This window comes from Thermococcus sp. (assembly GCF_026988555.1).
Classification (GTDB): Archaea; Methanobacteriota_B; Thermococci; order Thermococcales; family Thermococcaceae; genus Thermococcus.
Genome location: NZ_JALSLB010000062.1, coordinates 1 through 54,857, shown reverse-complemented (window position 1 = coordinate 54,857; position 54,857 = coordinate 1). Strand labels below are relative to the sequence as shown.

The window sequence follows — 54,857 nt, the reverse complement described above, 5'->3', positions numbered from 1 at the left end:
CTTCTATTCAGGTGATGACCATGGTGATGGGTGTTTACCGCTGTGCGAAGTGTGGAAAGGAGGTCGAGCTCGACCTAGAGAATACCAGAGAAGTCCGCTGCCCCTACTGCGGCAGCAAGATACTCTATAAACCGAGGCCCCGTGTGGCCAGGCGCGTTAAAGCGATCTGATTCTTTCGGATTTCGAAAGCCTTTTATCGAGTTAACCCGGTTTTGAGTGAGGGCCATGATGCTGATAACGACTTCCCACAGACCCACGAGGAGGACGAGGAGCTTCGGTCACGACTTGGAGAAGGTCTTTCCCGGCTCCTTATACCTGACCAGGGGGAAGAAGACCCTCCACGACCTTTTAATGGAAGCCTACGACAGGAACTACGAGAGGCTTCTGATAGTCAACGTCTGGAAGGGCAACCCACTCAAGATGACCTTCATCCGGGTTGACCCCGAGGACTGGGGCTACCTCGGCTACCTGTACCTCCACGGCATAAAGCTCCAGCGCGAGATTGGTTTTAGAGACATAAGGCCCATACGCGAGGAGATGCCGCTTGTTGTGACCACAGCAAAGCGCGTTGGCCTCGACCACGTTGCCTTCGCCCAGGTCTTTGCCGAACTTACCGGTGGGAAGTTCGTGCCGAGAAAGGAGCGCTCGCTCCTCGGAATAGTCGACAGATACAACACCGATGTTCTGAGCGTCATCGAGAGGCATCCGCGCGGAATGGCGGTGGACTTCTACCGCTTTGATGTTGAGAAGAAAAACCCCATAGGACCCTTAATAAGCGTCAAGATCTGGATAATGGAGGACGGTCGGAGATGGGAGTACAAAGGGGCTCTTCTAAAGAAAAAACCTGGCCAATTGAAGGAATGATCGAGCTCTCTTTTCCGGATGAGGAAACCGCCAGGGTGGTCTATGAGAGCGTTCTCTACGAGCATGAGTCCGTCCCTTATCGGAGGAGCAAAATAGAGTTTCTCAGAGACGGAAAGAAAATAGTGATAAGGTTTTTAACAAAAGACAACTCGGCTTTAAGGGGAACGCTGAACTCTTACCTTCGGTGGATAAAGGTTGCCATTGATTCTACTAAAATATAGTAAAATTTTAATATTAGGTTCCGAAGTTTAGTATCGGTGATAGAGCTTATGTCAGGTCTGTTTTCATCCCCCTTAGAGGATAAGATTGAAACCATTAAGGAGCTATACCCGAGAATTTCCAACGAAGAAGCAACAAAACAACATATAATACTCCCCATTCTAAACGGGCTATGGTGGGAAGTAGATAACCCCCAAGAGGTATATCCAGAGAAACAGACCAGAAACAAAAAACGGCCTGATTATACGTTAATCGTAGATGGAAAACCAGTAGCATTTTTAGAGGCTAAAAGTGCAAAGACGTCAATTATTGGAAGGAGGGGAGTAGTTGCTAAGTACGCTCGCCAACTAATGGAATATTGTTTTGAAGAGGGAGTAGCTCTGGGAATATTGACCAATGGCATTCAATGGGGGTGCTAATTGAAGCCTTTAAGCCTTGGCTACCCCCTGAAGAAAGGGTCATTGTTTTAGCAGACATTAAAAAAATTAGTGCCAAAGAGGCAGCTAACAGGATGTTGATATTCTCCAGGCGAAAAATACGGTGTTATTACAGGAAGTTCGGATATACTCTAGGAGGGTCTTGCGGTTTTTGATCCAATAACTCTTAAATCTCTTTTAGCCTAAACTATTTAAAGCCTGCCCCTTATTCTCACTCGGCATTATGATTACGGAGGTGTTGGCTATGCAGAACATTCCACCGCAGGTTCAGGCCATGTTGGGGCAACTTGAGAGCTACCAGCAGCAGCTTCAGCTTGTCATTCAGCAGAAGCAGAAACTTCAGATCGAACTGAACGACACTAAAAAGGCCCTTGAGGAGATTGATGCCGTGGAGGATGGGACGGTAATATACAAGACCGTCGGCACCCTTGTTGTAAAAACCACCAAGGAGAAGGCCATTGGAGAGCTGAAGGAAAAGGTTGAGACACTCGAGATAAGACTAAACGCCCTTGAGAGACAGGAAAAGAAACTCAATGAGAAGCTTAAGGACCTCACCGCCCAGATACAGTCCTCACTGAAACCGCCGGTAGCCGGCTGATCCTTTTTCATTTCTGAGGTGAAGGACGTGGGGGCAGAAAAGAGCAGTGAAAGGAAGGTCGTTTACATAGGTCTGCCTGACCTTGAGCCGGAAAGGTTGGTTGAGATAGGGGAGATCGCACAGGAGACAATAATCGACCGCGTCTTTGAGGACCTCACCAAGAGCGAGGTAAAAGATTTTGAGGTCACGACTAGAATAAACCGGGGAAAGACCCTGGATCTGGAGATCGAGGTTTACCTTGAGGTTCCAATATTTGTGAGAACCGATGTTGGGAATCTCATCGATGAAGCCATTGATATGGCGTATCGGGCCGTCGAACAAAGACTGTGGGAGATCGCACATGAAGGGGAAGGTAAAGCTTAAAAAATTTCTGAGGGCCTCTGAGGACAGGTCCTTCCTCCTGCTGTGCCACCATAACGCAGACCCGGATTCGTTGGGTTCGGCTATAGCGTTCGCTATCTACCTGAAGTCCACCGGGGTAGAAAGGGTCAAGATAGGCGTTGCTCAGAGCGTCTCCTCCTATGCCAAGAGATTGCTTTCCCTCTCGCCGGTCCCCGTTGAGAGGAATCCTCCGGTGGAGGAAGACGTCGTTGTGATCTTCGACACATCATCCCTCGAACAGCTTGAACCTATCGAGGTCCGGGAGGGAAGAACCCTCGTAGTCATAGACCACCACGTCGAGAAGGAGAAGCCGATACGGGCGGATATCCGCGTGGTTGATTCATCCAGAACGTCAACGGCTGAAATCGTGTGGGAGCTTTTAAAGTACCTCGGAGTTTATAACGAAACGGCCGTTAGGGCGCTCTTGGCCGGGATAATTACCGACACAGCAAACTTCCGCTTCGCAAACACGAAGACTTTCAAAGCCGTAAGTGAGATGCTGGAGCATTTTCCAATCCAGCTGGGGGAGATATCCCAGCTTGTTGCCCCGGTAAGCGATGAGAACATCGACCAGGCAAAGAAGATGGCGGTGCTGAAAGCGTGCCAGCGTCTTGAGGTTAAAAAGTTCAGGAAATATATAATAGCTGTTTCAAGAGTGTCCGCTTACGAGGCCCTTGCCTGTAAAGTGTTCCTGAACCTCGGCGCGGACGTAGCCATCGTCGGAAGCGAGAAGAACGGCGTCAGAATCTCGGCCAGGGCGAGGGAGGCACTCGTCAAGAGGGGCCTCCACCTCGGAAGGATAATGGAGGGGGTGGGTCCGGTTATCCAGGGATCCGGGGGAGGCCACCCTGGTGCCGCAGGCGCCAACGGACAGGCAAACCTTGAGGAAGGGGTAAAAACCATCCTAAAGGAGATTGAACGGTTTTTGAAGAATATGGAGGGATGAATATGGCAAAGTGTCCCCGTTGTGGAGCTGTTCTCGACTGGGCTGAACTCATAGAGCAGATGCTCACTATCGAAGGGGTGGAAGAGGTGTTGCAGGATAAAGGCAAGTTCATGGAGACATTTGAGAGCTTCGTCTTCAAATGTCCCAGGTGTGGGGAAGAGTTCTATGGAAGAAATCTATCTAGTAAAGAAGCCGAGAAGGTCTTTGAGTTGCTCAACGAGTTCAAAGGCTCGATAGACTGGGAAAACCACAAGGTCAAGCTTAGAATAAACAGCCTGCTTGCCCTTGAAACCATGCTGGAAGGGTGGGACCGGAAGGTCAGAAAATAGCGATATCCTTTTTTACTTTGAAAACCACCCCTTTCAGCCGGTGATTCATGTGGAGACCGTGGAGGTTTACATCAACAAGGGGGAGTACCGGAAAGCCCTCAGACGTGCCCTTGAAATTCCGGAACAGATCAAGCGCTTGCTTGCACTATCCGAGGTCTTAACGGCATTCCCCGGGGATGAAGTCCTCAGCTATGTCCTGAAAACCCTCGACGAGATTAAGGCAACACCAGAACGGGCGTTTGCATATTCTATAGTTGGCCGCGCACTCTATTCCATCAACAGGGACAAAGAAGCCGAGAGGTACCTGGAGATATCCCTCACAGAGGCCGAAAAAATTAGTTCCCTGCGCCTGAGGGGGGAGGTCCTTGGGGGCATAGCGAGGAACTTTGTCCTGTCCGATAGATACAGTGATGCGTTAAAGCTCTTTCGAAAGGCTGTGGACCTACTCCAGCTTTCTAGGGGATTCTCTTCAGACGCACTTTCCTCACTACTTTCGGTGGCCAGGGCCATAGAACGAAGCGGGGATGAGATTGCCAATGGGGCCGCCATTGAGTTTTATTCCCTCGCAAAGGACGTTTATTCGTCCCTGCAGTTCAACCTTCAAGCTCAGTATCTTGAAGAAAGGATGGAACTGGTGGGGGAGGTACTTAAAAGAGGGAAGAGTGCGGTGGATGGGATACTGGAGCGAGGCGATGTTGAGGTCGCAATGAAGCTGATGAGATTTTTACCCCTAGAAAACCGGGCGCTTGCAATGCTTGAACTCTCGTACTGGTTTAACCTCCATGAGCAACCAAAGCTTGGCAGACGCGTATTCAACGATGCTATGGAGATAATCCTAGTTGGAAAGTTTAGACCGGCCGACGGAGAGCTTGACAGGATAGCGAGGCGCTTCCTCCGCATAGGCTTCCTGGAGGAGCCGCTTATCCTTGCCGGCGTTATCGGGGACGATAAGATAGCGTCGAAGCTCCTTGGAGAGGTGGCTCTAGCCTATGCCCGCTGGGGTGACAAAGTCAAGGCCCGTTCGATAGCCGAGGGGATAAGGGACGAAAGCGTTAAGAACCGCGTTTTGAAGGCACTGGAGGGTGAGAGCTATGTGGGACACGAGCAAGGATTACCGCTTACTGGTGGCGGAAAAGGCAGTGGAGCTGTTTCTGAAGACGCTGGAGCACGCGAAGTTCAAGGGGAAGTGGAACAAGAAGGGAGCGATTCAGTTAGCGAAGGAGATGATTCCGGAGATACAGGCGATGCGGTACAGCTACGTGGAGCCGAAGGAGCTGATTGAGACCCCGCAGATGAGGGCTTTGAAGGAGAAGGCCAATGGAATAATCGGGGCTCTAGGTGGTGAGGAATGGTATCACACGTTTCTCAATCTGGCGGACAAGGACGAGAAGGAAAAGGTTGAGGAGGCAGTTGCCAAAGTCCGCTTCTTCCTGAACACGATACTCGGCCTCGACAAACGCCTGGCCCTAGGTAAGATAAACGACCCGGTCATAGCGGTAGACATAAAGGTCGGAGAAGTCATGAGCGTTGGCAAGCACCCGAACGCCGACCGCTTGCTCGTCACCAACGTCAACCTTGGTGATAGGGCCCTGACCGTTGTCACCAACGACCTAACGGTGAAGGAGGGCAACCGCGTCGCCGTTGCCCTGCTCCCACCTGCGAACTTCAGGGGAATCGTCAGCGAGGGCATGTTCCTCGGAGCCGGAGAAGGCGTCCTGAAAGATGTCAAAGGGGAAATCGGCGGACTCCCAAAGGGAATCCCGCTGGAGGCCTTCAACGAGACAAGGAACCTGGTGGAGGCGTTTTTGAAGGGGTGATTTTTCCGACACATCTTTAATACCCTTTTCCAAGTTGTAACTGTGGTCTCCATGAGAAAAAGATACTTAGTATTAATCGTTGTTGTGGCCTCGCTCCTTCTTGCATTCCATATCATAGGCCACGAGACACGGGGTCCAAAGCCCAACTCCCCCACCCTCGCCCCGGATACCGCATTGAACATGCTCTACGACGCAAACCTGAGCAACTTCTCCCTTAAGCCACAGCTCACTTACTGGGTTGATGGGAGTACCTGCACGAAGCTCAGCCCGAAGTGCAGGATACTCCGTATGGAGGGTATAATAGAGGTGAAAAACAGGACTTATCTGGCCTTCTTTGATCTCGAAAACATGAGTGTAAAGCTGGTTCCGGCAAACGAAACGCAGATAAAGAAGTATCTCCAGTTTTTTGAGGAACACAATGGCAAAGTGTTCCCCTGCAACTCCACGGTCAAATCCACCTTCGGTAAAGATATCGAGATAAAAAACGAGAATGGCACCTGTATAGTCCCGGCAGTTGTCAAAATCGGAGGGAGGACTTAAAGGGACATAAAAACGTTGAAATGTGAAACGGTGGCGAAAGCAAAGAAAACGTGAAGGGCTCATGATCCTATCCTCGTCTTCACTACCTCCAACGCCCTCTCAGCATCTCCCTTAAATTCAGGATAGCCGAGCTCCTCCATTGTCTCGGGCAGGGGAACTCCAAGCTCCTCGTGCCAGCCTCTCAGTCTGTAGAACTCCCTGCGAGCTTCAAGAAAGTCACCGTAGTCTATGAAAGCCGCGTTGCCCTCCGCCGGCCCGTCTGGCTCCGGCTCCCACCAGCGCGGCGGAACCGTGTCGTCCATCGGCGGTGTTACCCAGTCGAGGGCGTCGTGTATTCTGGCAATGCTCTCGACCGCTTGAGCCACCTTTCTGAGCTTTTCAACCGTCCACTCCTCGCCGGTCACGAGCGAGTAGAGCCTGGCTAACTCTTCCATCTTGTAGGGGACGAACTTACATGTTCCGAGCATATCCGTTATGTAGCTCTCGTCCCTGCCCTCTATCATCGAGGGCACTAGCTCCTTTGCCGGCCCCTGGTTGGGGAGCTGGTGCGGCCTCGGCCAGCCCCTCAGATGAGAGGCTCCAACGTCGGCTGTTGCATAGCTCAGGGCGTAGGTTCTCCTTCCGCGCGGGTCCCAGGCTGGGCTCTCCATGCCCTTCACGTGGACGGCGAACTCACAGCCCCTGCCGAGCCTCTCACAGGCGCGCTTAACACCGTCCGCCAGAACCGCGCCGATGCCCTTCCTCTCTGCCATCAGCCTGATGAGCCTCTCCTCAGCCTCCTCGTCGCCGAAGCCCTCAACGGGGAATCCTATCTCCTCCTCGCTTATTAGGCCCTTCTTGACCATCTCGAAGAGCCACGCTATCGTGGCCCCTGTCGCTATGCTGTCCAGCCCGAGGTCGTTAACGAGCCAGTTGAAGTAGGCCACCGCCGGGAAGTTGAAGACTCCGGTAGCCGCTCCGAGCATCGCTATGCTCTCGTATTCGGGCTTGACGCGTATCTTCTTGCCCCTGTATTCCACCTCAACGTAGCGGGCGCACTTTATAGGACAGCTCTTGCCGTGAACGAACCACTCAGGCTCGACTTCATACTTCTTGACCTCGTCTCCCGCCAACTTGCTCGCCAGCTCGTCCGGGATGTAGGGTCTTGAGAAGTTGTAGGCCGGGCTCATGCCCAGGGAGGCGGCGCTCCTTAAGGCGTCGCTCGTTCCGTAGTTCCTCGTGTGCTCGTACTTGGGGTCGGTGGCGAAGTGGTCGTAAAAGCTCTGCCAGAGTCTCTGGAACTCCTCGGGGTTGGCCACCTTGGGCTTCTCGCCGGGTTCGACTACAACTGCTTTGACCTTCTTGCTCCCGAGGACGGCTCCAGGGCCACCCCTTCCGCTCGCCCTCTCGGTGTCGTAGATGACGTTGGCGATCCTGCTGAGTCTCTCACCTGCGGGGCCAATGAGCGCCATGCTCGCCTTGGGGTGCTCCTTCCAGAGCCTTCTGGCAACCTCATAGTTGCCCCTGCCCCAGAGGTGCTCCGCAGATAGAATCTCAACTTTTCCATCGTGAACGTGGAGATAAACGGGCTCCTCGCTCTTTCCCTCGATGATAAGAGCATCGAAGTGCCCCTTCAGTTTCGGGCCGAAGGCGTCTCCACCGCTTGAATCACTGATAAGCCCCGTCTCCGGGCTCTTGCTCACCGCTATGACCTTGCTTGAGCCCGGCACTAGGCCGGTTAATCCTCCCGGAGCGAAAACGAACTTGTTGGCCTCGCTCAACGGCTCAGTTACCGGCGGAACCTCGCGATAAATCAGGTAGTAGCCGAGGCCCTTCCCGCCGATGAACTTTCTTATTATCTCATCGGGCAGTTTCTCATATGTGGCCTTCCCATCCGTCAGGTTTATCCGGGCAATCAGGTTGTGATAGCCGTACATCAGACGCACCCCCTTGCCTTCTCCCTATCTTCCCTTAAAAGTCTCCACCCCATCGCGCCGGCGTTCTCCTCGACGTGCTCCCTTCTGCCAGCCTTCGGAATGGCTATAACGTTCTCCTCCCAGATGAGGTAGTTGAGGGCGACCTGGGCCGAGGTCTTCCCGTACTTCTTTCCAATTTCCCCCAAGCAGGAGTTCCTCGCGAGCGAGCCTTTTTCGAGGGGGGTGTAGGCTATGAGCGCTATTTTTTCGCGCTTCATGTAGTCGAGCAATCCACTCGTCTCGGGCCACCTGTCCTTCAGGGAGTACTTCACCTCATTGGCGACTATCTCGTGCCTCCTCATGGCCTCTTGGGAGCGTTTCAGAAGCTCAAGGTCAAAGTTGCTGACGCCTATGTAACGAATCAATCCTTCATCAACGAGTTCCTCCAAAGCGTGGAGGGTCTCTTCTATCTTCCCCCAGTCCTCACCGGGCCAGTGGAGGAGGTAGAGGTCTATGTAAGTACCAAGTCTCTTCGCGCTTGCCCTCGCGGCATTCTTCGCCTCGTTATAACTGAAGTGACTCGGCCATACCTTGCTGATTATGAAAATCTCTCCCCTCTCAAAGCCCCTAATCGCCTCGCCCACGAGCTCCTCGGAGTGGCCAGCACCGTAGAACTCTGCCGTATCGATGAGGTTAATTCCTAGCTCCAGACCATATCTCAGGGCCTCGACGCTCTCCCTATCGTAGGAATAATCGGGCCTCTCGTAGCCGCCTATGCCCCACGTCCCCATACCAATGGCCGTTACCCTATAGCCCCCAAGAACCTTCAACTCCTTCACAACCACGCTATCACCAAATAAAATTAAAGCGTTCCACCTCTTTAAAGTTTCGGTCTAAACGCTAAAATATAGAGATAACCTTAGCCCCTCCTAATATAAATTGGCGGACCAAAATTGTTTTAAATGAGTGACCCCTGTCATACCAACGGTGGTAGATGTATGAACGCGAAAACAAAGGTGAAAACCAAGGCTGTGCTTTCGTCCATATTGATAGCGGTGTACATTGGGGCAGTATTTCTCACAATCGGTGAAGTGATGGCAGTAAAGCAGGGTTCTTTCCTAGGCATGAGGGGGTTAGAGCTATTAAAACTAAAGTCGAAATATGGGCTCATCATGCTGAGTCTAATTGCGATTCACCTGGGTCTTAACTGGGACATGTTTAAAAATGAGGTTAAGGTTCTGAGGTCATGATAAGGTAATAATTTAGACCTCTTCGAGCTTCCTTTTCACTTCTTCGGTGTTCTTTCTTGTCTCCTCGAGAACACCCTTCAGCCTTTCAAGCTCCACCTTGAAGTCGTTCATCGTCTTGTTAACTTGGTAAAAAGCAAAGCCAAGCACCACGAGGATTATCAAACCAAGGATTATGCTTATCCATCCACTAGGGGTCTGCATATGCTCACCTCCCCAAGGCATTTCAAACCTCCCCCAAGCGTTTTATCACGTCGTTGTCGAGAACGATCCTGAATCGCTTTGCCCTGTAGTACTTCTTGGCCCTGGGATCACCGGGCTCAAGGCGAAGTTCGCTCTCGACCAGCCCAGCCTTTTCAAGCTTCTTAAGATGAAGATACAAAAGTTGTCGTGATATACCAAGCTCTTTGGCCATCTCATAGACATACCACTCCTTTTCACAGAGCATCCTCAGTACCTTGACCCTAACCGGGTTTGAGAGGGCCTCCCCTACTGCCACAAGTTCGGTGATGCTCTGAACCATGATCATCACACCGACGTACGTGTAAGCGAAGCTCTGCATAAGTAAGGAAGTAGGAGAATAAAAGCTTTCCGCTGGAGATTCTCTCCATCAAAATGAAGATGCAAAAGGGGCATCAGCCGCGGAAGCCCCTTCCACTTCCACCACATTCACCTTTAGGGCCGTTCATGCCCCCACCACGGGTACCGCGTGCACTGCTCTCTCCGTGTATTCCCCTGTGGTTCCCGGTACCATCGTCTCTACCCGCCATACGGTGGCCTTCTCCCCTCATCTTTCCGTGTCCGTTCTCTTCGCTGAGTATCTCGTCAACCTGCCCCTGTGGGAGTACCTGAGCGGTATAACTAACTCCCCGGGCATCAAGCTGAGCCGTAAAGGCCCGCAGGTGGTTCTCGCTACCCGCCATTAGGTGGCTGTAGACCCCCCTGATGTCCTCGTTGTCGGTCTGGGCGGTCCAGTTCTCGAGGTCTTTGATGTCGGTTTCCTCTATCAGGGCCCCAACCTTTAGAGCGTCAACTTCACTCCGGCTTCCCTGCTCAACGAGCTGGTTGTAGATACTCTGGAGTTCCTCGTTCTGGAAAACACCAACCTGATCGAGCGTCGCCGGAGCCGTCAGGTTGTACTTCCCTATCAATGAGAGCACGGCATCCATATGGGTCTGCTCGCTCTCGGCGATGCGCTCGAAGACTTCAAGACCCGTTTCGTTGTAGAGCGTCAGGTAAACATCCCTCGCGAGCTTCTCTTCCTCGACCATGTAAATAAGCCCGCTGGCCTCGTCATCGCTCAGTGGGGCGCTGTATTCATCCGCATATGTCTGCGGTGCCTCCGGATTTGGCCAGAGGGTACCCCTGTATGCAGCAGCCCCCCCAATCACCAGACCGAAGAGGCCCAGCACCAGCAACCCAAATCCAACCAACTTTTTCCTCATGTATCTTCACCTCTTCATGTGTAAGTTCAATATTACATATGCATGCCTGGTTTATAAAGTTTTTGGTCGGGAAACGTTTTAAGTAAAAAAGGTCAGGCAGTACGGGGGAGACCTGATGGACTGGGGAGGGATATCAGTCCTGCTGGCCATAGTTATGGGTGTTGTTTACCTTGTGGCTGAAGTCCGGCAGAAGCTATCCTATACTGGAAAAACCTCAAGGGTTTCTTGGATCTTCACGCTGGAGCTGGGCGCTTACCTCGTAACCCTTGGGGCACTAACCTTTCTTCTGAGACGGGGCAGAATCGACGCGGCCCTCTACGCCGCGGTGATATGGGCCTTCGCGCTGACCCTTCTCCCGATGTCCATCTACCTAATGGTGAAAAAAGGAACAAAGGGCAGACCGACCTAAGCCCCGAACTTCTCGCTTCTGTTCATGAGGTCCATCATTACCGGCACTATGTCGTGGCCCTTAATCCTTCCTATACCGCCGCGCATGCACTCACGCTCGCCGAAGCTCTCGGTGTAGTCGGCCCTGACGCCACCGCCCGCTATGAGGAGGGGAACCGGGTCGCCGCTGTGGTTCATGACCTCGCATGGCGTGCTGTGGTCGCCCGTTATCGCTATCACGACATCGTCGAGGTTGATGTGCTCGACGATGTAACCGATCATCCTGTCGGCCTTCTCTATCATCTCGACCTTGAGCCTCGGGTTGTTGTCGTGACCCGCGGCATCGGTCGGCTTGAAGTGGAGGAACACAAAGTCGTGGTCCCTGAGCAGCTCAACCACCTTCCTTGCCTTGGCCATCTCGTCGGTGTTGTACTCACCTGTTGCCCCCTCCGGTGTGTAGACGTCAAAGCCTATCGCCCTAGCAACGCCCTTGACGAGTGAGACCGCTATGACCGCCCCTGCTTTGACCCTCCACTGCTCGGTGAACTTCATTGGTATATCCGGATAGGTTCCTGCACCGCGGATGAGGAGGTAGTTGGCAACGGGCTTGCCCTCTTTCCTGCGCTTCTCATTGATTGGATGACTCTCAAGGACTTCATGCGCTTTTTCAACGAACTCTTCGAGGATCTTGGCAACTTTCCTGCTCTCCTCGTCCTCCCAGGTGAATCTGTGCGGTGGCTTCCCCGCCTCGTGAGGGTCGTTTTCACCGACGTGATAGCCCGCGGCCATTCCTTTGAGGACGAGGACGGCCCTGTGCCCCGTGGCTCCGGCAAAGATGAACTCGACTGGAATTTTAACATTCTCCTGAATGGCCCTCGCCAGCCCGTGAGCTTCTTCCGTGCTTATCCTGCCAGCACGTCTGTCAGTGATTATCCCTTCCTCAATGGTCGCGAAGTTGACGCGGAATGCCAGGTCGTCCTCGCTCAGGTCGAGGCCAACACCCATGGCTTCGAGGTAGCCCCTCCCACGGTAGACCTCGTAAGGATTGTAGCCGAAGATGCTCAGGTGGGCAGTGTCGCTTCCGGCCGGCTGGCCTGGCTTTATCGGGTCCTGCTGGCCGAGGATCCCCATTTTGGCGAGTTTATCCATGTTCGGAGTGTTAGCATGCTCCAGGGGTGTTTTACCGCCGAATTCCTCAACTGGTCTGTCCCCGAGGCCGTCGAGGATTATGAGAAGTCCCTTTCTCTGCCTCATGCCTATCACCGCAGGTGAATACCACGGATTGGTTAAAAGCTTTCTGACCCCCTGTGAACCCGCAGAGAAGGGCCTCCAAAAGATTATTAAATGCCGTCCCGATGTTGCCGTGGGGACGTGAATGATAGAAGCGGTGCTGTGGGTCATGGCGATAGTCATAGGACTCGTGCTCCTGGTGGTCTCAGGGGACATGCTCTCGGACAAGATAGTGGAGGTAGCCCGGAAGGCCGGTATTTCCACCCTCGTCATAAGCATAGTTCTCATAAGCCTCGCAACCACACTTCCCGAACTCATAACGAGTGCCGTGGCCAGCTATCAGGGGCTGACCGGCATGGCCCTGGGGAATGCACTAGGAAGCATATTCGCCAACATCGCCCTGATATTAGGCCTTGCCGCCCTGGCACGGCCCCTCAAAGCGACCAGAGCCGCGTACGAGAACTCACTGATAATGCTGATGTCGTTCTTCCTGGTAATGCTCCTATCTGCGGATGGTGTTCTTTCCAGGTTTGACGGGATTATACTCCTGGGCAGCTACGTGATTTATCTGAAGTGGCTCATTAAGAAGCATGCCAGAGACGAAAACGGCGGGAGCGTACGGGGAGACGCAACCCTCCTAGATTATGCGATACTGCTGTTCCTTGGCCTGATCCTTGTTACAGGGGCAAAGATGGTTGTTTACGGTGGTGAGAACATAGCGGAGGCTATGGGAATCTCGGATTTCGTAATAGGAGCGACCATAGTGGCCATCGGGACATCCCTACCTGAGATGACGAACGCAATGTACGGGGCGGTGAGGGGCAGGGGTAGTATAAGTGTGGGCAACATAATCGGGGCAGATATAATGAACGCCCTCGTGGTTCTGGGGATAGCCTCGGTCATACGGCCCCTTCAAACGGGTGCATCGGCTTTGACAGTGGCCCTAGTGCTCGCCGTGATGCTCCCAATGACGGCCTCCCTAAGGCGGACTCACGGATTGGGAAGGCCAATAGGGATTTACTTCCTCGCGGTTTACTTCCTCTACCTGGTGCTTATGTTCTCAGGGATGAAGCTCTAAAAGTTTTTAAACTCGGTCCCCACCTCCCATCGGTGGTGAAGATGAAACGGCTATGGGCACCGTGGAGAATTGAATATATACGCTCACCCAAACACAACGGCTGTATATTCTGTGACTTCCCCAAGGAGCATCGAGACGATGAAAGGCTCATTCTTTACAGGGGAGAACACAGCTTCATAATCATGAATAACTACCCCTACAACCCCGGCCACGTGATGATAGCACCGTATCGGCACGTGGGGAAATGGGAAGACCTAAACGACGATGAACTGCTCGAGATTATGAAACTCTCGCAGCTCGTTATAGAGGCTCTCAAGGATGTTATGAACCCGGACGGTTTCAATATGGGTGTGAACCTCAGCCGTGTCGCGGGGGCCGGAATAGACGATCACGTCCACCTCCACATCGTTCCAAGGTGGAACGGGGATACCAACTTCATGCCCGTGATAGCGAACACCAAAGTCATTCCAGAATCACTGCATGAAGCCTACTACGAGCTGAAAGGGGCTATAGACCGGATAGTTAAGAAAGAAAAAGTTTAGGTCTCAGAGTCTTCTCACCACTATCTCAAACTTCTTGTTCAGAGGCAGGTCGTGAAAGAGGGCCTCATCGAGCTCCAGAATGGAAACGTCGGCCTCTATTGTGGAAGCTTTCCCTTTTGAATCGCTCACCTTCAGTTCCACCAGCTTCTCATCCTGAATTCTCACAGATAGGAGAGTACCATCCGCAGCTCGCCCCTCCATTGTAAAGTCCACTCCGTTAAGCTCCCAGGCTATGCGCTTTATCAGGGCAGGTGCGGTTTTTGGAGAGATGTTTTCAACCACGCCCCTCTCCTCCAATATCTCCGCAACGGGACAACTAACCTGCGCTTCACAGAAATCCTTTATTGCCTCAGCTATTCCCTTGGCAAACCTCTCAAGGGGGCCTGCCCATGAAAGTCTCACCGAAACCGGCCCAGCTGGCGGTGACGCGGAGTCCCTCGCCCACCATCTCAAACGTGATCGTCAGGATGCCCCTGTTACCTGTGAAAGTGTAGATGGCCTTTTTATCCTGAAACCCAACGGTGAGTCTGAACTCATAGCCGAAGTTGAAGATGAACTTGGGAACCTTGAAGCGCACCACATCACCGTGCACGCTCTCAAAATACGGGAAAAATGGAAGTGTTTTCTCCGGCTCTCCAAGGACCATCCGAAGGCTCTCCCAAGGATGTGAGATTGGGACTTCACAGCTTTTGGTTTTCACTGGTTCTCACCGGTTTTTAATAAATTGACTCTCAAGAAAAGCCTTTCTTAAACCGTTGGTTTAGAACTCAGCAGGGTTTTCCACTTTTCTTTTGTCCTTTTCCAACACCCTGAGGGCATTAATTTCCCTTCGGGGCAGTAACCAATCTGGATGCAGCGTGGCCCGAGTTTTGCCCATTTTATGATCGGCCTCAGCTCCTCGTTCTTTGCAATCTCCTCCAGCATCTTCCATGCGACTTCCCTTATCTCCCACTGCGCCCGCTCGCATGCACGGAGGCCGAGGAAGTGCTTGAGCTCACGAAAGTTCATCGTCACAACGATCTTCGTCCTCACCGCCTGGGGAAGTACAAAACGCGCGTCTTCCTGGTGGATTCCCGCTTTGTGGCTCTCATCGTAAAGCTCAATGGCTTCGCGCATCAGCTTTTTCCACTTTTCGTAGAGCTCGGGGTTTTCTTTAACACTCTCTGGAATTATAAATGTTTCCTCGATGTCTTTAGGGTTTAATTTTATATATCTTTGTGACTGCTGGGTGTAACTTGCAAGTCTATGACGAACAAGCTGGTGCGAACAAACGCGAGAGCATCCCTCAATTGCAAAGGTCAGAACCGCGTGCTCCAGAATGGACTCATGCCCATATCCAAGGATCCTCGGCAGGTGCATCTCGACGTCCTTCTCAGCCATCCTCTTGAAGGCCCCGCTCTCCCAGTCTTCCCAGTAGCTTATCAATGCCGCCCATGTGACAGTTTCAAGGGGTTTTTTTGTATAGTTGACAAGAGTCACCTTGATTCCACTATCCATCATCGTCACCAAGGATAGCGGCACTTCCACCTTATTAGTTTTTTGAGAAGCCAACGCCAAACACGAAGTGCCACAGATAGAACATAACAGTGTCTGTCCTCATCAGAAAAATCAGAAAAAGGGGATCAGAACGTAATCTCCTCCCCAGCCGGTGTGGGCTCTGCCTTTCCTGGGACAGAATCCGGGAGAGAGAAAAACGCAACTATTTCCAGGATCGCTGCGATCAGAATTAGTATGACTCCGATCACCACTATGGTGAGCACCGCTCCTATAATGTAGAGGAGTGCGACGGTACCAAACATACTCACCCCGGTCTCCTCGGCGACCATGTCGTAGCTCTGCTTCATAAAGTAAGCCGCCACGATCATCAGGATCGCACCGACGATCATCATTGCACCAATTCCCATCATATGTCCGGAGAGCATACCCGAGATCATGCCTGCAAGCATTAGAATAGATGCTACTATGGCCAAGACCGCGGACCACAGGTACTTACTGAATATCTCCCCGTTACCGGTGGCATCGGAGATCTTCTTAACTCCTATCAACTTCAGTACGAATCCCACAAAACCGAGGCCGACAACCGTTAATATCGCTCCGATACCTCCCCAGATCTTGGCATCCTTCAACTCCGTCATGGAACCACCTCAAAGTCTTATGGACGTAGACTCTTAAAAAAGTTTCGAGGAGTATTTGGAATGTTCAGTTTCAGCTCCATCGAAAGTACATCACAAACCACTTAGAAGCATAGATGGACATTACATTTAGAAAGCTTCTGGGCCCGCATCCTCAAAAGATTTCAATCGACCGAACCATTAACCGACGAAAGGATTATTAAAAGCGAATGCCAGCTTTAATCGGTGATGCACATGGTGGTTAGCCTTGCAGGAAGGGATGTCCTCTGCCTTCAGGACTTTACAAGGGAAGAGATCGAGACTGTTCTCAAAACCGCCGAGATGATGAAGATCTGGAACAAGATTGGAGAAGCACACAGGGTTCTTGAGGGTAAAACACTCGGCATGATATTCCAGAAGCCCTCAACTAGAACGAGGGTCTCTTTTGAGGTCGGAATATACCAGCTCGGCGGTTACGGCCTCTACCTCAACGCCCAAGATCTCCAACTCAGGCGCGGTGAGACAATAGCGGACACCGCCCGTGTTCTCAGCAGGTATGTGGACGGAATCGTTGCAAGGGTCTATGCCCACAAGGACATTGAAGACCTCGCCAAGTACAGTAGCGTTCCAGTGATAAACGCCCTCAGTGACTTTTCCCACCCGTGCCAAGCCTTAGCGGACTACCAGACCATACTAGAGAAGAAGGGCAGGATTGCCGGCTTGAAGGTCGTCTACGTTGGCGACGGCAACAACGTCGCCCACTCCCTCATGATCGCTGGAACCAAGCTCGGTGCCAACGTCGTCGTTGCAACCCCAGAAGGCTATGAACCTGACGAAAGAGTCATCAAATGGGCGGAGCAGAACGCGGCCGAGAGCGGCGGCTCATTCGAGCTCCTCCACGACCCGGTTCAGGCGGTCAAAGATGCGGACGTTATCTACACAGACGTCTGGGCGAGCATGGGTCAGGAGGCCGAGGCTGAGGAGAGGAGGAGGATATTCCAGCCGTTCCAGGTGAATAAGGACCTCGTCAAGCACGCCAAGCCGGACTACATCTTCATGCACTGCCTCCCGGCCCACAGGGGAGAAGAAGTTACGGACGACGTCGTTGACTCCTCAAACAGCGTTGTCTTTGATGAAGCGGAGAACAGGCTCCACGCCCAGAAGGCAGTGATGGCCCTCGTCATGGGCGGGATAAAGGTCTGAAGGCCTTTTCCCCTTTATTCTCCCCGCGCTTGACGTTCTAGTGGCCCGTTGCGAAAGCGGAATTTCATAAACGGTGCAATCTATGAAAGTACACTTCACACATGGCGATTGAGATAATCAAACTCATCAGGCACAACCCTTGGTGGAACGGGGAGGGCTGGGAGAAGGAAGACCCAAATCTCTCCTGTGTGAAAGGTATAATCCCCAGAAAGGAAATTAGGACAAATGAAGCTTTTACCCGGGAGGGGCATCGAGGGGAACGAGTACTACTTCAACCCCCTCAATTTCAGGGAATTCGCACGGTTTATGAACTTAAACTGCCCGATGTGTCTTTTCCTTACGATAAACCAAACGTCGATGAAATTTTCCCCAGGTACGAGAAACTTGAGGGGCTGTTCTACGCGTACATTCTCACGGGTGGTGTTCCAGAGGCTGTTCTGGACTTCAGGTCCAGGGAAACTGTCGGGGAAGAGCGTTACGAGGAGATAATAAGGCTAGTCCTCGGCGAGATTGCCAAATCCGGAAAGAGTAAAGAGATTGCGAGGGAACTCTTAAAGGCTATTTTCAGGCTCAAGGGCAACCGCGTTGATTACGTAACCCTGGCTGGAGAATTGGGGTTTCCCACCCCACGGTCAGGGAGTATCCCTCAACCCTTGAGAGCGCAAGGGTGATTTACCCCTTCGAGGCCCGGAACGTGAGTAGAAGAGGCACGCCCATCGAAAGGAGAAGACTGGCACGTCGAGGAGCCAATACTCCGGGAGAAGCACTCCTTCGCCGGATGTTATTACAATAGGAACAAGGAGTGCGACCTCGTTGTACGGGAGGGGGAAAGTTATTCGGGATCGAGGTGAAATATGGAAAGGTGAAAAGAAAACGCTGCCCGTTCCCGACCCTTTACGTCTCGAAGGACGAGCTTGGGTCGGATGCCCTCCCTGTCTCGCTGTATCTCTACAGTCTGGGGAAGGACGGAGGTCAATATAAAAAATAGAGCTTCATAAGAACCCCAAGAGCTGCTGGTAAAGACTTTTCATTTCAGAAACAGGCCCTGTAAGGACGGCCTTAGTCTTGGCATGTATTTCAACGATTCCCTTTTTCCCGATTATTCCCTGCTCCCTGTATTTGATTCCCTGAACATCTTCGAGTTTAAACGTTACCACATCATCACTTTTGAACACTAAACCCCTCTGGGCGTAGAGTATTATCCTCTTGTTGGTTACAATGACTTGGTATCTACTCCCGCCGTACTCCACAAGACCTTTGCTCTGGAACCTTATATCTTCCCCCGGCAATAGATGGTCTGAAAGAGCCACTTTCGGCACCTCCTGCTTAAAAGACTTTCGGTAGACTATATGCAATCTATTTAGGCACCTCCTGCTTGATCCTTGTTAAAAACGAGAAATAACTCGGGGAGAACCTTTTAAACCCCTCATCCAATCTACCACATGCTCGAAAAGCTCTTCAGCCTCGGCTACTCGAAGACCTTTGCGGAGCGCTACTACGAGCTCTGGGGCGGGAGGGCCCTAAAGATAGCTGAGGCAATGGAGAAGTCTCTGCCGAGGTGCTTCCGCGTAAACACGCTCAGTATAGGGGTTCCAAAGCTTACAAAGCTCCTCAACAAGAAGGGCTTCCAGTTCAGGCGCGTCCCCTGGGCGAGGGAAGGTTTCTGCCTCACAAGGGAGCCATTCTCGATAACATCCACGCCCGAATACCTGGGCGGCCTCCTCTACATACAGGAGGCCAGCTCGATGTACCCGCCGGTTGCACTCGAACCGAAGCCAGGGGAAGTCGTTGCCGACATGGCCGCCGCCCCCGGCGGGAAGACGAGCTACATGGCCCAGCTGATGGAGAATGAGGGCAGCATCTACGCCTTCGACGTTGGCGAAGATAGGCTGAGGGAAACCCGTCTGAACCTTTCCCGCCTCGGCGTCACTAATACTATCCTTTTCCACAAGTCCTCACTTCACATAGACGAGCTCGGCGTCGAGTTCGACAAAATCCTCCTCGATGCTCCGTGCACCGGCTCAGGGACGATACACAAGAACCCCGAGCGAAAGGCCAACAGGACGATGGAGGACGTGGAATTCTGCCAGGGGCTGCAGATGAGGCTCATCGAAAAGGGACTGAGTGTTCTGAAGCCGGGAGGAAGCCTCGTCTACTCCACCTGCTCCCTCGAGCCCGAGGAGAACGAGTTCGTAATCCAATGGGTTCTGGACAGCTTTGATGTCGAGCTTCTCTCGCTCCGCTACGGCGAGCCGGCTTTAACGAATCCCTTCGGCGTTGAACTCAGCGATGAGATAAAGAAGGCAAGGCGGCTCTATCCCGACAGGCACGGGGCGAGCGGCTTCTTCGTTGCGAAGATCAAAAGACTTTAACCCATCTTTTCCGGGGCGTGATCCCGTGACTCGGTGGCGAGCTTCTCATCCAGCTCCCTGAGTCTCTTGAGGACGTCCTCGCTGAGGTGCTTCTCCAGCTCTTTCCGCGCGGCCTTGGCCAGCTCGAACTTCGAGTCGTACTTCCCCAGGGACGCCCAGTGTATCTTCTTGCCCTTAACGAAAACGTCTATGTCGCAGAGGCGCTTGTAGCCGTGGTACTCGATGCCTTTGAGCAGAAACTTGACGCGCTCCGGCTTCTCCCAGGTCAGGAGCTTGAGTTTGTAGACAGGAACGCGCATGAAGGGTCTCGGATAGTCCCAGTCCCAACCCTCACCGACGATGAAACCCAGGTCCAGGTCTTCTATAACCGTCATGAGCCTTTCTATGTTCTCCTCGTAGCGTCTCTCAGTGTCGTAAATCTTGATCGTAAGCTCGTTCCACTCTGGAAGGAGGCGAAACAGTATCATCGGTATGTCTATGAGCAACTCCCTGTAAACGTTGAGGAAGTTTTTCCTGACCAGGATGGCCCCATCGATATCCTCTGGACCCACGGGAGAGCTGAGCTTCTTCCTCGTTACGGATATAACGGTATCGCCAGCCTCGCCGATGTTGAGGGCCTCAAGCTGGCTCATTGTCTTTCCCCCGAACTTCTCCGCTAGGAGCTCAAGGGCCTCATTCACTTTTTCCGGCACGTGGAGGAGAATTATCGTGCTCTCCACCTCAATTCTGTCCGCTGGAAGGCCGCCGTTTATCGCCTCAGCTAGCACCAGCTTGGCACTCTGCCGGATCAGGAAACCAGTATCCGGGGGCACGGTCTTTCTCTCCTCCGGTGGCGTCACCAGAAGGATCGTCTCAAATTCATTGCTCTTCCTTATGGCGTCATCAGTCGATATCTCCTCAACGTCGAAGAGCTCCCTTATCCCAGTCTTTAAAACTTCTACATCCCCCCGCAGGAAGAGCAGGGAAGGCCCAAAGCGTACAAGCCGCATCATAAACTCCTCCTAAGTTTATAACCTCTGTTCGTGTCGGTCCCCGTGGGGTATCCAACACGGTAGGTTTTCCCACTGGGAAGCAGAATGAAGTTAACGCCCAGAACGCCGTTCAGACCTCCGTTTATGAGCCTAAAGTTGTGCCCGTAAAGGCGGAAGTCGGCGCCCCTCCCCAGGACCTCCTCCGGTCTGTGTCCTAGTGCGAGTTTTATGCCCTCAATCTCTATGAGTGTCCCGGGTTCAACAACGTCCTCCCCAAAGAACTCTCTGATGATGTCCGGGTCGTCCTCGTTGCCCGGAACAATGTACAGCTTTGCTCCGCTGGCCTTGAGGATGCGGGCAAGCTTTCTAACGGCCCCGATGTAGGCAGGCTTCAAATCGGGCCTCCTCTCCAGTTTGATGTTGTCGGCTAGGTCCCCCGTGTGTATAATGTAGTCGGGTTTGGCTTTCTCTATCAAACTCCCAATAAACCGGTAGGTACTCTCGGGGGTGTCGCTTACGTGCATCACCTTGACTTCATCGGACGACGCAAGGGTTTCCATCACCCGTCTACGGAACAGTGGGAGTTTGAAGGGCATTGAATACTATTGGGAAAGGAGTTATATATATCTTCCCGAAAACCAGGATGGTGTTGTGGATGAAGGTCCTTGTTCTCGGTGCTGGAAACGTTGGAAGGGCGATAGCCTGGGATTTGAGGGATGAGTTTGACGTTCACGTGGGAGACGTCAGCGATGAGAAGCTGAAAGCCGTCTCTAAATTCGCCACGCCCCTGAAAGTTGATGCGTCCAGCTTCGATTCCCTCGTTGAGGTTATGAAAGGCTTTGAGCTGGTTATTGAGGCGCTTCCAGGCCGCTTCGGATACCAATCGATCAGGGCCACGATAAAAGCGGGCGTTGACATGGTTGACATCTCGTTCATGCCGGAGAACCCGCTGGAGCTTCGCGATGAAGCTGAAAAGGCAGGGGTGACGGTTATATTCGACGCTGGCTTTGCCCCCGGGCTGAGCCACATCCTGATGGGGCGCATATGGCAGGAGATGGACGAGCTGAGGGAGGGCTACATCTACGTCGGTGGTCTACCAAAGGAGCCCAGGCCACCACTCTATTACAGAATTACATGGTCACCTAAGGATTTAATTGCGGAGTACACGAGGGCGGCGCGCGTGATAAGGGGCGGCGAGGTTAGGGCGGTTGACCCCTTCGAGAGGATTGAGGAGGTAACCGTTGGAGATTTCGAGTTTGAGGCCTTCGTGAGCGACGGGCTGAGGAGCCTGCTGGAGAGTGTGAGGGCGGAGAGGCTCGAAGAGTGGACGCTCCGCTGGCCAGGACATCTTGAGAAGATGAGGGTTCTAAGGGAGCTCGGCTTCTTCAGGCCGGAGAACGTTGATAAGACGCTCGAGGTCATAGCCCCGCTCATGACCTACGCGAGCCCCGACTTCTCAATAATGCAGGTGATCGGAAGGGGGACCCTTGATAATGAGGAGAAGGAGATAGGCTATTTCCTGTACGACGAGGAAAAAGAGGGCTTCACCTCGATGGCCCGCCTCACGGGGTTCACAGCGGCCATCGTGGCGAGGCTCGTTGCGGAGCAAAACTGCATCTTCGGAGTTATCCCGCCTGAGATACTCGGAATGCGCATAGACACCTTCACTCGCATAACTGAGGAGCTTGGGGATAGGAGCATAAAGCTGGAGAGGTGGGAGAATGCTTCATCTAGTGATAGCTGAGACGGAGCTTGAACCCGTTCCAGAGTCCATAAGAAACCATCCGGCGGTCGTGAAGTACGCAAAGAGAAAGGGCAAAAAGCCGGTGGAGGTGCTACTGGACAGCACCTACCACCACGCGGCCATCAAAAAGCTCCCGGACGGGGAGAGACGGGGAAGGCCGGATATAGTGCATATCTGCCTGCTGAACGCTCTCGAAAGCATTGCCAACAAGGAAGGCCTGCTGAGGGTCTACGTCCACACGAGGAACGACGAGGTGATATACATCAAGCCGGAAACGAGGATTCCACGGAACTACAACCGCTTCGTTGGGCTGATGGAGAGCCTCTTCAGGGATCGCATCGTTCCGAGGGATCTGGGACTCCTCCGCATGGAAAAGATGAGTTTAACGGAACTCATTGAGGGTATAAACCCCGATGGGATCTTCGTTATGCATGAGAGAGGAACCCTCACAAAACCCCTTGACTTCGGGAGGAGGCTGGCGTCGCTTGGGAATCCGGCGGTGATCGTCGGCGGATTTCCACATGGAGATTTCATTAACCATGTCCGAGGAGAGAAGGTAAGTCTCTACAGGGGACCCCTCATGGCATGGACCGTTATCAGCGAGGTGCTAAGTGGCTTTGAGGTATGGAGGACATACCTGGAGTGAGGGGGGCAACTACCGCTATTCAGCCCGTTTTTTCTTTAGTTGCCACCAAAATGACCGTGGATGTATCCAGGAAGCGACAAAACGTTTTTATATTTTGTCCCATTATCCGGGATGATAATAACGGGGGGAACCGCCATGAGGAAAATAAGCATTTTAATGGCGTTCTTGATAACGGGATACATACTGGGCATCTGGAACTTTCTGATCCTTCCGAGGTACTACATAGTGTTCGGCATGAAGGGGTTTCTGATATCACTGATGCCCCTGCTAATTGCGATGTTCCTGGCCTACGAGGAGGCAGAAAGCACGAAGAAAACGAGGTACCTAATATACGAGCTCTTCTTTAAAGTTGCTAGAATGCCAGCAGTTATATTTTCCCTTATGATGTTTCTGCTGATAATGCTGGGCATAACCACCTACTACACGTCATGCAGCATCAGGTACCTCTTTGGGCTTGGAGAGGCCTACGTTCCCGTGATAGCAGTGGTCACAATACTACTGGCTGCATTTCTCCTGATGCTGGCAAAGGGAAGAACTCTGGAGTTCATCTCCGTGGTATCCATTCTGTTCGTCATCTTTGCACTGGTTGCGGCTCTGATGATAAGGAATAGCGCCCTCTCCGCTGTTACAGCCTCCCAGGCAAAGACTTACATGAACCAGGCGACCTCGGCGATAACATCCTTCAACCAACCTTTAACCCTCAAGGGGGTTGTTTACCTGGTAATCTCAATGCTGATGGCCTTTGGCCTTGGAGCCGGTGTCTATTATGTCATAGGTAGCTTCAGCCCAGAGGATCTGGACCTGAAAAAGGTTCTCGGCGGTGTGCTTCTCCTTCAGATCATCCTAAGCTTTACAGCGGCCTTTACCGTTGCATACTCACTGGGTACCGCCTACCAAGCGTACGAGGATGCGGTTCACAATCCCCACATATCCCCGGAGCAGACCATCAACCTCTACCTGAAGTTCTCCAATCTGCAGGCCTACAGCACAAACAGCACCCAGACGCCGATAAAGGCCATAAACGTGTTCTACACCATCCCCAGGGTTCTTAAAGGGCACGTTAAGAATGCAGGTAGGGTTATATGGCTTCTGATGCTCTCGGTTTACCTGGCGGGCCTGACCACGATAATAGTACTTATAGAGATGGGGAGTCAGATGTTCTCGGAGGTCATGCAGATCAACAGGGGAAAGAGCCTAACGGCCGTTTCCATCATCGCCATGTTCGTCGTGGGGGCCATGATGATAAAGGAGGTCCAGTTGATGTTCCTGGCGGTGCCTTTCAGTGTAGGGGCGTTGATGGCGGCGTTTGAGGCGTATCCCCTACTGCATTCGGAGGTCTCGGAGAACAGGAGGCTCGTGGCCATCCTGGTTCTGTTGCTGGCCCTGTTCAGCGCGATCACAATCTACTATCTGTTTGCTAAGGGCACCCTGAGCATAAGGATAGGGATACTGCTGGGCCTTGTGCTTTTCGTTCCAACCCTGATGAACGGAGTCCTACTGAAGGGCAGAAGAGGATGAATTCATTAAAATCCTTTTCTTTTACCCCGTTAAGGTTTTAAATGATTCACAGAAGCTCTATACCGGTGGTGTGGATGGTATACATAACTCATTATCCCAACATCTTGGCCTACGTATTCCCCCTCCTGCTGTACTACATCTCGATCCCCGCCGCATTCATCGTATGGTGGATGAGGTATTCGGACGACATCATGGCGGGTGCGCGGCATCTAAAAAGCCTCGGGGTTTACTTCCTCATAGCACTGGTAACAACGTCTTCAATGCTGTTCCTGCTCACCGACGAGTACCTCTACGTACACGCTGACGGTAGAACCCCGTTATGCTTGAGCGGTTCGTGTATAACGTCTCAAACGTGGATCGGCCACTATCGGATCAACACCGCAGATTTAAAGAGGTTCGGGATACCTGAGTACGGGATGATGCGGGAGTACCGACTGGTTGATAGCGGGGTAAAGCCAAACTCAATCATAGGGGAGAAAACGAAGGTAAATTCCCTTGTTATCATACGGACCTTTCTCATACTCCCAGTGACGGAGGTCTACGATTACAAAATCGGATCGGATATGCACACGGTAGTTTCAAAGGAGAAGTTCTACATCGTGTTCCCCGAGTACCCCGGCACCGTGCTGACAGAACACTACGACATGGAGTTCTCGCTGTTTCTGTGGCATATGTGACGGAAGCCCTCAGTACTTTCAAAAATTTTTTAAAGCCCCCCCCCAAACCCATTTAGAACGCTTACGGAGGTCTGAGAAATGGGAGATAAGACCAAGGTTCAGGTGAGCAAGCTCAAGCCTGGGAGGTACATCCTTATAGACGGTGAACCCTGCAGAATAGGCAACATAACCGTTTCCTCACCGGGTAAACACGGCTCAGCTAAAGCCAGGATTGAAGCCGTGGGGATATTCGATGGGAAGGTAAGGGGCATGGTCAAGCCGACCAGCGCCGAGGTTGAGGTTCCGATAATAGACAAAAGAACCGCCCAAGTAATAGCCCTCACCCCCGACACCGTCCAGTTAATGGACATGGAGACCTACGAGCTCTACGACGTGCCCCGCGATAGCGGTGTTGATGACTCAATCAAGGATCAGCTTAGGGAGGGCATAAACGTTGAGTACTGGGAGACCCTGGGAAGGATAAAGATCATGAAGCTTAAGGGGGAGTGAGTTCCCTTTTCCTTTTAGCCCGTCAGTTAACACATGTGTCCCTTCATGCATTGAACATAACGTATTTAAGCTCTTCTGGGCATCATCTGGGCGGGGGGTGCTATGGTCAAATTCACGGACCTGATAACGCGTAAGTTCCAGAATATCGCGGGCAGCAGGTACGAGGAGATACTGAAAGCGTACGAGGAGTTCTTTCTGACCGAAGAGGAGATGGTGATTCCCGACATCAAGTCGATACTGATCCCACTGGACAGGTACACCACCACCGTCCCGGACGAGGTTTACGAGACGATCTCCGCGTACCCCAACGCGCGGCTCCAGCTGGTGTACATGATAGACGAGAACGTGTGCCGATTGATAAAGGACACACTCGGGGAAGAGGACGCCAAAAAGTTCAGGGAGAAAGAAGAACGCAGGGCCAGAGAGATACTCTCCAGAATGAGGGACAGGATCCGAGAACTCGGTATTATCTGGGCGGAGGACACCGTGTTCGGGGACAAAAGCGAGTACGTTGAGAGCATTGCCGGTGAGTACGACATGCTCATAATATCAAAGCACTACGGCTCTGAAACGGCAAAGACCCACACAGTGAGCCCCGTGGTCTTTAGAATCGTTCAGTACGTCGGGAGGCCTGTAGTGCTGTATTGACGGGGGGCCCAGTTATGATATCAACTGGAGAGATCATCGCCCTTTCGGTGTTCAGTGGGGTTTACGCCCTGATTATGAGCGAGAAGATACACAGAACCGTTGCAGCAATGGTGGGTGCCTCAGTGATCATGGTTCTAAACATCGTACCGTGGGATAAGATCCCAAAGTACCTGGATCTGGGTACGATACTCCTGCTGGCGGGTATGATGACTGTGGTAAACATAGCAAAGGACAGCGGGCTCTTCGAGTACATCGCTATCAAGACCGCAAAACTCTCAAAGGGAGACCCCATGAAAGTTCTCCTTCTGTTCTCAGTTATCACAGCGCTGGTGAGTGCATTTTTGGACAACGTTACCACCGTCCTCCTTTTGACCCCAATGCTAATCTACATAACCCGACAGATGGACGTCAATCCGGTTCCGTTCCTGCTCGCGGAGGTCTTCGCCTCGAACATCGGTGGAACCGCGACGCTCATCGGGGACCCACCAAACATCATGATAGGGTCTGCCGCTGGGCTGAGTTTCAACGATTTTATCCTCAACATGGCACCCATAGCGTTCCTAGACCTCTTCGTGACGGTGGGGATAATCTACCTGGCCTACAGAAGCGCTATGAACGCCCACAGCAACAGATCGGAGGTGATAACACTCAGCATCATGTCCCTCAACGAAGAGGACGCTATCAAAGACAGGATGCTTTTCAGGAAATCGATTGTCATGATAGCGGCCATAATAGTGGCGTTCTTCTTCCATGACAAACTGGGGCTCCAGCCTGCGGTAATAGCGCTGACAGGAGCATCCATACTCCTGCTGTGGAGTGGGGCATCGCCGGAGTACGCCCTGGAAAAGGTTGAATGGGCAACGCTGTTCTTCTTTGGGGGGCTGTTCATAATAGTGGGTTCACTCGTCGAGACCGGGGCGATAGACCAGCTGGCGGACTGGATGCTGGGGTACGTGCACACGGAGGGACAGGCAATCCTCCTGATCTCATGGTTTTCCGCGTTCTCCAGCGCTATAGTTGACAACATACCCTTCACCGCCACCATGATACCCCTTATCAAGGCCATGGGAAACAGCATGAGCACCTACCCCCTATGGTGGGCCCTCTCACTGGGAGCATGCTTGGGCGGAAACGGAACTGCTATAGGTGCAAGTGCCAACGTGGTTGTGGTTGGTATGGCGTACAGGGAGGGGATAAAGATAACCTTTGGGGACTTTCTGAAGGTAGGAATGGTCATAATGGTGGCCACTGTTGGCTTGGGGAGTGCACTTATATGGTTGAGGTACGTTGGTCTCTGAGGTGGTAGAGGTGAAGATACTGGTCCTCGTCGATGGCTCAAAATGGAGTCAAAAAGCGGCCCTTCACGCTTTTTCAGTGGCCAAAAGGAAGAACGCCAAAGTGATTCTGTTCTCGGTTCTGGATAGAAAAGAGGTTCGTGCAATAGCGTTTCATCTAAGCATAAGAAGTGAAAGCATCGATGACATCCAGCGCTTTGAGGAAACGGCATGGAAAGACACCAAGCGGAGTATAAAAGAGGTTATAACAACCCTCCTAGAACTGGGACACAGGGAGGGGGTGAACTGCTCCTTCAAGATAATCGAGGGGTCAGCCAAGGATAAGATACTCGAAGAGGCGAACAGCGGGAGGTACTCACTGGTCGTGATGGGGGCATACGGAAAGAGCGGGAAGACTAGGATAGGTTCCCTGCTTGAGGACGTTGTTGGGAATATTGAGCCCCCGGTCATGATAGTGAAGTGAAGGCCCACCCTTAAACTTTAAAACCCTGCACCTCAGCCACTCTGGGGGTAAGACCATGGACTTCTTGTACACTTACGAGACGCTCAAACTGGAGTTTCCCTTAACTGAACCGGAAAACGCAAGGTTCGTCCTCATTGGAGTTCCCTTTGACGGCACCACCTCGTACAAGGCGGGAGCACGATTCGGGCCAACACTGATACGGCAGGCAACACTGAACCTCGAGAGTTATATTCTAGATTATGATATAGATGTTGCGGACCTGCCACTCGCCGACATCGGGGACGTAGCGGTCGTAGCCGGTGACCCCAGGAGAACGGCGAATAGGGTTAGAGAGACCGTTGAAGATATCCTAAAGAGCAACCCCAACGCACTCCCTGTGCTTCTTGGTGGAGAACACTCCCAAACCCTCGGTGCGGTTGAAGCGCTCAAGCCTGCAAGCTACGTTGTCTTTGATGCCCACCTAGACCTGCGCGACCATTACGAGGACAATCACTACAACCACGCCTGCGTGGCGAGGAGGATAAGCGAGCTCGGAATCAGGGAGGCGATGTTCGGAATCAGAAGCGGCACCAGAGAGGAGGTCCAGTACGCGGAGGATCATGGGATAAAATGGGTTCATGCGAGGGATTACAGCCTGGATGCATTTATAGAGCTCGTGGAGGCCCTTCCGGAACCTATATACCTCTCCATAGACATAGATGCCTTCGATGTCTCAATGGTTCCGAGTACCGGAACACCCGAGGCCGGCGGATTGGGCTTCTGGGACGTTGTGGCGGCAATAGAGTGGCTCGCACACAGCAAGCGTATAGCAGGTTTCGATATAATGGAGGTAGGTGGGACTGAGCTGGGAGACCCCACTGCGCTAACAGCCGCAAAATTGCTCTTCTATTTTATAGGGGTGACAGGAGGCAGGAGGTGACTCCCTCGAAATTAAAGGGGGGCTCGTACTCAGGGGGTTTTTATATTGTCCTTCACCTCCTCGTACCTTCGTATCCTGTCCTCCAGCGTTTCGCCCTTGAGGAGCTTTGAACGGAGCAAAGGAAGCCAGAGCGTCTCCATTATCACGGATACCAGCACCGTCAGAACGGTAACGGCCAGTATCACATCACCCCAGTACACGGTCAACGTTGCATTGGGGTACCTTGTGGCAAGGGAGAGGGGCAGTGCGGCAAGGGCTGAGGGAACTATCCCCCTTGGACCTTCAAGTGATATGAAAAGGTACTCCTTGGGACTCCACCATTTTAGTAGGAACACCGCCGCCAGTGGACGGGCTACGACCATTATGAAAAACGCCACCAGAATGCCACCAACTAGGTTCTTACCGAAGAGAGAGAGGTTGAGGCTCGCCCCGAGGAGGATGAATATGAAAACCGTCGCTATGGCCGCAAGGCTCTCGTTGAATTCAACCTCCCGTTCAATGGCTGTCAAAACCTCGTCCATGATGTCTATCCGCCTCCAATGCCCGATCAGTTTGTAGTTTCCGAGGACTATCCCGGCCACCGTCGCCGCGAGATAACCAGAAGCCTGAAGCTGCTCCCCCAAGAAGAAACTCGTGAACGCCAGAAGAAGTGAGAACAGTTCTATCTCTGGAAACTCAAAAATCTCCGCCCTTTTTATAAACCAGTACCCAAACAGTCCGATAGCAATTCCAACCAGCACCGAGATCAGAACCTCGTAGAAGAAGTACACAACGGCCCCACCATAAACACCAACTTGGGAACTCAGGGCCGCAAAAAGGCCGCCACTGGCCTCCGGCACTATCATTGAAATCGCCACGGCAGTAAGAACGATGCCGAGGGGATCATTGAAGATGGATTCAGTCACTATCGTCGTTTCAATATCCTGCCTTACCCTGTGCTGCCTGAATAGAGGGATTAAAGTCGCCGGGTCCGTAGCGCTTATTATGGCACCGAAGAGGAGCCCCACAAGGAACGGGGCATGAAATATCCAGGAAAAAAACCACGCAGAGAGGAGAGCGGTTAATACAAGCCCAAGGGTATCCAGAGTGATTATAGTCGAGAAGTTCCGTTTCAGGAGCTTTATGCTCAGGTTGTGGCCCTCGGTGAAGAGTATCATCACAAGGCCAAAGACCCTTACATAGTCAAAGAGCTCGTGTGCAGTTTCTCTTGGGATTACAAGAGCCACCGGCCCGAATATTATCCCGAACACGATGAAGAGGGGCACGTAAGAGACTTTAAACTTCCTGCCAATGAGCATTGAAGCTATGCCAATGCCAACCACCGCGACTAGTATCCTAGTCAGGGTCTCTATGGGCGTCATTGAACTCCCTCCCGCCGATCCTCTATACCCCTGGAGGTCAAAAGCAGTATTTAAACCTTAGGGGCTTGTCAAAAATCTGCCAAAGTGGTACAATGGTATAAGAGTTCCTTCGATGTTCTAAAAAAACCGCTAACTCTTAAATACCCAACAAGAAAATAGCAAAGGGTGGTAACCATGGAACTTGAGTCTGCCCTTGAGAAGTTTCACTCGCTTAAGCTTGCCGGCTTAATACCAAAACCGGAGAGCATGCCAGTCGTCACAGAGGACACGGACATCATGAGCGTGCTCAAGATCCTCAGAACCAGACACCACGTATGGGTGGTTAAGGACAAGAAGAGCATGGAGCTTGTAGGGGTGATCCACTACCTGGACGTCATGGACATATTCCTGCCCCCTGACGCCCATAAGTTCAAACTTGGCATGACCAGCAGGACATTGCGTTCCCTCCTCGGCGGCGCCGAAAAAGCAGGGGACGTCGCTGAGAGGGAGGTTCTTGCGATAGAGGATACCGCAACGGTTCTGGATGCACTGATAAAGATGCGCAGATACAGAAGCCAGGTTCTGGCCGTCGTTGAAGGTGATGTCCTCGTCGGGGAGATAAGCCTTCGCATACTGATTGATGAGTTCCTAAGATTACTGAGGGTAGGTGGTGCAACATGGAAGTCACTTGGATCCTCTTCACAATCGGAGTTGCCCTGATACTGGCCAAGATAGGTGACAGCATAATAGAGCGCTTCGAACTCCCCGGGGTCCTGGGGGAGCTTATAATGGGCATGATACTGGGTAACCTTGTTTATTTCGGTATAGTGGCCCCACAGTACCTTCCAATAGTCAGCGGAAGCGGATTCACAACGAGCGCAACGGAGATAGCGGACTTCCTCGCAAAGCTGGGTATAATATTCCTGCTCTTCCTCGGTGCCCTGGACACGGACATAGATCAGCTCAAGAAGACCGGCGTAACGGCAACCGTGTCAACGGTTCTGGGTGTCTTCACTCCACTCATACTGGCCTGGTACGCCCTCATGGCAATGGGATACCCCAGCAGGGAGGCCTTCGCCGGAGGCGTTCTGCTCACAGCCACCAGCATCGGGCTCACGGTTAGGGTTATGATGGACCTAGGCGTGCTGAGGAGTGAGGTTGGCGCAGCGTCCCTCAGTGCGAGCGTGATGGACGATTTCCTCGGTATAGCACTCGTAATCTTCGCCGTGGGCAGTGGTAGCCTGTTGAACCTCACGGTGAAGATAGTCGCGTTCTTCATAATAACTGGTGTCATAGGCTGGTACCTCGTGGACTACTACATCAAATTCGCGGAGAGGCTCCACGTTGAGAAGGGCATCCTCGGGATGGCAGTGGGTATGATGTTCATCTTCGCGTCCTTGGCCGAGGGATGGTTCGCGGCCGCCATCGAGGGTGCCTTCATGATGGGTCTCATCCTCTCCAAACTTCCGGAAGGAAAGCGCCTCATGGAGGACGCCAGGGCAATAGGCTACGGTCTCCTGGTGCCATTCTTCTTCGTCCACACCGGTGCCATGCTCGACATGAAGGTCTTTGAGAACGCCAACGCACTGGTTCTTGCAGCCGTCATGAGCGTGATAGCCGTTATAGGGAAGATACTTGGAAGGGGCTTCGGTGCCTGGATCACAGCATGGGGCCGTGGAAGGGAGTTCCTTACCACCAGAGAGAACGCGTGGATGTCCCTCCAGATGGGAATAGGCTCCATTCCAAGAACCGAAGTCGCCCTCGTTGACCTGATGGTCGCGATACAGGGGAAAGCCATCCCACCAAGCGACGCGCCAAAGTTCATAGCCGCAACGCTGATATTCATCACGGTCTCCGTCCTCATAACCCCGCCCCTCCTGAAGTGGGCCTTCGCGAAGGAGATACAGGAGGCCAAAGATGCAAAAGCTGCGGAGAAGGTGGGAAAGATCCAGGAAACCAAGGAAAGGATAAAAGAGCTCAAGGGAAGCAGATAAACCCTCATCTTTTAATTATTAACCAAAGAACGCACCCATCCCCGCCATCTGCTCCTCGCTCATGGATCTTATCTTGAACTCCGGCATCTCGCCTTTGAGCTTGTCATGCTCTCCCTCCGTTATCTCCCGGGCTCTACCCTCTTCGACGATGTAAAAAACACCTTCGTCTTCACTGCGGTACGAGACCAAGAATTTATCCGTTTCTACGTCTTCGAACTTCACAAAAATCGCGTTTCCGCCGGTGTAGGCCCTTCTGCATCTGAATGGGAAGCTTGATGAATTAAGCATCGCATCTCCGAGGGCATGGTTCGCCCTCTCCCCGTTGATCTCGGTCCAAAACCTCCGTCCCTCAAAATCGCCTTCGATGATTATCAGGAACCTCTGAGCATCGAGTTCCTTTACAGGGGTCCCACTCCTCTTGAGTGCCCCAAACAAGCCACTGATCGTCTCAGCATTCCTGAGGGAAGCCAGAAAACCTTCGACTTTCATAGTGTTCACCGTTTCTGAGTTCTCGTACCTCAGTATAAAAACCTGACGAGCAAAAAGGCTTTGTATCATAACCGCCCAAATATACATTTGTGGTCGGGAGAAACTCCTATGTCCTGAAGTGGGGGGAGGTAATAGCCTTTTCAATAACCGCAGGGATAGTCGGCGGGTTAGGTGCGGTCATCTTCAGGCTCCTGATAAAAGCAACCCACGAGATATTCTTCGTGTGGCTCCTTCCAAGGATAAGTTTTCACGTTGATGGCTTCAATCTTGGCTACATCCTTCTCCCGGCGATTGGGGGTATAGGCGTCGCGGTTCTTGTCGTTAAGTACCCCAAGATAAAAGGAAACGGCATTCCCGAGGTTGTGGAAGCGATTATATTCAAGAGCGGAAACATAAGCGGGAAGTTCGCCACGATCAAGATACTGGCGACATCAATAACGATAGGCTCGGGGGGAAGCGTTGGACGTGAAGGGCCGATAGGGTTCATAGGGGCTTCCCTAACTTCGTTCTTGGCGGGCCGTGCTCACCTCTCAAGGGATATGAAAAAGCTCCTGACAACCTGTGGACTGGCCACGGGCATCGCTGGAACCTTCAACACCCCCCTAGCGGGGGCGATGTTCGCACTTGAAGTTGTCTACATGGGGACGTTCTCGATAAACCTCGTGCCCATATTCATTGCCTCCGTCACCGGCAACGCCGTGACCCTCGCAATCCTCCAGAGAGCCTTCGAAGTCGAGATACCTGGGGGTCTTGGACACACGGCTTTTGAACTCCCCATATTTTTTGTGATGGGACTCCTTTTAGGTATCCTCGCGGCGTTCTATGCACGCTTCATATACTACCTAACGGATTCGTTCTCCAGCTGGAAGGTTCCAGAGTTTATCAAACCGATAACCGGAGGGATCGGGGTCGGCATAATAGGGACCCTCCTCCCCCTTTACGGAATCTTCGGAGTTGGCTACGGGGGCATGAACATGGCGTTCTATGGGAAACTCAGCTTGGGGCTTCTGGTAGTCCTGGGCATTGCCAAGATGCTAGCAACGGCCCTCACGCTCGGTTCCGGCCACAGCGGAGGCATATTTGCTCCAAGTCTGTACATAGGGACCATGTTCGGGGCGGCCTTCGGGATGGTCGTCAAAGCCATCTTCCCCACACTGGGGGCCAACCCTACGGTCTACGCTCTGGCGGGAATGGCGGCATTCTTCAGCGGAATAACACAGGCCCCGGTAACCCAGATACTGATGGTAACCGAGTTGACACGCAGCTACGCCGTTCTCCCGGCGATAATGACCTCAGCGACGATGGGTTTTCTGACCTCAAGGTTCTTTCTGAAGGGGGACTCCATATACACACTAAAACTCACCCACAAGGGTTACACCATAAGAACCGGAAAGCCCGTTATACTCGAAACCATCCCGGTGGGCGAGATAATGACGAAGGAACCGGTTTACGTTTACGAGGATCAGAGTCTGCTGGACGTTGAACACCTCGTTGCCAAGACCGGGCACGATTGCTTTCCGGTCGTGAACCGGGACCTCGAGGTGGGAGGGGTCGTGGGGGTTAAGGACTTCATAAAGCGGCCGACTTCCCTGAAGAGGTTGCCGGTGAAAAGGTTCGTCCATGGAGACTACGGGGTCACGTATCCCAGTGAAACGGCCGCAGATGCCTTTGAAAAGCTCATGGCTTACGATCAGAACCTTCTTCCGGTCCTGGAGTCCAGGGAGAGCAGTAAACTCGTTGGCGTCGTGACCAAAAGAGACATATACAAGGCGTACTACCGCGGACTTGAGGCCATGTACATAGAATGAGGTGATACCATGCTCGTTGACGCTGACCTCCACATCCACTCACACTACTCTAAAGCCGTCTCAAAGGCCATGACTGTACCCAACCTCGCCCAAAACGCGCTGTTCAAGGGACTCAAGATGGTCGGTACGGGAGATATACTGAACCCGAAATGGGAAGGGGAGTTGCTTAAATACACAAAAAAAATCGATGAAGGAACCTATGAAAGGGGGGGCATACGGTTCCTGCTGACGGCTGAGGTGGAAGACTCAAGGAGGGTTCACCACGTTCTGATATTTCCGAACTTGGAGACTGTTCATGAGATACGTGGAGCCCTCAAACGGTACTCCTCAAACATCGAAACAGAGGGACGACCACATCTGACCCTCTCCGCTGCCGAGATAGCGGACCTTTCGAATGACCTAGGGGTTTTGATCGGACCAGCCCACGCATTCACTCCTTGGACGAGCCTGTATAAGGAACACAACAGCCTGAATGAAGCGTATCAGGGTGCCAAAGTCCATTTCCTGGAGCTTGGACTCTCCGCCGACAGCGAAATGGCCGACCGAATAAAGGCCCATCACAGCATTACGTACCTCAGCAACTCCGACGCCCATTCACCGATGCCACATCGTCTCGGACGCGAGTTCAACCGTTTTGATATAGGGGAGGTAACTTTTGAGGAGGTCAGAAAAGCCATACTCCGACGGGGGGGAAAGAGGGTCGTGCTTAACGCGGGTCTTGATCCCCGGCTCGGAAAGTACCATATGACGGCGTGCTCCCGCTGCTATGCCCAGTACTCGCTGGGGGAAGCAAAGGCATTCCACTGGAAGTGCCCGAGGTGCGGGGGGAGAATAAAGAAGGGCGTGAGAGACAGAATTCTGGAGCTGGCCGATACCGGTGAGAGGCCAAATGACAGGCCACCCTACCTCCACCTGGCTCCCCTGGCGGAGATAATCGCAATGGTGGTGGGGAAAGGAGTCGAGACAAAGGCGGTAAGGGTCATCTGGGAGCGCTTTTTGAGGGAGTTCAGGAGCGAGATAAGGGTTCTTGTTGATGTCCCTGTTGAAGAGCTAGCCAGGGTTCATGAGGATGTTGCAAAGGCAGTTTGGGCGTACCGCACAGGAAAGCTCGTCGTCATCCCGGGAGGGGGAGGAAAGTACGGTGAGATAAAGCTCCCGGAGGAGATCAAAAACGCGGGGGTGGACGAACTTGAGAATGTTGAGGTTGAAACGGGTGATAACGATGGCAGAAGGCCAAAGCAGATGAGTATCACGGAGTTCTTCGGAGGTTCCAACGATGCACGAATCTGAGATCATCTCCATCTTCCTCAAGTACCTGGGGAGGAGTGGAGACCTCCCGCTGGGTGACGATGCCGGGGCCGTGAGGTTCGGCGATGAATGGCTCGTGGTCACCAACGACATGCTCGTGAGAGAAACCGACGTCCCGGATGTCATGACCCCTGAGCAGGTGGGTTTTAAAGCGGTGACGATGAACGTGAGCGATGTGGCGGCGATGGGAGCACGGCCTTTAGGTTTTCTGTTCTCCATAGGGCTCCCGAAAGGCATCGAAGTGGACTACCTCGACGGCATTGCACGGGGACTGGGTAGGGGGCTTGAGTTTTATGGAGTTCCGGTTTTAAGCGCAGACACGAACGAAGCGGCAGACTTGATAATCGATGGAATAGCCCTGGGGACCACTAACAGGCTATTAACCCGCTCAAACGTTAAACCTGGCGACCTAGTATGTGTTACTGGGGATATAGGCCGCTCCCTCTCAGGTTTACTGGTGTGGAAGGAGAAGCTCAACGTATCTCCAAGAACAAGAAAAGTACTCTACCAGAAGTTCCTTGAACCAACTGCGAGAGTTCGCGAAGGCATGGTCCTAAAGGATGTCGCAAACGCTGCGATAGATATAAGCGACGGCCTCTCAAAGGAACTCAATATCCTCTCCAAAATGAGCGGGGTAAGAATAGACGTTCACTCGGGAGCGCTCCCGATATACGAGGAGGTATTTGAAGTAGCCGAAGCCCTTGGAAGGGACCCGGTCGAACTGGCCATCTCAAGCGGGGAGGAGTTTGAACTGCTCTTTACGATTCCACCGGATAGAAAAGACGATGTAGGGTTTGAGTTCAATGTGATAGGCAAAGCCGGGGCGGGCAGAGGAGTTTACCTTGATGGAACCCCCATGCCTGCCAGGGGATGGAACCATACGGTATAACCACGTACACATCACCAGCAGCAATGTTTATAACTGCGAACTGATAACATCCTCCGTATGTTCAGTGGTATAGGTATGATAATAACACGGGGGATTCAGGGGATTAAAGGTGCCGATCCGGAATATTTCGCCATAGCCCTGGCAACCTACTACGTAAGCGTTTTCCTGTTCTCGGTTCGATGGAAGTACATACTGCGCGGGGTGGGGATGGAGGTACCTCTTGGCGAACTGTTTCAGGCCAACCTCGCAGGGCTGTTCATGAACAACGTAACCCCTATGAGCAGGGGCGGTGGGGAGTTTCTGAGGATGCTGTGGGTCTCGAAGAGAAGCAACGTTCCGATGGGCATCTCCGCCGTTACGGTACTCTACGAGAGGATCCTTGAGTCTGTTCCGGTAATGTTTATGACGGCCATTGGCATACTCTACTTCACGTCAACCCAGGCCCTTTTGGGGTTGATACTCGGAATCACCGTGGTGTTCATATGGGTAAAATGGGAGAGGTTCATAGAGATCACCCTGAGGATTTTCAGGGTCAAGGTGTCAGAGGGTGACAGAGAGCGCATACTGGCCCTCAGAAACGCCCACAGTGTCAACCTCATAGGAATAGCTATGAGCTCGGCGGTATGGATTCTCGACGTTGCTCGGTTGAAACTCATAACCCTTGCGTTTGGTCTTCACATATCCCTCATAGTCATCGTGTTCATCTCAGTCGTCAACCTGATCCTTGGGATTGCGGCCTTTACACCGGGTGGAATCGGAGTTGTTGAGGGGGGCCTTGTGGGTGCCTTTACGTATGTGGGACTCTCCCCCACAATAGCCGTCTCGGTGGTTGTACTCGAAAGGTTTATCTCCTATGTGCTCGGCAGTGTACCAGGGATAATAGTGCTCCTCACATCCGGAGGAAGGGAAGTATGGAGAGCCTTAAGATCGCGTTAGTGTCGGACTGGTACTACCCCAAGGTCGGTGGCGTTGCAGTTCACATGCACGACCTTGCGATTCACCTCAGCAGAAGGGGACATGAGGTTGATATAATAACGAACGACTTGAAGACCGGGAAGGAGGACGAGCTCAAGGGGGAAGGCGTTGGACTGGTGAAGGTTCCGGGCCACGTTATGGAAGGCGTCGGGATAAACATGACGGTGTTCGCTAGAAACGCACACAATCTGCGGCCAATACTTGAGAAATACGATGTTGTGCACGGCCAACATGCGTTCACACCGCTCGCGTTAAAGGCGGTCTCCTCCGCCAGGAAGGCCGGGAAGGGGGCGCTTCTAACGACGCACAGCGTAAACTTTGAGAACTCCAAGACACTGAAGATGCTCGCAAAGGGGGCGTTCCCGTATTTTAAGTACTACCTCAAAAACCCCCACAGGATAATCGCCGTCAGCAAGGCATCAAAGGAGTTCATAAAAAAGTTCACGGACGTCCCCGTTGACATAATCTACAACGGTATAAGTCTTGAGAGGTTTAGGAACGACTGGGACAGGGAATCTCTAAAGAACGAACTGGGTATTGAGGGCCCACTGATCCTGTACGTGGGGAGGATAGAACCAAGGAAAGGTATCGGAGTCCTCATATCAGCGATGAGAAACATAGACGGGAACCTTGTTATCGTAGGTAACGGAAGTACCCTTCCCTTACTGAGGGAAAAGGCGAGACACCTTGGGATACTGGATAAGATCAGGTTCATGGGACACGTTGAATACTCCCGGCTCCCCGGACTGTACGGGGCCAGCGACGTCTTCGTACTCCCCAGTCTCAGCGAGGCCTTTGGAATAGTCCTTCTGGAGGCGATGGCCAGCGGGGTACCCGTTGTAGGAACCAGCGCTGGAGGCATACCTGAGATAATCGACGGTTGCGGTATAGTGGTCACACCAGGCAACGCCGATGAGCTGGCGGATGCCGTAAACCTCCTCCTGAACAACCAGAATCTGGCCGGCAAACTTGGAAAGCTGGGAAGGCGGCGCGTGGAGAAGCTCTACGACTGGAGGATAATAGCAAAGAAGATCGAGTCAGCTTACGTAGAAGTACTTAACGGGGTGTCCAACGATGACAAAATTGGTGGCCCTGACTTTTGATGTTGAACACGACTGTCCTCCCTTCGCCCACACCAGAGTGGGCATGAAGGAGGGTCTTCCCAGGGTCATGGACCTGCTTGAGGAGAAGGGAGTCAAGGGAACCTTCTTATTCACCGGCAGGATGGCTGGGGAATTCCCAGAACTCGCCAGAAGGGCGGGCAAGAAGCATGAACTTGGATGCCACGGACTTGAGCACGAGAGGTTCGACAGGATGGATGCCCAGGAAGTGAAGAGGAGGTTGAAGGAGGCAAAGGTAATACTGGAGCACTTTGGGAACGTGGTCTCATTCAGGGCACCAAACTTTCAATTTCCGGACGGTTACTATCCCATACTCCACGAGCTGGGTTTTGAAGTCGACTCGACAAAAGCCCGCCACAAAGGGTGGAAGAACGGTGTGACGTGGATAAATGGGGTCCTGGAGGTGCCGGCAACGACCACATCAATAGTCACCCGTCTTCCCTGGAGGTTACAGGAGAGGTTCCACGGAAAATTTGAAAGCCCGATCGTTTACATCTTCCACCCCTGGGAGTTCGTTGAGATGCCAAAACGACTTAGACCCGACTGCTGGTTTGGCACGGGTGAGGGTGCCCTTGAAAAACTGGGAAGACTCATAGACTATCAAATGAACTCCGGTGCCAAGTTCGTAACCCTGCGGGAGCTCTTGTCAATCAACCCCAAACCTTAAACCCCCAAAGGTGATATTCTTTCGGTGGTCTGAATGAGGGAGGCCATGTACTGGGAACCGCTTGGGGACGGGAAGGTGAGGTGCAAACTGTGTCCCCTGAACTGCATGATCAACGAGGGAAAACGCGGTTCATGCAGAGTGAGAAAAAATATAAACGGAAGGCTGTACGCTCTTAACTACGGTAAGGTATCATCCCTGGCCGCCGACCCAGTGGAGAAAAAGCCCCTGTTCCATTTCTGGCCCGGGTCATGCGCGTTATCCGTGTCAACAGTTGGATGCAACATGCACTGCAAGCACTGCCAGAACTGGGAGATAAGTCAAACGGATGAGAACTTCCCCCACCTCCACGACGCGACTCCTGAGGCGGTGGTGGCCATTGCAAAACGATCCGGCTGCGAGAGCATCGCGTACACGTACAACGAACCTGTAATATGGTATGAGTTTATACTGGAAACCGCAAAGCTGGCCAGAGAGAAAGGGTTGTACAACCTCATGATAACCAACGGGTATATAAACGAAGAGCCCCTCAGAGAGCTGGCACCCTACCTGGACGCCATGAACATCGACATTAAGGCGTTTGATGACAGGTTCTACATGAAGATAGCGGGCGTTCCAAGCGGGAAACCCAGCAGGAGGACGGCGGAGATAGCCAAAAACGAATTCGGAATACATGTAGAACTGACGTACCTCATAATCCCAACCCTCAACGATGAACCGGAAGAGATAAGAAGCTTCGCCCGCTGGGTCTTTGAAGCGCTTGGAGAGGATACCCCCGTTCATTTCTCCCGTTTTTTCCCCAACTACCAGCTGACGAGCCTTCCCCCCACATCAATCGAAAGCGTGGAGATGGCCTACCGGATCGCCAGAGAGGAGGGCCTAAAGTTCGTCTACGTTGGAAACGTGCCGGGGCATCCGGGGGAGAACACGTATTGTCCAAAGTGTGGGAAACCTTTAATAGTTCGTAGGGGATTTGAGGTCGTTGAGTACCGGGTGAAGGATGGAAAGTGTGAATACTGTGGAGAACCGGTCCCCGTGGTTGGAATGTACACCAAAAAGCAGTATAACTGGATATGGTGGTGAAATTGCCGGAAGTGGAGGTTGTATTCTATATCGAAGGCTTGAGCAACGAGAAGAAAGCTTTAGAAAACGCCATGAAAGAGACCGCCGAAGAGCTAAAAAGGGAGAAAGACGTGGAGATCAAGTACGTTATGGTGGAGGACATCATCGAATCAAATGAGGAAGATGTTCTAAAGTACTCCGGCGTTATAGAGGCCGGTCTTAAGGGGGATTTTGGCAGGGTAGTTCAGCTGGCCCTGAAGTACTCGCCTGCCATGGTTGAAGTCCTCGGGCCAGGGAAGATAGAGCTGGAGTCCAAGGAGCTCATGAAGATCCTCGGGGATGTGTCACTTGTAATGGGAAAACTGATGAAGGAGTTCGGAGGGCTCGCGGTCTATCCCAAACTGGAAGACGTCCCCGCACCCCGTATAGGGTACGAAAGGGAGGAGATAGAGGAGTTTATCCTGGGAGATCGGGGCATCCTCTACCGCTTCGTCATAGAGGTCTTCGGAGAAAGCCAGGGGGCCATTGAGACCACGATGGCAAAGGCCTTTGATGTCGAAGGTTGCAGGGTGAACAAGCTCGTGGTGCAGGGAGAGATGGAGGAGGGCCGATTCAAAGGACTGCTGGCCGCGGAACTCGTGTCTTCCCTGGAGACCCTGTTCCAGCTGACGGCCAAGTACGCCCCGGTTGCGATATCCATACTCGAACCGGAGGTCGTGGATATACTAGCCAATGAGGCTCAGAACACCCTAACTGACCTCTCCAGCTTCGTCAACGAGCTTCTCACGAGACCGATACAGCGGCAGCTTAAGGAGAGGAAGAACACAGAGTTCAAGCTGAATCCATGATATTATCGGCAAAAGGCGAATGACCTGTAGTCATTTAATTAAGCTCCCTTTTATTTTTACGGCAATAATCGTGCTTATTTTTGCTTTAGAAAGGGTCTGAAAGCGAAAAGTATATATACCCTTAACGGCAAGAATGCCATTGACAGCATATATTAGACCACCTTGGGGTGTAAACCCAAACATGGAGGTGTTTGGAAAATGAAGATAAAGAAGATCGCGGCCCTTGCAGTTGGAGCCGCCATGGTTGGAGCAACCGTCGGCTTTGCCAGCGCTCAGCCGACAGTCCCGCAGATACCGAAGAGCTTTTTCGTTAACGCAGATGGAACCCCGAACGTTAAAATCGTCGTGGGAAGCAACGCCGCAGCTATGGATGTTGCCAGTGCCGCTGACATAGCCGTTGCCCTTGGAAGCCTTCTCTACACCACCCAGCAGGTTGAGGCCCAGAACGCCTACGTCAAGGTCAAGGAGGAGATACCTCCGGCCACCGCGGCCATGTGGACCATTTACGCTTACAACTACACCACCATAAGGAACCAGACCGCTTGGGCGACCAAGTACAGCGAGCTTCCAGGTGACTACTGGTACAACGGCGCCGGTGGGTACAACGCCACCTACGCCGACTGGTCGGCTAACAGCATGGTGACCACCACCATACAGGACAAGGACAGCATCGGCAACGAGCAGCTCGTTGACTGGCACATCACCTTCAAGAACCTTCAGCTCGTCTCAACCAACCCGAGCAACTGGGACAAGAGCATGCCACCTCAGAGCGCTCAGATAGAGATAACCCCCGGAAACGCCACCATATTCATCGACTACAAACTCTACAACTACAGTGTCACCACAACCGAACAGACCAGGAACGCCTACCCCGAGTGGGGAGTCCCCGCGGCTTACCAGAACGTCACCAACTACTACATCGGTGACGCCGAAAACGTTGCCGCAAACGGCGGAAGCATAGTCAGCACTTACAGCGACGGAGTTAAGGCCGGTGAGAGCTTTACCGTCCTCGGCCAGACGTTCTACGTCCTCAGCGTTGGAAACGACACCTTCACCGCCGGTCTCGACAAGGGTACCGCCTGGTATCAGGTCGGCCAGCCCCAGACCATCCAGGGGACCAACTGGGTTGTTACCGTCCTTGACATAAGCATAATCGACCAGAGGGCACTCGTGACCGTCAAGAACGCGGTCACCGGCCAGTCAAGCGACCAGATAATCCTCCAGGAGAACCAGCCAGTGGACGTCTTCGGTGACGGTTCAGTCGTCCTCGAACTGCTCGACACATTCGTCGGTATCGACGGACACCTCATAGCCAGCATAAAGGCCACCGTCAACAAGGAGGAGTACTCAAGCGGTAAGGTCCTCAGCTACGACGGTAAGGACTGGGAGATGACCATCCACACCGACGGCACCTACATAACAAACGTCACCCTCACCAACAAGGACGTCCTTAAGGGCAACCCGCTCGACGTCTTCGGCAAGTACAACCTCATGTACAGGTTCGAGATGAAGACCCTCAACGAGAAGGACGTCGGCTACGACATTAACGGTGATGGCAACATAACCGATACCAACTACGTCGTTGCCTACGCCTACATCTGCCTCAAGGAGAAGCAGGGACAGGTCATCGAGAAGGAGCTCAAGGTCGGGGGCACCCTGCCGGACAGTGACTACGCCGTTGAGGGAATATACGCCAACACCACCATCATCAAGCCGGTCACCGAGCCGATAACCATCATGGACTACCAGGTCAACCTCAACGACCCGGGAAGCAACCTCATCCTCGTCGGTGGTCCAGTTGCCAACAGCGTCACCAAGTATCTCGTCGAAGAGAACAAGAGCACGGTTGACTGGTACCACAGCCCCGGCAACGTTGAGTACATCCAGGGAGCCATCGGCAACTACGACGTTGTCATAGTTGCTGGTGCCACCAGGAACGAGACCATGGTCGCCGCCAAGGCCCTTATGCAGTACCTCGCTGGCCTCTGAAGGCCTTCCTTCCTTTTAATTCTCTCTTCTGGGGGTTTTAGCGTTGGACAGGGATAAGCTAATAGCCCTGAGTATACTTCTGATTATCGTCCTCAGCCCTACGGCGTACGTCCTCTACGCGTACCACCAGTTCTCCCAGGTCGTGCACCCCGGAACACCCAAGGCTTCGGAGGAGTACGTAGTCATCAGCCCTCCAGCCTCCGAGGGATTCTACGTCCTCAGTGAGAGGGGGTACCGGGAGATGCTGGCGAGGGGACAGAAGCCCCCCGAAGGTTCGCGGATTTACAACGTGAGCGTGGACAGTTACATAACGGGAAGCCCAGAGGTCGACCTCAACTTGACTATAAGAAGCGTTTACGACTCGTTTACCATAATCCTCGGCGACCCGTCCGTCAAGGAATGCACCCAGACCCCGGAACTCTACAACGGTAACTGCCAGTACAGAACGGCAGCGGTTTCAGAGGTAACTGCGATGATTGCCAACGTGTTCAAAACGAACTACTACATTGAAGGACTCGACAAGGGATACAACAACGTCACAGCGAAAGAGTACGCTTACAACCAGACATGGCTACGCTACAGGAAGACGTATCTCACCTTCATGACAAAGCTTAGCATAGGGCGGGGCAAACTGGGGAACCAAAACGATCTGGCAGTACTGCTTATCGGGCCAGCAGAGGGGGCCACGGCAAACAGGGTCTTTACACCACGCAGAGGCCTCCTGGTAATAGAGGGCAAAACCGATGATACGCTCCGGGCGGAGATAGTACTCGTGGAGAAATTAATAGGATTCTCATGGCCAGCCGGATCTAGAGAGCAATGAGGTTCTCGATGGATTTTATCCCCTCACCCAAAACCCGGGCTATCTCCTTTTTATCCTTAAACGGCCTCATCGCAAGTACCCTGGCGACCCTTTTCTTCCCAATCCCGGGGAGATATTGGAGGACCTTTGGATCCTCCTGGTTTATGTTTATGGGGATGGGCACACCTGTTATGCTCCTGTACCCATGACCCACTATCAGGACGTCATAAAACCGGTTTACGTTAAGTTCTTTGGGCATGCCAACTATCAGTGGGTAGCTCCCAATCTGCCTTCCGTAAGTGAGACCGTTCTCAATGACTTCCGCACGGACATCGCGGAGGATGGTTCCCACGGGAACAACACGCCTGAGCATCGGGAGGTCTATCTCGTGCCTTATCTTGTATTTGTAGTGCTGGATGAGCTTCTTGTGCTTTTCGGTTTTCACTTTGTCCCTCATGTGCCACAGGGGGGTTCCCGGGAACACAACGACCTGACGGATGTTTATCCTGCGAACCATCAGCCCGTCGTCCAGGAGCCTCTTGAAAAACTGGAACGTGAGCTCGTAGCTCCTCTTTCTCTCCCCGGGAAGGCCAAAAATCACGTTTATCCCGGGCAGTAGCCACGGCATGCCGTTGGGTCCTCTCTTTGTCCCCACTTCGTTGAGTATCCTCACCGCCTCGTAGACCTCCTCGGCGGTGGCGTTCAGGTTGTTGAGCTTCGCCACCTTCGGGTCGGCGCTCTCGAGGCCGAAGGCAACGACGTTTCCAGCGGTTCCGTACTCTATCAGAGTCTTGGCTATCCTAACACTCTCCTTGGGGTAGTTGGCTATGACGGCGGGGTTTGCGTTGTCCACGTGGAGGACCTTAAGCCCGGGCGCGACGGAGCGAATACCCTGGAAAAGCTTCTCCAGAGCCTCGGGATTAGGTATCGGGACCCTTCCGTCCGGTTTGGCCATATACGAGAAGATACAGCTCTGCCTCCCGACCCGGAAGTGTCTCACCCCAAGTGTGTAAAGGGCCTCGACCTCCGCAACAACGTCCTCAATAGGCCTGTCCTCAATGTTTCTGTAGCGCACAGGCTCGGTGCAGAAGGAGCAGCCACCTATACCCATTGCCTTTGGGCAGCCCCGCTGGGTTTCGACCTCAACGATGATGAAGTCGGGGTAGTCTGGAAACTGTTTGACGATCTCAGCCCCAATAATTGCATAATCGTGTAATTCGGTATATGCTCTGAAGCGGAAGGGGTCCGCATCCCTTGGATTGGTCAGGTAGTCGAAGAGAAACGCCTCGAGATCACCGTAGACTATGTAATCAAAGACGGACTGGGCAAGGAGAAGCTCGCGGGAAGTTATCCTCATCCCGCCGGCGTGGGCGGAGCCCATGAACGCCGGGCCGCCCAGGATTTTAACCCCTTGAAACGGCCGGAGGAACCTCGCTACCTCCTCAATCTGAGAGGGAACCGCCGATAAATATTTGCCAGGGGTATGTAGGCCGCCGATGTAAACGATGAGGTTAGCTTTTTGGAGGACTTCCCGCGCTCTGGAGAAGTTCGGGGTCTTGTTTTTGGTGGATATCCACTGTTCGCCCTCGAAGGTTGCCCGAAGGTCATCTATTGTCAGATAAAAGACCGTGGCGTCTCTTCGAGCCTTTTTTACGGCGCCATACGCATAACGCGGGTATATCCCCAGATACGGTGGAACCCCCAAACCTGCCGGCTCGTCGGTATAACCATCCACAATGGCCACTATCATGTTAGCACCTCGTTTAAGAGGGTTTAAAAAGGTAGAGGGTGAATGACGTAATTGGTGGTACACATGAAGGGGGGGCTTTCCGACAAGGACAAGCGAACCGTACGCGAGATCGTAGCTGAACTCAAAAAACTCGACGGTCAAACTCTGTTCTCCTACTGGATAAGCGCTGAACTCGATGAGGCGGAGATTTACAACGCACTCGCTAAAAGGACACGGGAATACATCTGGGACCAGCGAATACCGGCGCTGTTTGAAAAGCTCGCCCGCGAGAGCGCCGAACATGCCGAGATCCTCCTCAGGGAATACAAGAAAAGGTACAAAAATGAAGGACTCGTGAAGACGAACGTCCCCAGCATAGAGATAGAGCTGTCCCTGGATGACTTGGTGGAGTACATCAAAAAAGGACGGCTCGATGACTTGATAGAAATTCTCATGGAGAGTGAGCGGATAGCCAAGGACTTGTACACATACCTTGCTGGAGAAACGTCAGGGGACACAAAAGAACTCTTCGAGCACCTAGCCCGCATTGAAGAGGGGCACTATGAGAAGCTTAAGGAACTCAGGGACTCCCTTGAGGGGACTTAATAACCCCCATGTCCCTGAGTGCATCCTCAATCTCCAACACCTCCTCAGGGGAGAGGTGGAACACCCTCTTCTTCGCGTGGGGTAAGGTTGCGAGTGCAGGTCTGATTCTCCTGAACTCCTCCCTTTTCATGCCAAGCATATGGTAGGACTTTTTCAGCGCAGCTAAAACGGTGCTCCTCCTGTGCTGAAACAATGCCCTTACAAGATCCTCATTAAGCTCCACTGTATCTGCCCGGTTCTTTGGCTCCATCAGCACCACGGCCGAATCCACCTTCGGTCGCGGCCAAAATGCACCACGGCCGATACGTTCAACGATCTCCGCAGTGGCCTTTGCCTGAACCATCAACGACAGGCGTGAGTAGTTTTTGTCGCCCGGTTTCGCCACGATTCTCTCCGCGAATTCAAGCTGATACATCAAAACCGCTCTCTCAAATCCATGCTTCAAAAAACGGAAGGTTATTGGAGAGGAGATTTGATATGGGAGATTGGAAACCACCTTATTGAATCCGGGGAACTCAACCTTCAGCGCATCCCCCTCAATAATCTCCACGTTGGGCCAACCATATTCCCCCCTCAGGATACGAACCAGCCGCGGGTCTTTCTCAACTGCGTAGACCTTGCCGGCAACCCTGCTGAGCGCGTCAGTCAGAACGCCCAGACCGGGGCCAACCTCAAGGACCACATCCCTCTCCGAGAGTTCTGCTCGCTCCACATTCCTTTCCACCACATCGGGCACTACTAAGAAGTTCTGCCCCAGTTCGTGGCTGGTCTTGAGACCGTACTTGGAAATAAGTGAGAAGAGGCGTTCCCTCATACGTTGAATATCCTCCTGTGACCCACGAATAGCCTGTATCGGTCCTTGCCCATTATCTCCTCAACAACACGTTTGGATATCATTTTAGAGGGGTCAGGCAGCCCCTTCACCCGCTCCTTCAGTTCTTCAAAGCTTTTGAATGGTTCTTTTTTGCGCTCCTCCAAGATCTCCCACATGTGTTTCTTCCCAATACCGGGAAGCAATTCCAAGCTGTGCAACCTGTTGGTTACGGGGGGTGCCAGGTTGAAGAACTTGACAAAGCGCTCCTCATTGTTTTTGACGATTTCCTCAACGACGTAGGGGAGTTCGGCCTTGGCGGTCGCGGTAAGCTCATCGTAGGAGATCTTCCGGTTTATCATGAGAACTTTGTCGCGCGGCCCCTTCCCGACGAATATTCTCTCGTACAGCATTAGATCCGTCTTGGGTGCCACCTCCAAGAGCGTGAAAGCCTTCTCACCGATCACCTGAGCCACCGGCTTTCCGGTCCTTCTTCCGGTACGCAGGTCGGTAAATCCCTCCGGAAGGTAGTCCAGCACGTATGCGTACTCCTCATACTCGATATTCCGCCGCTTCTTCTCGATGCTCTCCCTATAGGAGTGCCTTCTGTAGTGATCCATTTTCTCTCCCCCAAAACTATACCGATTCAGAGTTTTTATACTTTGTTGAGAAAAGGGAAAGGGGATTCACTCCCTGTAATCACCGAGGAGCCTTATAATCTCCTCGGCCTCCTCAGGAGTAGGCATGTAGTCCTCCTTGGAGAAGATGATGCGGATGTCGAAGTAATCCTCCGGCATCAAGTCAACGAGTTTCGCGGCAAGGCGCTCATCAAGCCACTCAAAGAGACCGATGAGTTTTTCCTTGAGCTTCACTGCCTGTTCCGGCCGGAGCTTCACAAAGCGCTCCGCATGCTCAAGACTAATCCTGGCTTCATAGAACATCGGCTCCTCGGGGTTTTCTTCAACACCCTCGGCCTTGCGCTTCTCGAGGAGTTCCTTTGCCTCGGCTATGGTGAGATACCTCTCCTCGAGCTTCTTCCTGCTTATCATCTTCATCCCTTCTGAAGCCTGAGGTGAACGGGGTGAACAAAGAACGTCTTAGTCTTGCCGCCGTCCCTTATCTGGATCACGTAGGCGTCCCCACGTTTGCCAACAACCGTTCCAGTCCTTCCGTGGAACCTCGGGTCCGGCATCCCCCTGTGGTAGCTGGGTTCGATAACTATGTGAACCCTCTGGCCAACCTCAAAGTCCTGAAGGAACCTAGTAAGTGGGGGGATACCTCTCCTCCTCGGGCTCTTGCCGAGTTTGCCTCTCGTCTTCTTCCTAAAGCTGTGCGCCTTTTTGACCATCTCAATCACCTCACAACCTTTTACCCATCCCGCAATTAAGCGAAGGGTCGTAGCGTTCTCAACGACAGCCTTTTCAGCATACAGACTAAGCCTGTTATGGCTTCGTAACCCAATCAGAAGGAAGCGTTTATAAAGTTTTCAGTCGTCGAGGATGTTAATAACATCGAGGCTCTCGCACAACGCCGGCTTGTCCAAGATACCGCTAACGGAGGGGTTCGTTCTTCCTTCGTCTCCCGAAATAAGCTCCTTGATGTAAAGGCCTCCATCGGTTACAAGCCTAAGCTCGAAGCGTTGCTCATCCATCCACCTAACTTCAGCGTGGTACACCTTTTTTATCCGGGTTTTATCTGTTCTCGAACGCTTTACGCGGCGGGGAGTTCTCTGCCGGATTTCAGCGCCCTTAAGCATCCTTGCAACTATCGCGGCCTCCTTGGGACTTACCCCCTCCTCAACGAAAACCGTGGCCAGGTACTCCTTCCGATGACTGCTCGTTAGAACCCTCCTTGCCTCGTCTCCTGATGTAAATCGTACGTCCAGAACCTCAACTTTGCCCCCGGAGTTTATCTCAACTACCAGAGACTTGAGGTTAAGGCTCCTCCTCCGTGGGTTCTTTATCTCGAGTATGAATGGCCTTCCATTGCCCAGCATCCTAACATCACTGTCCTCCCTGCCAGCCCCCTTGAAAACACATTTTCCCCCGGCCTCACGTGAAACGGGCCTGCAGATTATTGAGGAGACGCTATCTCTGTACCCCTTCAACGGCGTCTGTGAGATCCCCCTCACGAGCTTTCTGTAACGACCGTAGATGTACACCGGCTTTATCTGGAGCTCCACGGTTTTCCCAAACGGGTTGACTATAAAGGTCAGATCTCCCACACTCGAAGGTTCCTTTCCAAGCTTCTCGCTCAGGAGCTTTCCGAGTTCTCTGTTGAACTCGGTCTTTATACTCTCGGCGGTACCTATTCCGTATTTTTCCCATAGGGCACGCTCCCGCTCAAGAACTTCAGCGGGAAATCTGGAACCCACCCAAAACGTTGAGAACTCAATCTCCCGGGCTTTTTCCAGGCAGATGCCGGCCATATTGGGAAGTTCATCAAATATCCCGCCGCAAACCTCACACTTTTCTCCACCCAGTACCGGGAAGTCCCCCTGAGCCTGCCGCTCCATCCTCAGCACCAGCCGGATTGCCCTGCCCCTCTCCTCATTGGTACCCCTGCCGAGTCTGGCGAAAAGCCTTCCAAGGCAGCGATCGCACAGTTGATGCTCATCGAGAACTCTCCCAGCAGTTTCCAGGATCATGGTCTCACCGGCCCTTAAGTTTTTAATATGATCACCCAAACCCCATGCGATGATGACTCGCAGGGCACGCATAATAAAGCTTTTGGAGGAGAGAGACTACGCGCCAAGCGAGCTGACCCTGGCACTGGGGCTCAGGGGAAGGGGAGCAAAGAAAACAGTACTGGAAGACCTCCACACAATTCAAAGGACACTGAAACGGGAGGGCAAAGTCCTCCTGGTAAAGCCCGCGGAATGTAGAAAGTGCGGGTTCGTTTTTAAACCTGAGATAAAGGTTCCCAGCAGATGTCCCCGGTGCAGATCAGAGTGGATTGATGAGCCCAGGTTCAGGATAAAGCCCAAGTTATGAACCCCCAAGCCAAGGTTTATATTAATGGCTCCCAAATATGGCCGGAGGGAGTTGCATGAGAAAGGTCGAGCGGTTTATGGACGAGAACAACATTCGGGTTGGGGACTACATTAGAATCGTCAAGGTCTATAAAGGGGAAGAAACGGTGTACGAGGGCAGGGTGATGAGCCCGTATGAACTATCGGAGGGCGAGACACTGACCATCAAACTGGACAACGGATACAACGTGGGAATATTGATAGATGGTATAAAGCGTGTCGAACTAATTGAGAGGCCTGGAATTCCCGAAACCATTTCGTTCCAGGAGGTTTTCCCCAAGAAGCAGGGACTTCCAAACGTTACGATTCTTGGAACCGGGGGAACGATAGCCAGCAGGATAGATTATAAAACAGGTGCAGTTCACCCGGCGTTCACAGCGGAAGAGCTCGCCAAGGCTGTTCCTGAGATTTTTGAAATAGCCAACATCACCCCAAAGCTCCTGATGAACATCCTGAGTGAAGATATGAAACCTGAATACTGGGCAAGAGTAGCCCGTGAGGTAGCAGACGCCCTCAATTCCGGAGAAGACGGAGTCGTTATTGCCCACGGTACCGACACGCTTGCCTACACCGCCGCGGCACTCAGCTTCATGTTGAGGAACCTTTCAAAGCCGGTGGTCCTCGTGGGGGCACAAAGAAGCTCCGACAGGCCGAGCAGTGATGCCGCGATGAACCTGACCTGTTCAGTAAGGATGGCAACAGCGGACTTTGGAGGGGTCACCGTCGTCATGCACGGCGAGACGGGTGATACGTACTGCTTGGCCCACCGCGGCACCAAAGTCCGGAAGATGCACACCAGCAGGAGAGACGCCTTCAGGAGCATAAACGACGTTCCCATAGCCAAAGTGTGGCCGGAGGGTAAGGTTGAATTCCTCGGGGAAGACCACAAAAAGAGGGGGAAATCCGAGGTCGTTGTTGATGACAGGATGGAGACGAAGGTCGCCCTGGTCAAGGCGTTTCCGGGAATGAGCCCGGGGATAATAGATTTCCTGGTTGACGAGGGGTATAAAGGACTGGTCATTGAGGGAACGGGACTCGGTCACGTACCCACCTACGTTATAGACACCCTAAAACGCGCCACGGAGGAGGGGGTCACGGTCTGTATGACGAGCCAGTGCATCTACGGTCGCGTTAACCTGAATGTCTACTCCACCGGCAGACGGCTGCTTAAAGCCGGCGTTGTTCCGTGTGAGGACATGCTTCCAGAGACCGCGTACGTCAAACTCATGTGGGTTCTCGGCCATACTAACGACCCGGGCGAGGCAAGGGAGATGATGCTCACCAACTACGCCGGGGAGATAACACCTTACACGAGGTTTGACACGTTCCTGAGGTGATTAAGATGACAGAGAAGTTCGATTACAGAAAGCTCGGTCTCAAGGTCGGCCTTGAGATTCACAGACAGCTGGACACGAAAAAGCTGTTCTCGCCAGTTCCCAGTGAGCTGAACGATAATGTAGAGTTCAAGTTCCAGAGGCGCCTGCGCCCGACGATGAGTGAGATTGGTGAGATCGATCCGGCGGCACTTGAAGAATTCAAGAAGGGGCGAACCTACATTTACGAGGGAAACAACCACCTGGCGGACCTCGTTTACATCGATGAGGAGCCGCCCCGTGGACCGGACATGGAGGCACTTGAAGTTTCCCTTCAGATCGCATACCTGCTCAACGCCAAGCCGGTTGACGAGGTTCATTTCATGCGCAAGATAGTCATAGACGGCTCCAACGTCTCCGGCTTCCAGAGGACGGCGATAATAGCCATGAACGGAAAGGTTGATACCCCCTGGGGAAGCGTCGGAATCCCAACGATATGCATTGAGGAGGACGCGTGCCGCATCGTCGAAAGGAAGGAGAGGGAGGTAATCTACCGCCTTGACCGCCTTGGAATCCCCCTTGTCGAGATAGCGACAACACCTGATATACACCACCCTGAGCAGGCGAAGGTAGTGGCCAAGTACATAGGCGATGCTCTGAGGGCGACGAGGAAGGTCAAGCGCGGCCTCGGAACCATCAGGCAGGACCTGAACGTCTCCATCAGGGGTGGGGCAAGGGTCGAGATTAAGGGTGTCCAGGAGCTTGACATGATCCCCTTAATCGTTGAACGCGAAGTTGGGAGGCAGGTGAACCTCCTGAAAATTCGGGACGAGCTCAGAAAGCGCGGCGTTAAACCCGAAGATCTCAAGGAGGGGTTCCACGACGTCACCGAGATATTCGAAAACACCGGCTCGAAGATAATCGCTCGCACCGTAAAGAAGGGCGGAAGGGTTCTCGCCGTTAAACTCCCCAAGTTCCGCGGCCTGATCGGGAAGGAGATACAGCCCGGCAGGCGCCTGGGCACCGAGATGGCGGACAGGGCCAAGAAGTACGTGAAGGGCATCTTTCACATCGATGAGCTGCCGAATTATGGAATTACCGAATTAGAGGTTAATGCGGTTATCGAAAAACTTGGTCTAGGGAAGGAAGACGCCTTCGTTCTCGTCGCGGCCGAGGAGGAGACTGCAAAGAACGCCCTCCGCGAGGTTCTTAAGAGGGCGAGGGAAGCAATTGAAGGCGTGCCTGAGGAGACGAGAAGGGCTCTGCCGGACGGAAACACCCAGTACATGCGCCCCCTGCCGGGCAAGGCCCGGATGTACCCCGAGACAGACATACCATCCATATTCCTTTCTCCAGAGGAGAAGGAACGTATAAGATCCGGCCTTCCAGAGCTGCCGCAGGAAAAGGTCGAGCGCTACATTAAAGAGTACAGGATCGACAGAAGCCTCGCAGAGACTATTATTAACGATGAACGTGATGGGTTGTTTGAGGAGATCATAGGACTTGGAGCAAAACCATCCTTGGTCGCTTCGGTCCTCATAGTCGTCCTTAAGGGACTGAAGAAGGAGGCCCCCATCGACAGGATAACTGATAGGCACATCAAGGAAGCCTTTGATCTCTACCTCAACGGAAAGATAGCGAAGGAAGCCTTCGAGGAGATATTCAAGGAGCTGGCAAGGAACCCCGGGAAGAGCGCCGCCCAGGTGGCTGAGGAGAAGGGCCTGACGCTCCTCAGCGAGGAGGAGGCCGAGAGGATAATAGATGAGGTTGTTCAGGCCCACATAGAAGTCATAAAGGCCAAGGGAATGGGAGCGATGGGCATGATCATGGGAAGGGCCATGGCAAGGCTCCGCGGAAGGGCAGACGGAAAGCTCGTCAGCTCGCTCGTGAGGAAAAAGATTCAGGAGCTGAGCGGTTGAGTTAAGTTTTTAAATTTCTCGTTTTACCTTTTATCGTGGGAACCATGGCAGAAAAGATGAAAGTCATCTATTATCTCTTTGAGCTCCGGAACCAGCCGATGAGTGCATATGCGAGAGAAATGGAGAGGCATCTGAAGCACTTCGTCAGGCTTGTGAATCCCGATGAGTACAGCCTTTTTGAAAATTCCAGGGGTATTCTGAGAAGTTCCGGAAAGGTCTATATCATAGAGCTCCGGGATGAGCTGAGCAGGTGGTTCTACATAGCTCCGGTCGTGGAAAACATTGAAAAACCGGAAGCGGCATACGAATATGAAATCGGGAAGGAGAAGGGTCTGGAGGCGGTTCTCAGAGAGATTGCGGAGGGAAAGGCTCACAGGAAATGGAGCGTAAATAAAATCTCCACCGTTCTTCAGATTATTCTGTGGGGAGGCTTTTTTGTGTTGAGCTACTTTGGATATAAAAACGATCAGGCGGGATGGGTCAGTAATCTCCTTCCTCTGGTTTTTCTGCTTTCAGGTCTGATAGAGGGATTCAGGAGAGGGTACAAAAAGAAGAAACGCTGAGATGGTGGGGGAATATGAGAAGCATTGAAAGAAAGTTCCACATTTTTCGCAAAAAGAAGAGGTGTGTTTACGCCTGCTTTCGATTTGACCACGTCTCCACCGGCATGCGGGAGGTGGAGGCCTACTTGTCCTCAAAGGGAATTAGCTTCAGGATGCTGGCAGACCCTGATCCGGATTTCATTAACCCTGATCCGGGGACTCTCTACAGAGAGGGCGATTTTATCACAATTCTGGAAGTCAGGGGTGAGCTCGGCAGGGTATTCTACATCTTTTCAACAGGAGAAATCTTTGATGTTGAAGACCTGATGAAGCCCGAGTTTGCCATCGGTTTTGAGGTGGGCAGTGAGGAGGGATTTGAGGCCCTCCTGCGGATGATAGTTGAAAAGAGAATCTCAGGAGCTAGGCACAAACACAGATCCCTCGTGAACTTCATCATCAGCTTCATTGGGAGCATGGTGGTCTCAGCCCTCATAGGGTTTGAGAGCGTCATTGTACAGAGTGTGGTTGTGGGTGTGATGGCGTTCATCCTCTTCATGATAGTCGATTATCCTTTCTCCGTGCTTTACTTCAAAGGTGTTAAAGTTA

General features: G+C 52.7%; 66 protein-coding genes. 45 read left to right on the top strand and 21 right to left on the bottom strand.

What is annotated here, in order from left to right; translation table 11 throughout:
* Positions 1-20: 20 nt before the first annotated feature.
* The 10 genes from MVK60_RS10285 (at position 21) to MVK60_RS10240 (ending at position 6,131) form a co-directional block, all read left to right on the top strand.
* Positions 21-170 carry a DNA-directed RNA polymerase subunit P gene (locus MVK60_RS10285; protein WP_297439146.1) on the top strand — a complete coding sequence of 50 codons (150 nt, stop codon included), beginning with the start codon at positions 21-23 and terminating at the stop codon, positions 168-170.
* A 55-nt stretch (positions 171-225) separates the two neighbouring features.
* Positions 226-864, top strand: coding sequence for a ribosomal biogenesis protein (locus tag MVK60_RS10280; RefSeq protein WP_297439144.1), 639 nt, complete (start codon positions 226-228; stop codon positions 862-864).
* Positions 810-1,085 (top strand): KEOPS complex subunit Pcc1, encoded by a 276-nt coding sequence (pcc1, locus tag MVK60_RS10275; RefSeq protein ID WP_297439069.1) that lies wholly within the window; start codon positions 810-812, stop codon positions 1,083-1,085. The genes MVK60_RS10280 and pcc1 overlap by 55 nt, the downstream gene beginning before the upstream one ends.
* A 36-nt stretch (positions 1,086-1,121) precedes the next feature.
* Positions 1,122-1,502 (top strand): type I restriction endonuclease, encoded by a 381-nt coding sequence (locus MVK60_RS10270; protein WP_297439067.1) that lies wholly within the window; start codon positions 1,122-1,124, stop codon positions 1,500-1,502.
* A 262-nt stretch (positions 1,503-1,764) separates the two neighbouring features.
* Positions 1,765-2,118: a prefoldin subunit beta gene (locus MVK60_RS10265; RefSeq protein ID WP_297439065.1), complete on the top strand. Its 354-nt coding sequence runs from the start codon at positions 1,765-1,767 to the stop codon at positions 2,116-2,118.
* A gap of 27 nt (positions 2,119-2,145) precedes the next feature.
* Positions 2,146-2,481: a DUF3194 domain-containing protein gene (locus MVK60_RS10260; RefSeq protein ID WP_297439063.1), complete on the top strand. Its 336-nt coding sequence runs from the start codon at positions 2,146-2,148 to the stop codon at positions 2,479-2,481.
* On the top strand, positions 2,459-3,445 hold the full coding sequence (locus tag MVK60_RS10255) for a bifunctional oligoribonuclease/PAP phosphatase NrnA (RefSeq protein ID WP_297439061.1): 987 nt from the start codon (positions 2,459-2,461) through the stop codon (positions 3,443-3,445). The genes MVK60_RS10260 and MVK60_RS10255 overlap by 23 nt, the downstream gene beginning before the upstream one ends.
* Positions 3,446-3,447: 2 nt before the next feature.
* Positions 3,448-3,774 (top strand): hypothetical protein, encoded by a 327-nt coding sequence (locus MVK60_RS10250; protein ID WP_297439143.1) that lies wholly within the window; start codon positions 3,448-3,450, stop codon positions 3,772-3,774.
* Between the two features lie 1,091 nt (positions 3,775-4,865).
* Positions 4,866-5,591, top strand: coding sequence for a tRNA-binding protein (locus MVK60_RS10245; protein ID WP_297439059.1), 726 nt, complete (start codon positions 4,866-4,868; stop codon positions 5,589-5,591).
* Between the two features lie 51 nt (positions 5,592-5,642).
* Complete coding sequence (locus MVK60_RS10240) at positions 5,643-6,131, top strand: hypothetical protein (RefSeq protein WP_297439057.1); 489 nt, start codon at positions 5,643-5,645, stop codon at positions 6,129-6,131.
* Between the two features lie 59 nt (positions 6,132-6,190).
* Here the strand turns inward: MVK60_RS10240 and MVK60_RS10235 are convergent, their stop codons facing one another.
* Both MVK60_RS10235 and MVK60_RS10230 read right to left on the bottom strand, forming a co-directional pair.
* Positions 6,191-8,047, bottom strand: a complete 1,857-nt coding sequence (locus tag MVK60_RS10235; RefSeq protein WP_297439055.1) for an aldehyde ferredoxin oxidoreductase family protein — start codon at positions 8,045-8,047, stop codon at positions 6,191-6,193.
* Positions 8,047-8,817, bottom strand: coding sequence for an aldo/keto reductase (locus tag MVK60_RS10230; protein ID WP_297439141.1), 771 nt, complete (start codon positions 8,815-8,817; stop codon positions 8,047-8,049). Before MVK60_RS10230 ends, MVK60_RS10235 begins: the two co-directional genes overlap by 1 nt.
* Before the next feature lie 207 nt (positions 8,818-9,024).
* On the opposite strand from MVK60_RS10230, the gene MVK60_RS10225 reads away from it, so the two are divergent.
* Positions 9,025-9,276 (top strand): hypothetical protein, encoded by a 252-nt coding sequence (locus MVK60_RS10225; RefSeq protein ID WP_297439053.1) that lies wholly within the window; start codon positions 9,025-9,027, stop codon positions 9,274-9,276.
* 12 nt (positions 9,277-9,288) lie between these two features.
* Here the strand turns inward: MVK60_RS10225 and MVK60_RS10220 are convergent, their stop codons facing one another.
* The 3 genes from MVK60_RS10220 to MVK60_RS10210 form a co-directional block, all read right to left on the bottom strand.
* Complete coding sequence (locus tag MVK60_RS10220) at positions 9,289-9,477, bottom strand: hypothetical protein (RefSeq protein ID WP_297439051.1); 189 nt, start codon at positions 9,475-9,477, stop codon at positions 9,289-9,291.
* A 22-nt stretch (positions 9,478-9,499) separates the two neighbouring features.
* Complete coding sequence (locus tag MVK60_RS10215) at positions 9,500-9,796, bottom strand: winged helix-turn-helix domain-containing protein (protein ID WP_297439139.1); 297 nt, start codon at positions 9,794-9,796, stop codon at positions 9,500-9,502.
* A 112-nt stretch (positions 9,797-9,908) separates the two neighbouring features.
* The gene (locus MVK60_RS10210) at positions 9,909-10,718 is read right to left on the bottom strand and encodes a DUF2202 domain-containing protein (RefSeq protein ID WP_297439050.1); all 810 of its coding nucleotides are present in this window, start codon (positions 10,716-10,718) and stop codon (positions 9,909-9,911) included.
* A 115-nt stretch (positions 10,719-10,833) separates the two neighbouring features.
* Between MVK60_RS10210 and MVK60_RS10205 the strand changes: the two genes are divergently transcribed.
* Positions 10,834-11,127: a hypothetical protein gene (locus MVK60_RS10205; RefSeq protein WP_297439048.1), complete on the top strand. Its 294-nt coding sequence runs from the start codon at positions 10,834-10,836 to the stop codon at positions 11,125-11,127.
* Here the strand turns inward: MVK60_RS10205 and MVK60_RS10200 are convergent.
* Positions 11,124-12,359, bottom strand: a complete 1,236-nt coding sequence (locus tag MVK60_RS10200; RefSeq protein ID WP_297439137.1) for a 2,3-bisphosphoglycerate-independent phosphoglycerate mutase — start codon at positions 12,357-12,359, stop codon at positions 11,124-11,126. The two genes, MVK60_RS10205 and MVK60_RS10200, sit on opposite strands and share 4 nt — an antisense overlap.
* Before the next feature lie 121 nt (positions 12,360-12,480).
* Between MVK60_RS10200 and MVK60_RS10195 the strand changes: the two genes are divergently transcribed.
* Both MVK60_RS10195 and MVK60_RS10190 read left to right on the top strand, forming a co-directional pair.
* Complete coding sequence (locus MVK60_RS10195; protein WP_297439046.1) at positions 12,481-13,413, top strand: calcium/sodium antiporter; 933 nt, start codon at positions 12,481-12,483, stop codon at positions 13,411-13,413.
* Positions 13,414-13,454: 41 nt separating this feature from the next.
* Positions 13,455-13,955, top strand: coding sequence for an HIT domain-containing protein (locus tag MVK60_RS10190; RefSeq protein ID WP_297439135.1), 501 nt, complete (start codon positions 13,455-13,457; stop codon positions 13,953-13,955).
* 3 nt (positions 13,956-13,958) lie between these two features.
* Here the strand turns inward: MVK60_RS10190 and MVK60_RS10185 are convergent, their stop codons facing one another.
* From MVK60_RS10185 to MVK60_RS10170, 4 genes are all read right to left on the bottom strand, one after another.
* Positions 13,959-14,357, bottom strand: a complete 399-nt coding sequence (locus MVK60_RS10185) for a hypothetical protein (RefSeq protein ID WP_297439044.1) — start codon at positions 14,355-14,357, stop codon at positions 13,959-13,961.
* Complete coding sequence (locus MVK60_RS10180) at positions 14,329-14,532, bottom strand: hypothetical protein (protein WP_297439042.1); 204 nt, start codon at positions 14,530-14,532, stop codon at positions 14,329-14,331. The genes MVK60_RS10185 and MVK60_RS10180 overlap by 29 nt, the downstream gene beginning before the upstream one ends.
* A 170-nt stretch (positions 14,533-14,702) precedes the next feature.
* A complete protein-coding gene (thyX, locus tag MVK60_RS10175; RefSeq protein WP_297439133.1) occupies positions 14,703-15,452 on the bottom strand; it encodes an FAD-dependent thymidylate synthase in 750 nt (249 codons plus the stop codon).
* A gap of 125 nt (positions 15,453-15,577) precedes the next feature.
* Positions 15,578-16,090, bottom strand: coding sequence for a DUF996 domain-containing protein (locus MVK60_RS10170; protein ID WP_297439040.1), 513 nt, complete (start codon positions 16,088-16,090; stop codon positions 15,578-15,580).
* A 231-nt stretch (positions 16,091-16,321) separates the two neighbouring features.
* Between MVK60_RS10170 and argF the strand changes: the two genes are divergently transcribed.
* From argF to MVK60_RS10155, 3 genes are all read left to right on the top strand, one after another.
* Positions 16,322-17,269 (top strand): ornithine carbamoyltransferase, encoded by a 948-nt coding sequence (gene argF / locus MVK60_RS10165; RefSeq protein ID WP_297439131.1) that lies wholly within the window; start codon positions 16,322-16,324, stop codon positions 17,267-17,269.
* A 101-nt stretch (positions 17,270-17,370) separates the two neighbouring features.
* The gene (locus MVK60_RS10160; protein ID WP_297439038.1) at positions 17,371-17,940 is read left to right on the top strand and encodes a hypothetical protein; all 570 of its coding nucleotides are present in this window, start codon (positions 17,371-17,373) and stop codon (positions 17,938-17,940) included.
* A 191-nt stretch (positions 17,941-18,131) separates the two neighbouring features.
* Positions 18,132-18,257: a hypothetical protein gene (locus MVK60_RS10155; protein ID WP_297439036.1), complete on the top strand. Its 126-nt coding sequence runs from the start codon at positions 18,132-18,134 to the stop codon at positions 18,255-18,257.
* A gap of 4 nt (positions 18,258-18,261) precedes the next feature.
* Here MVK60_RS10155 and MVK60_RS10150 read toward each other — a convergent pair whose 3' ends face one another.
* Complete coding sequence (locus tag MVK60_RS10150; protein WP_297439034.1) at positions 18,262-18,588, bottom strand: PH domain-containing protein; 327 nt, start codon at positions 18,586-18,588, stop codon at positions 18,262-18,264.
* Between the two features lie 123 nt (positions 18,589-18,711).
* Between MVK60_RS10150 and MVK60_RS10145 the strand changes: the two genes are divergently transcribed.
* On the top strand, positions 18,712-19,641 hold the full coding sequence (locus tag MVK60_RS10145; RefSeq protein ID WP_297439032.1) for an RsmB/NOP family class I SAM-dependent RNA methyltransferase: 930 nt from the start codon (positions 18,712-18,714) through the stop codon (positions 19,639-19,641).
* On the opposite strand, the gene MVK60_RS10140 is transcribed toward MVK60_RS10145, so the two are convergent.
* Together MVK60_RS10140 and MVK60_RS10135 are read right to left on the bottom strand one after the other, a co-directional pair.
* Positions 19,638-20,630: a hypothetical protein gene (locus MVK60_RS10140; RefSeq protein ID WP_297439030.1), complete on the bottom strand. Its 993-nt coding sequence runs from the start codon at positions 20,628-20,630 to the stop codon at positions 19,638-19,640. The two genes, MVK60_RS10145 and MVK60_RS10140, sit on opposite strands and share 4 nt — an antisense overlap.
* Positions 20,630-21,208 carry a metallophosphoesterase gene (locus MVK60_RS10135; RefSeq protein WP_297439029.1) on the bottom strand — a complete coding sequence of 193 codons (579 nt, stop codon included), beginning with the start codon at positions 21,206-21,208 and terminating at the stop codon, positions 20,630-20,632. Before MVK60_RS10135 ends, MVK60_RS10140 begins: the two co-directional genes overlap by 1 nt.
* 59 nt (positions 21,209-21,267) lie before the next feature.
* Between MVK60_RS10135 and MVK60_RS10130 the strand changes: the two genes are divergently transcribed.
* From MVK60_RS10130 to speB, 9 genes are all read left to right on the top strand, one after another.
* Positions 21,268-22,356, top strand: a complete 1,089-nt coding sequence (locus MVK60_RS10130; RefSeq protein WP_297439129.1) for a saccharopine dehydrogenase family protein — start codon at positions 21,268-21,270, stop codon at positions 22,354-22,356.
* Complete coding sequence (locus tag MVK60_RS10125; protein ID WP_297439027.1) at positions 22,334-23,002, top strand: 16S rRNA methyltransferase; 669 nt, start codon at positions 22,334-22,336, stop codon at positions 23,000-23,002. The genes MVK60_RS10130 and MVK60_RS10125 overlap by 23 nt, the downstream gene beginning before the upstream one ends.
* Positions 23,003-23,113: 111 nt before the next feature.
* Positions 23,114-24,520 carry a sodium-dependent transporter gene (locus MVK60_RS10120; protein ID WP_297439025.1) on the top strand — a complete coding sequence of 469 codons (1,407 nt, stop codon included), beginning with the start codon at positions 23,114-23,116 and terminating at the stop codon, positions 24,518-24,520.
* A 65-nt stretch (positions 24,521-24,585) separates the two neighbouring features.
* On the top strand, positions 24,586-25,197 hold the full coding sequence (locus MVK60_RS10115) for a hypothetical protein (protein WP_297439023.1): 612 nt from the start codon (positions 24,586-24,588) through the stop codon (positions 25,195-25,197).
* 78 nt (positions 25,198-25,275) lie between these two features.
* Positions 25,276-25,686: a translation initiation factor IF-5A gene (locus MVK60_RS10110; RefSeq protein WP_297439021.1), complete on the top strand. Its 411-nt coding sequence runs from the start codon at positions 25,276-25,278 to the stop codon at positions 25,684-25,686.
* 102 nt (positions 25,687-25,788) lie between these two features.
* Positions 25,789-26,334 carry a universal stress protein gene (locus MVK60_RS10105; RefSeq protein ID WP_297439019.1) on the top strand — a complete coding sequence of 182 codons (546 nt, stop codon included), beginning with the start codon at positions 25,789-25,791 and terminating at the stop codon, positions 26,332-26,334.
* A 14-nt stretch (positions 26,335-26,348) separates the two neighbouring features.
* Positions 26,349-27,632: an ArsB/NhaD family transporter gene (locus tag MVK60_RS10100; RefSeq protein WP_297439017.1), complete on the top strand. Its 1,284-nt coding sequence runs from the start codon at positions 26,349-26,351 to the stop codon at positions 27,630-27,632.
* Between the two features lie 10 nt (positions 27,633-27,642).
* On the top strand, positions 27,643-28,092 hold the full coding sequence (locus MVK60_RS10095; RefSeq protein WP_297439015.1) for a universal stress protein: 450 nt from the start codon (positions 27,643-27,645) through the stop codon (positions 28,090-28,092).
* A 55-nt stretch (positions 28,093-28,147) separates the two neighbouring features.
* On the top strand, positions 28,148-29,011 hold the full coding sequence (speB, locus tag MVK60_RS10090) for an agmatinase (RefSeq protein WP_297439013.1): 864 nt from the start codon (positions 28,148-28,150) through the stop codon (positions 29,009-29,011).
* 29 nt (positions 29,012-29,040) lie between these two features.
* Here speB and MVK60_RS10085 read toward each other — a convergent pair whose 3' ends face one another.
* Positions 29,041-30,372 (bottom strand): sodium:proton antiporter, encoded by a 1,332-nt coding sequence (locus tag MVK60_RS10085; protein WP_297439012.1) that lies wholly within the window; start codon positions 30,370-30,372, stop codon positions 29,041-29,043.
* A 174-nt stretch (positions 30,373-30,546) separates the two neighbouring features.
* Between MVK60_RS10085 and MVK60_RS10080 the strand changes: the two genes are divergently transcribed.
* Complete coding sequence (locus MVK60_RS10080) at positions 30,547-31,071, top strand: CBS domain-containing protein (protein ID WP_297439127.1); 525 nt, start codon at positions 30,547-30,549, stop codon at positions 31,069-31,071.
* The gene (locus MVK60_RS10075; RefSeq protein ID WP_297439010.1) at positions 31,029-32,345 is read left to right on the top strand and encodes a cation:proton antiporter; all 1,317 of its coding nucleotides are present in this window, start codon (positions 31,029-31,031) and stop codon (positions 32,343-32,345) included. The genes MVK60_RS10080 and MVK60_RS10075 overlap by 43 nt, the downstream gene beginning before the upstream one ends.
* Before the next feature lie 18 nt (positions 32,346-32,363).
* On the opposite strand, the gene MVK60_RS10070 is transcribed toward MVK60_RS10075, so the two are convergent.
* The gene (locus tag MVK60_RS10070) at positions 32,364-32,834 is read right to left on the bottom strand and encodes a hypothetical protein (protein WP_297439126.1); all 471 of its coding nucleotides are present in this window, start codon (positions 32,832-32,834) and stop codon (positions 32,364-32,366) included.
* A gap of 89 nt (positions 32,835-32,923) precedes the next feature.
* On the opposite strand from MVK60_RS10070, the gene MVK60_RS10065 reads away from it, so the two are divergent.
* The 10 genes from MVK60_RS10065 to MVK60_RS10020 all read left to right on the top strand — a co-directional run bounded on the left by MVK60_RS10065 (position 32,924) and on the right by MVK60_RS10020 (position 44,321).
* Entirely contained in the window at positions 32,924-34,642 is a 1,719-nt protein-coding gene (locus MVK60_RS10065) for a chloride channel protein (RefSeq protein WP_297439008.1), read from the top strand.
* 9 nt (positions 34,643-34,651) lie between these two features.
* A complete protein-coding gene (locus MVK60_RS10060; RefSeq protein WP_297439006.1) occupies positions 34,652-35,932 on the top strand; it encodes a TIGR00375 family protein in 1,281 nt (426 codons plus the stop codon).
* The gene (locus MVK60_RS10055) at positions 35,919-36,839 is read left to right on the top strand and encodes a thiamine-phosphate kinase (protein ID WP_297439004.1); all 921 of its coding nucleotides are present in this window, start codon (positions 35,919-35,921) and stop codon (positions 36,837-36,839) included. The genes MVK60_RS10060 and MVK60_RS10055 overlap by 14 nt, the downstream gene beginning before the upstream one ends.
* Positions 36,840-36,896: 57 nt before the next feature.
* Positions 36,897-37,775, top strand: coding sequence for a flippase-like domain-containing protein (locus MVK60_RS10050; RefSeq protein WP_297439002.1), 879 nt, complete (start codon positions 36,897-36,899; stop codon positions 37,773-37,775).
* Positions 37,751-38,917, top strand: a complete 1,167-nt coding sequence (locus tag MVK60_RS10045) for a glycosyltransferase family 4 protein (RefSeq protein ID WP_297439000.1) — start codon at positions 37,751-37,753, stop codon at positions 38,915-38,917. The genes MVK60_RS10050 and MVK60_RS10045 overlap by 25 nt, the downstream gene beginning before the upstream one ends.
* A complete protein-coding gene (locus MVK60_RS10040; RefSeq protein WP_297438998.1) occupies positions 38,889-39,602 on the top strand; it encodes a polysaccharide deacetylase family protein in 714 nt (237 codons plus the stop codon). Before MVK60_RS10045 ends, MVK60_RS10040 begins: the two co-directional genes overlap by 29 nt.
* Before the next feature lie 33 nt (positions 39,603-39,635).
* Positions 39,636-40,682, top strand: a complete 1,047-nt coding sequence (amrS, locus tag MVK60_RS10035; RefSeq protein WP_297438996.1) for an AmmeMemoRadiSam system radical SAM enzyme — start codon at positions 39,636-39,638, stop codon at positions 40,680-40,682.
* An 11-nt stretch (positions 40,683-40,693) separates the two neighbouring features.
* Positions 40,694-41,509: a hypothetical protein gene (locus MVK60_RS10030; protein WP_367270892.1), complete on the top strand. Its 816-nt coding sequence runs from the start codon at positions 40,694-40,696 to the stop codon at positions 41,507-41,509.
* Between the two features lie 198 nt (positions 41,510-41,707).
* A complete protein-coding gene (locus MVK60_RS10025; RefSeq protein ID WP_297438992.1) occupies positions 41,708-43,498 on the top strand; it encodes an S-layer protein in 1,791 nt (596 codons plus the stop codon).
* A 43-nt stretch (positions 43,499-43,541) separates the two neighbouring features.
* A complete protein-coding gene (locus MVK60_RS10020) occupies positions 43,542-44,321 on the top strand; it encodes a hypothetical protein (protein ID WP_297438989.1) in 780 nt (259 codons plus the stop codon).
* Here the strand turns inward: MVK60_RS10020 and MVK60_RS10015 are convergent.
* A complete protein-coding gene (locus MVK60_RS10015; RefSeq protein ID WP_297438987.1) occupies positions 44,308-46,050 on the bottom strand; it encodes a radical SAM protein in 1,743 nt (580 codons plus the stop codon). The genes MVK60_RS10020 and MVK60_RS10015 overlap by 14 nt on opposite strands.
* Positions 46,051-46,113: 63 nt before the next feature.
* Here MVK60_RS10015 and MVK60_RS10010 point away from each other — a divergent pair, with 63 nt between their 5' ends.
* A complete protein-coding gene (locus MVK60_RS10010; protein WP_297439124.1) occupies positions 46,114-46,635 on the top strand; it encodes a ferritin family protein in 522 nt (173 codons plus the stop codon).
* On the opposite strand, the gene rsmA is transcribed toward MVK60_RS10010, so the two are convergent.
* The 5 genes from rsmA to MVK60_RS09985 all read right to left on the bottom strand — a co-directional run bounded on the left by rsmA (position 46,610) and on the right by MVK60_RS09985 (position 50,093).
* Positions 46,610-47,449 (bottom strand): 16S rRNA (adenine(1518)-N(6)/adenine(1519)-N(6))-dimethyltransferase RsmA, encoded by an 840-nt coding sequence (gene rsmA, locus MVK60_RS10005; protein WP_297438985.1) that lies wholly within the window; start codon positions 47,447-47,449, stop codon positions 46,610-46,612. The genes MVK60_RS10010 and rsmA overlap by 26 nt on opposite strands.
* Complete coding sequence (locus MVK60_RS10000) at positions 47,446-48,066, bottom strand: DUF655 domain-containing protein (RefSeq protein WP_297438983.1); 621 nt, start codon at positions 48,064-48,066, stop codon at positions 47,446-47,448. The genes rsmA and MVK60_RS10000 overlap by 4 nt, the downstream gene beginning before the upstream one ends.
* 66 nt (positions 48,067-48,132) lie before the next feature.
* Complete coding sequence (locus MVK60_RS09995) at positions 48,133-48,495, bottom strand: RNA polymerase Rpb4 family protein (RefSeq protein ID WP_297439122.1); 363 nt, start codon at positions 48,493-48,495, stop codon at positions 48,133-48,135.
* 2 nt (positions 48,496-48,497) lie between these two features.
* Positions 48,498-48,794 carry a 50S ribosomal protein L21e gene (locus MVK60_RS09990; RefSeq protein WP_297438981.1) on the bottom strand — a complete coding sequence of 99 codons (297 nt, stop codon included), beginning with the start codon at positions 48,792-48,794 and terminating at the stop codon, positions 48,498-48,500.
* 138 nt (positions 48,795-48,932) lie between these two features.
* On the bottom strand, positions 48,933-50,093 hold the full coding sequence (locus tag MVK60_RS09985; protein ID WP_297438979.1) for a tRNA pseudouridine(54/55) synthase Pus10: 1,161 nt from the start codon (positions 50,091-50,093) through the stop codon (positions 48,933-48,935).
* Between the two features lie 49 nt (positions 50,094-50,142).
* Here MVK60_RS09985 and MVK60_RS09980 point away from each other — a divergent pair, with 49 nt between their 5' ends.
* The 5 genes from MVK60_RS09980 to MVK60_RS09960 form a co-directional block, all read left to right on the top strand.
* A complete protein-coding gene (locus MVK60_RS09980; RefSeq protein ID WP_297438977.1) occupies positions 50,143-50,439 on the top strand; it encodes a transcriptional regulator in 297 nt (98 codons plus the stop codon).
* 55 nt (positions 50,440-50,494) lie between these two features.
* Complete coding sequence (gene gatD, locus MVK60_RS09975) at positions 50,495-51,814, top strand: Glu-tRNA(Gln) amidotransferase subunit GatD (protein ID WP_297438975.1); 1,320 nt, start codon at positions 50,495-50,497, stop codon at positions 51,812-51,814.
* A gap of 5 nt (positions 51,815-51,819) precedes the next feature.
* Positions 51,820-53,709, top strand: a complete 1,890-nt coding sequence (gatE, locus tag MVK60_RS09970; protein ID WP_297438973.1) for a Glu-tRNA(Gln) amidotransferase subunit GatE — start codon at positions 51,820-51,822, stop codon at positions 53,707-53,709.
* A gap of 35 nt (positions 53,710-53,744) precedes the next feature.
* The gene (locus MVK60_RS09965) at positions 53,745-54,272 is read left to right on the top strand and encodes a hypothetical protein (protein WP_297438971.1); all 528 of its coding nucleotides are present in this window, start codon (positions 53,745-53,747) and stop codon (positions 54,270-54,272) included.
* Positions 54,273-54,385: 113 nt separating this feature from the next.
* Positions 54,386-54,857: hypothetical protein (locus MVK60_RS09960; protein WP_297438969.1), on the top strand; the 472-nt coding region annotated here is incomplete at its 3' end.

Bases quoted from the DNA above. Each gene is read 5' to 3' on its own strand.
- MVK60_RS10285 (WP_297439146.1), top strand. From the start codon at position 21: ATGGTGATGGGTGTTTACCGCTGTGCGAAGTGTGGAAAGGAGGTCGAG.
- MVK60_RS10280 (WP_297439144.1), top strand. From the start codon at position 226: ATGATGCTGATAACGACTTCCCACAGACCCACGAGGAGGACGAGGAGC.
- pcc1 (WP_297439069.1), top strand. From the start codon at position 810: ATGGGAGTACAAAGGGGCTCTTCTAAAGAAAAAACCTGGCCAATTGAA.
- MVK60_RS10265 (WP_297439065.1), top strand. From the start codon at position 1,765: ATGCAGAACATTCCACCGCAGGTTCAGGCCATGTTGGGGCAACTTGAG.
- MVK60_RS10255 (WP_297439061.1), top strand. From the start codon at position 2,459: ATGAAGGGGAAGGTAAAGCTTAAAAAATTTCTGAGGGCCTCTGAGGAC.
- MVK60_RS10250 (WP_297439143.1), top strand. From the start codon at position 3,448: ATGGCAAAGTGTCCCCGTTGTGGAGCTGTTCTCGACTGGGCTGAACTC.
- MVK60_RS10245 (WP_297439059.1), top strand. From the start codon at position 4,866: ATGTGGGACACGAGCAAGGATTACCGCTTACTGGTGGCGGAAAAGGCA.
- MVK60_RS10240 (WP_297439057.1), top strand. From the start codon at position 5,643: ATGAGAAAAAGATACTTAGTATTAATCGTTGTTGTGGCCTCGCTCCTT.
- MVK60_RS10235 (WP_297439055.1), bottom strand. From the start codon at position 8,047: ATGTACGGCTATCACAACCTGATTGCCCGGATAAACCTGACGGATGGG.
- MVK60_RS10230 (WP_297439141.1), bottom strand. From the start codon at position 8,817: ATGGGGACGTGGGGCATAGGCGGCTACGAGAGGCCCGATTATTCCTAC.
- MVK60_RS10225 (WP_297439053.1), top strand. From the start codon at position 9,025: ATGAACGCGAAAACAAAGGTGAAAACCAAGGCTGTGCTTTCGTCCATA.
- MVK60_RS10220 (WP_297439051.1), bottom strand. From the start codon at position 9,477: ATGCAGACCCCTAGTGGATGGATAAGCATAATCCTTGGTTTGATAATC.
- MVK60_RS10215 (WP_297439139.1), bottom strand. From the start codon at position 9,796: ATGGTTCAGAGCATCACCGAACTTGTGGCAGTAGGGGAGGCCCTCTCA.
- MVK60_RS10210 (WP_297439050.1), bottom strand. From the start codon at position 10,718: ATGAGGAAAAAGTTGGTTGGATTTGGGTTGCTGGTGCTGGGCCTCTTC.
- MVK60_RS10205 (WP_297439048.1), top strand. From the start codon at position 10,834: ATGGACTGGGGAGGGATATCAGTCCTGCTGGCCATAGTTATGGGTGTT.
- MVK60_RS10200 (WP_297439137.1), bottom strand. From the start codon at position 12,359: ATGAGGCAGAGAAAGGGACTTCTCATAATCCTCGACGGCCTCGGGGAC.
- MVK60_RS10195 (WP_297439046.1), top strand. From the start codon at position 12,481: ATGATAGAAGCGGTGCTGTGGGTCATGGCGATAGTCATAGGACTCGTG.
- MVK60_RS10190 (WP_297439135.1), top strand. From the start codon at position 13,455: ATGAAACGGCTATGGGCACCGTGGAGAATTGAATATATACGCTCACCC.
- thyX (WP_297439133.1), bottom strand. From the start codon at position 15,452: ATGGATAGTGGAATCAAGGTGACTCTTGTCAACTATACAAAAAAACCC.
- MVK60_RS10170 (WP_297439040.1), bottom strand. From the start codon at position 16,090: ATGACGGAGTTGAAGGATGCCAAGATCTGGGGAGGTATCGGAGCGATA.
- argF (WP_297439131.1), top strand. From the start codon at position 16,322: ATGGTGGTTAGCCTTGCAGGAAGGGATGTCCTCTGCCTTCAGGACTTT.
- MVK60_RS10160 (WP_297439038.1), top strand. From the start codon at position 17,371: ATGGCGATTGAGATAATCAAACTCATCAGGCACAACCCTTGGTGGAAC.
- MVK60_RS10145 (WP_297439032.1), top strand. From the start codon at position 18,712: ATGCTCGAAAAGCTCTTCAGCCTCGGCTACTCGAAGACCTTTGCGGAG.
- MVK60_RS10140 (WP_297439030.1), bottom strand. From the start codon at position 20,630: ATGCGGCTTGTACGCTTTGGGCCTTCCCTGCTCTTCCTGCGGGGGGAT.
- MVK60_RS10135 (WP_297439029.1), bottom strand. From the start codon at position 21,208: ATGCCCTTCAAACTCCCACTGTTCCGTAGACGGGTGATGGAAACCCTT.
- MVK60_RS10130 (WP_297439129.1), top strand. From the start codon at position 21,268: ATGAAGGTCCTTGTTCTCGGTGCTGGAAACGTTGGAAGGGCGATAGCC.
- MVK60_RS10125 (WP_297439027.1), top strand. From the start codon at position 22,334: ATGCTTCATCTAGTGATAGCTGAGACGGAGCTTGAACCCGTTCCAGAG.
- MVK60_RS10120 (WP_297439025.1), top strand. From the start codon at position 23,114: ATGATAATAACGGGGGGAACCGCCATGAGGAAAATAAGCATTTTAATG.
- MVK60_RS10110 (WP_297439021.1), top strand. From the start codon at position 25,276: ATGGGAGATAAGACCAAGGTTCAGGTGAGCAAGCTCAAGCCTGGGAGG.
- MVK60_RS10105 (WP_297439019.1), top strand. From the start codon at position 25,789: ATGGTCAAATTCACGGACCTGATAACGCGTAAGTTCCAGAATATCGCG.
- MVK60_RS10100 (WP_297439017.1), top strand. From the start codon at position 26,349: ATGATATCAACTGGAGAGATCATCGCCCTTTCGGTGTTCAGTGGGGTT.
- speB (WP_297439013.1), top strand. From the start codon at position 28,148: ATGGACTTCTTGTACACTTACGAGACGCTCAAACTGGAGTTTCCCTTA.
- MVK60_RS10085 (WP_297439012.1), bottom strand. From the start codon at position 30,372: ATGACGCCCATAGAGACCCTGACTAGGATACTAGTCGCGGTGGTTGGC.
- MVK60_RS10080 (WP_297439127.1), top strand. From the start codon at position 30,547: ATGGAACTTGAGTCTGCCCTTGAGAAGTTTCACTCGCTTAAGCTTGCC.
- MVK60_RS10075 (WP_297439010.1), top strand. From the start codon at position 31,029: ATGGAAGTCACTTGGATCCTCTTCACAATCGGAGTTGCCCTGATACTG.
- MVK60_RS10070 (WP_297439126.1), bottom strand. From the start codon at position 32,834: ATGAAAGTCGAAGGTTTTCTGGCTTCCCTCAGGAATGCTGAGACGATC.
- MVK60_RS10060 (WP_297439006.1), top strand. From the start codon at position 34,652: ATGCTCGTTGACGCTGACCTCCACATCCACTCACACTACTCTAAAGCC.
- MVK60_RS10055 (WP_297439004.1), top strand. From the start codon at position 35,919: ATGCACGAATCTGAGATCATCTCCATCTTCCTCAAGTACCTGGGGAGG.
- MVK60_RS10050 (WP_297439002.1), top strand. From the start codon at position 36,897: ATGTTCAGTGGTATAGGTATGATAATAACACGGGGGATTCAGGGGATT.
- MVK60_RS10045 (WP_297439000.1), top strand. From the start codon at position 37,751: ATGGAGAGCCTTAAGATCGCGTTAGTGTCGGACTGGTACTACCCCAAG.
- MVK60_RS10040 (WP_297438998.1), top strand. From the start codon at position 38,889: ATGACAAAATTGGTGGCCCTGACTTTTGATGTTGAACACGACTGTCCT.
- amrS (WP_297438996.1), top strand. From the start codon at position 39,636: ATGAGGGAGGCCATGTACTGGGAACCGCTTGGGGACGGGAAGGTGAGG.
- MVK60_RS10025 (WP_297438992.1), top strand. From the start codon at position 41,708: ATGAAGATAAAGAAGATCGCGGCCCTTGCAGTTGGAGCCGCCATGGTT.
- MVK60_RS10015 (WP_297438987.1), bottom strand. From the start codon at position 46,050: ATGATAGTGGCCATTGTGGATGGTTATACCGACGAGCCGGCAGGTTTG.
- MVK60_RS10010 (WP_297439124.1), top strand. From the start codon at position 46,114: ATGAAGGGGGGGCTTTCCGACAAGGACAAGCGAACCGTACGCGAGATC.
- rsmA (WP_297438985.1), bottom strand. From the start codon at position 47,449: ATGAGGGAACGCCTCTTCTCACTTATTTCCAAGTACGGTCTCAAGACC.
- MVK60_RS10000 (WP_297438983.1), bottom strand. From the start codon at position 48,066: ATGGATCACTACAGAAGGCACTCCTATAGGGAGAGCATCGAGAAGAAG.
- MVK60_RS09995 (WP_297439122.1), bottom strand. From the start codon at position 48,495: ATGATAAGCAGGAAGAAGCTCGAGGAGAGGTATCTCACCATAGCCGAG.
- MVK60_RS09990 (WP_297438981.1), bottom strand. From the start codon at position 48,794: ATGGTCAAAAAGGCGCACAGCTTTAGGAAGAAGACGAGAGGCAAACTC.
- MVK60_RS09985 (WP_297438979.1), bottom strand. From the start codon at position 50,093: ATGATCCTGGAAACTGCTGGGAGAGTTCTCGATGAGCATCAACTGTGC.
- MVK60_RS09980 (WP_297438977.1), top strand. From the start codon at position 50,143: ATGATGACTCGCAGGGCACGCATAATAAAGCTTTTGGAGGAGAGAGAC.
- gatD (WP_297438975.1), top strand. From the start codon at position 50,495: ATGAGAAAGGTCGAGCGGTTTATGGACGAGAACAACATTCGGGTTGGG.
- gatE (WP_297438973.1), top strand. From the start codon at position 51,820: ATGACAGAGAAGTTCGATTACAGAAAGCTCGGTCTCAAGGTCGGCCTT.